The organism is Pandoraea sp. (assembly GCF_004297875.1).
Lineage (GTDB): Bacteria > Pseudomonadota > Gammaproteobacteria > Burkholderiales > Burkholderiaceae > Pandoraea.
Genome location: NZ_SCSK01000038.1, coordinates 1 through 56,315 on the forward strand (window position 1 = coordinate 1; position 56,315 = coordinate 56,315).

A 56,315-nucleotide genomic window follows, 5' to 3' on the forward strand; every position below is an offset into this window, starting at 1 on the left:
ACTGCACCCGGAGCAGTTCGAGGCGGCCTGCGCCAGGGCCGGCCAGCCACTCACGCTGCGGCGCCACGCCGGCTACGACCATGGCTATTACTTCATCTCGACCTTCATGGCCGATCACATGGCGCATCACGCCGCCATTTTGTGCCGGTCCTGAGCGACATCGCCAACGCTGTTACCAAAGCACAGGGCGATTGCACCGGTTGGTGCAATCGCCCTGTCTGTTTGCGTTGGTTCGAACGAAAGAGTCAATGCCCCGGCTTGCGGGTCAACGCTTTGTTGCCAATGTCGCGGCGGTATTGCATGCCGTCGAAATGGATCTGATTGACCACTTCATAGGCGGCGCTTTGCGCGCCCCGCACCGAGTCGGCCAGACCGACCACGCACAGCACCCGTCCGCCGCTGGTGCGCAGTTGCCCGTCGTCCCCTTTCTGGGTGCCCGCATGGAATGTCACGCATTCATCGGTTTCGGCCGGAATGCCGGTGACCAAGTCGCCCTTGCGCGGATCGTCGGGGTAGCCGTGGGCGGCCAGCACCACGCCCAGCGCGGTGCGGCGGTCCCAGTCGAGGGTGACGGTATCGAGCGTGCCGGCGATGGCGTGCTCGACCACCCTGGAGAAGTCGCCCTTCAGACGCGCCATGATCGGCTGCGTTTCCGGGTCGCCCATGCGGCAGTTGAATTCGAGCGTCTTGGGGTTGCCCTGGGCGTCGATCATCAGGCCCGCGTACAGGAAGCCGGTATAGCGGATGCCATCGCTTTCCATGCCGCGCACGGTCGGCAAAATGATCTCGCGCATGACGCGCGCATGAATCTGCGGCGAGACGATCGGCGCTGGCGAGTAGGCGCCCATGCCGCCGGTGTTCGGGCCGGCGTCGCCGTCGAGCAGGCGTTTGTGATCCTGGCTGGAGGCCAGCGGCAGCACGTTCTTGCCATCGACCATGACAATGAAGCTGGCTTCCTCGCCGTGCAGGAATTCCTCGATCACCACCCGCGCTCCGGCGTCGCCCAATTTATTGTCGGCCAGCATCATGTCGATCGCGTCATGCGCCTGCTCGACACTCATCGCCACCACCACGCCCTTGCCGGCGGCCAGGCCGTCGGCCTTGACGACGATCGGCGCGCCCTTGGCATCGATATAGGCGTGGGCGGCCGCGGCATCGGAGAAGGTTTGATATTCGGCAGTCGGAATGCCATGACGCTGCATGAACGCCTTGGCGAAATCCTTGGAGCTCTCGAGTTGCGCGGCCTCCCTGGTCGGGCCAAAGATTTTCAGGCCGCGCGAACGGAACAGATTGACGATGCCGGCGGCCAGCGGCGCTTCAGGACCGACCACGGTCAGGTGGATGTTCTCGCGCGCGGCGAACTCGACGAGGACCTTCGGGTCGGTGATGGGAACGTTGAGCAGGCGGTCGTCGCTGGCTGTGCCGCCGTTGCCCGGCGCCACATAGATGCGTTGAATGCGCGGCGACTGCGCGAGTTTCCAGGCTAGCGCATGCTCGCGCCCACCGGAGCCGACAACAAGAATCTTCATGAATTTCCCGCGAATCAATGCGGTGCCCGCTAACGGGGCACCGCGGCTTATCGATCGTTATTCTGGCGCATGACCGACGCCTGGCCTATCCGCCGATCAGGCCTCGTCGATCACTGCATTGGTATATACGTCCTGCACGTCGTCCAGATTTTCCAGCGCATCGAGCAGCTTCTGCATCTTGACGGCGTCGTCGCCAGTGAAGGTGACTTCGCTCTGCGGCTTCATCGTGACTTCGGCAATCTCGGCCTTGAACCCGGCACCCTCGAGGGCCGCCTTGACGGCCGAAAAATCGTGCGGCGCACAAATGACTTCGAAGCTGCCGTCCTCGTTACTGGTGACATCCTCGGCCCCGGCTTCGAGCGCGGCTTCCATCAGGGCGTCCTCGGGCGTGCCCGGGGCGAACAGGAACTGGCCGCAGTGCTTGAACATGAACGCTACCGAGCCTTCCTGGCCGAGATTGCCGCCGTGCTTGGAGAAGGCGTGCCGCACCTCCGCGACGGTACGAATGCGATTGTCGGTCATGCAGTCGACGATCACTGCCGCGCCGTTCAGGCCGTAGCCTTCATAGCGGATTTCTTCGTAATTGACGCCGTCCAGGCCCCCGACGCCGCGCTGGATGGCGCGCTGGATGTTGTCCTTGGGCATGTTGGCATCGGTCGCCTTGTCCATCGCCAGGCGCAGGCGCGGATTGGCGTCCGGGTCGCCGCCGCCGAGTCTGGCCGCGACGGTGATTTCCTTGATCAGACGGGTCCAGATCTTGCCTCTTTTGGCGTCTGTCGCCGCCTTCTTATGCTTGATGTTGGCCCATTTCGAATGCCCAGCCATGTCGTATTCCCCAAAAATCAGTCGTGCGGACGGCGCCGAGGGACGAGGGCCGCCCCGTCGCGCATCCGTGAAACCGGTATTTTACCGAGGATAGCTGTGCCCGGCGCCTTTTTTGCTCGCTGGCGCCAGAATCACCCGGCCCGCCGCTCGCCGCTCGCGGCAGGCGGGCGCCCGGTGTTGCGTTCGGCAGACAAGGCGGGGGCGGCGTGGCTGGCGAATCCGAGACGCCCGTCACGGTTTCGTAATTTAATGATGCGATTAACTTATAAATAAGGGTTTTTGCCCATGTCCTTACCTGGCCGACATCCTTACGATCTAGCTCCTGTGGTAGACCGGTCAACCAGAAGGCCAAAAAAGGCAAAACATGACCAAAAAAGTATTTGTGTCGGCGAACCGGCTATTCCACTGAGACCGTTGGGCGCGAAAATTTTGGAGACGAAATAGATGTTTCACCAAATAGTTACTCCAGTGGCCAATGCACTGCTGCCATCGTTTCTGGTAGCCGTCATTCCCATTGCAATCGTACTTATCATGCTGGGGGTCTTGCGTCGCCCGGCCTGGCAAGCGTCCATGGCGGGCCTGATCGCTGGCTTGATCATCGCTGTCGGCGTATGGAAGATGCCGGCGGGCCTGGCGCTCAACTCCGTGGCTTTTGGCGTGGTTTTCGCGCTTTTGCCCGTCATGTGGATCGTGTACGGCGCGCTGGTGCTGTATAACGTGTCGGTCAAGTCGGGGCGCTTCGATGCTTTCCGGCAATGGATGCTCGACCACATGCCGAACGACCGCCGGCTGGTGCTGCTGGTCGTTGCGTTCTCCTTCGGCTGTCTGCTCGAGGGGATCGCCGGCTTCGGCACGCCGGTGGCGATTACCAGCGCGCTGCTGATCGCCCTTGGCTTCCCGGCACTGGAAGCGCTGACCTACACCCTGATCTTCAACACCGCACCGGTGGCCTTCGGCGCCCTGGGCGTGCCGATCACGGTGCTGGGCGCGGTGACCAGCATGCCGCCCGGTCCGCTGGGCGCGATGGTCGGCCGTCAGTTGCCGCTGTTCGCCTTCCTCTTGCCGTTCTATGTCATCGGCCTGTACGGTGGATTCCGCTCGATTCGCAAGCTCTGGCCGGCCTTGACGGTGGCCGGCGGCAGCTTCGCGCTGGCGCAATTCGTCTCGTCCAACTTCATCAGCTATCAGCTGACCGACGTGCTGGCCTCGATGACCTCGCTGATCATCACCATCGCCTTTCTCAAGGTGTGGTCGCCCGAGCCCGATCCGAAATACCACATCGATCGCCCCGCGCGTCCGGCTGGCGCGGCCAAGATCGGTTACGGCGGCTGGCTGCCGTGGGTAGTCATCACGGTCGTCGTGATTTTCTGGGTCTACGCAAAGGTTTTCCTCATCGGCGATACGAAGGTGCTTTGGCCGGGCCTGAATCAGCAAGTGTTCATCACGCTGTATAACAAGCCTTATGCCGCCCTGTGGGACTTCCAGCCGCTTGGCACGGGGACTGCGATTCTGCTGGCCGCGATCATCACCGCTGTTCTGGTGAAGCTCCCGGTCAAGGACTTCATGGCCTCGCTGTGGGACGCCTGGGTGCAGATCCGCATTGCCGTGGCGACGGTGTGCATGATCGTTGGCCTGGCGTTCCTGCTCAACTATTCGGGCATCAGCTACACGCTGGGCATGGGTGTCGCTTCGGTCGGCGCGCTCTTCCCGCTGGTTTCTGCGTTCCTTGGCTGGGTTGCGGTTTTCCTGTCGGGCAGCGACACCTCGGGCAATGCGCTGTTCGGCAACCTGCAGGTCGTGGCGGCCAAGCAACTGGGCTTCGATCCGGTGCTGATGGCGGCGACCAATTCGTCGGGTGGCGTGATGGGCAAGATGATTTCCCCGCAGAACATCGCGACGGGCGTGTCCACCACCGGGCTGCGCGGCCACGAAGGCGTCGTGTTCGCGCGCACCTTCAAGCACAGCATTTTCCTCACGCTGTTGCTCGGGGTTGTGGTCTACTTGCAGCAACACGTGCTGAGCTGGATGATCCCGCATCTGCACTGACGCGAGCGTTCGCATAAACGCCTGAGTCAGGTGTTGCAAATTGGCGGATGGCTGCCCGGCAGTCATCCGCCAAAGCCGTTTGAAGCGGCGCAAAAAAAGCATCATCGCTTGCCCCGATGCGCATGGCTCGCTTCGCCAACCCACTTGACATGCCGTGATACGCCGCCGTATGCGGGGCGTCGTGGCCTTTTCGGACGATGAGCAAAATCGGCCAGTCTTCTTCCTTCACTTCGCCCGGCGCTGTGCATGGTGCCAAGCCGCTGTGGCTGAAATCGGCGCCATTCATATTTCTGCTGTTATGGTCGGCCGGGTTCACCATCGCCAAGATCGGCCTGGCCTATGTGAATCCGCTGACCTTCCTGGTGTTGCGCTACGCGCTGGTGTTGCTGGTGCTGCTGCCGCTGCTGGTAATCGTGCGCCCGCCCTGGCCAAAGACCGCGGCGGCCTGGCGGCATCTGGCAGTGGTGGGCCTGCTGATTCAGGCGGGCTATTTCAGTCTGTTCAATCTGGCGCTGCGCTTTGGCGCCTCGGTCGGCGGCGTCGCGCTGATCGTTTCGCTTCAGCCGATCCTGGTGGCGCTATTGGCGCCCTACATGAGCAACGAGCGGATCAGCAAGACGCGCTGGTTTGGCCTGGGCTTGGGCCTCGTGGGCGCCGCGCTGGTGATCCTGGCGCGCTCGGCGATCGAGGCGACGTCGGTGGTCGGTATTCTCTGCGCGCTGCTTGCGCTGGCCTGCATCACGGCCGGCACGCTTTACGAAAAGCGCTTTGGCTCACCGCATCATCCTGTGGTCGCCAATGCCGTGCAATATGCGGTCGGCCTGCTCGTGGTGTTGCCGCTGGCCTGGGCGTTCGAGCCGATGCACGTGCACTGGAGCGGCCCATTGGTTTTGTCGCTGGCTTACCTGGTACTCGCCAATTCGCTGATCGCCATCAGCCTGCTGCTGGTCATGATCCGGCATGGCGAAGCGTCGCGCGTGTCGGCATTATTTTTCCTGGTGCCGCCTGCGGCCGCATTGATCGCGTGGTTGATGATCGGCGAGCACATGCCGCCGCTGGCGTGGATCGGCATGGGTGTGGCCGGCGTTGGGGTGGCGCTGACGCGACGCTAGTTCTTGGTGCCGAACAGGCGATCTCCCGCATCACCCAACCCAGGCACGATATACGCATGCTCATTGAGCCGTTCGTCGAGCGACGCGACGTAGAGTTTGACGCGTGGATGCGCCTGGTGGAATACCGTGACGCCTTCCGGGGCAGCCACCAGGGCCAGAAACAGAATGGCTTCGTCGCTGACGCCGCGCTTCTTGAGCACGTCCACCGCATGCACGGCGGAATTCCCCGTGGCCACCATCGGATCGCACAGGATGAAAACGCGCTCGGCCAGATCGGGCAGCCGCACCAGGTATTCGACTGGCCGATGGTTGTCGTCGCGATACACGCCGATGTGGCCGACACGCGCCGACGGCACCAGATCGAGCAGGCCGTCGCTCATGCCGATGCCCGCGCGCAGCACTGGCACGATCGCCAGTTTCTTGCCGGCGATGACCGGCGCGTCCATCGGAACCAACGGTGTTTCGATGCGCTCGGTGGTCAGTGGCAGATCGCGCGTGATTTCGTAACCCATGAGCAGTGTGATTTCGCGCAGCAGGTCGCGGAAGGTGCGAGTGGACGTTTCCTTGTCCCGCATATGCGACAGCTTGTGCTGGATCAGCGGGTGGTCGCAGATGAAGAGATTCGGAAAGCGGGGGTCTTGTTTCATGGCGAGGGGCGCGCAAAAAAAGGCACAGGGGCAAGACGGCGAACCGGGTCGTCGCCGTGGGCCGATTTTAGCCCAAGCGTGACGGGTCGCCCAGCGCGTGCTCGGCGCGTTTGTCGGGATTCCCTTAGAATTTGCCGAGCAGGCACGCGATCTTTCTGGTTGTCCATGCGTGACGAGTCGCTCGTCGATGCGCGGGCCTGCCGGCAGGACGCGCTCACAAGACGTTTTCGCAAAAGGTCAGACCGATGAAACTCGATATCGAAGGCAAGCGCGCGCTGGTGTGCGGCGCCAGCAAAGGCCTGGGCCGCGGTTGCGCCGAGGCGCTCGCGGCCGAAGGCGTGCAGGTCACGATCGTTGCGCGCACTGCCGCGGCGCTCGAGGAGGCCGCCGCCGCGATGCGGGCGCGCCACGGTGCGGCAGTCACGGCCGTGGCGTGCGATATCACCACGCCCGAGGGGCGCGCCGCGGCGCTGGCGGCCTGCGGTGAGCCCGACATCCTGGTGACCAACGCGGGCGGGCCGCCCCCGGGCGACTTTCGCGACTGGACACGCGATGACTGGATTCGCGCACTGGACGCCAATATGCTGAGTCCGATCGAACTGATCAAGGCGACGGTCGACGGCATGATCGCGCGCCGCTTCGGACGCATCATCAATATCACCAGCTCCTCGGTCAAGGCGCCGATCGAAATTCTCGGACTGTCCAATGGCGCCCGCTCGGGACTGACCGGCTTTGTCGCGGGGCTCGCGCGCAAGACCGTGGCGCACAACGTAACGATCAACAACCTGCTGCCAGGCCAATTCGACACTGACCGCCTGGCGGCTACGCTCGCCGCGCGGGCCAAGCGCGAGGGTATCGCCCCGGGCGAGATTCGCGCGCACAGCGCGAGCCGTATTCCCGCACAGCGTTTCGGCACGCCCGAGGAATTCGGCGCGATGTGCGCATTTCTGTGCAGCGCGCACGCCGGGTATTTCACCGGGCAGAACGTGCTGCTCGACGGCGGCGCTTATCCCGGTACGTTCTAGCGCTCGACGTCCTTATTTTCGATTCCCTGATTTTTACCGACACAAACAGCGAGGAGCGGACATGAGCAAGGCAATTCGAATCAACCAGACCGGCGGGCCAGAGGTCATGCAGTATGTCGACGTCGAGGTCGGCGAGCCGGGGCCGGGCGAAGCCCGCGTGCGGCACCATGCGATCGGACTGAACTATATCGACGTTTATTTCCGCACCGGCCTGTATCCGCAACCGTTGCCCGCGGGCCTGGGCATGGAGGGTGCCGGCGTGGTCGAGGCGGTCGGCGAGGGCGTGAGTCACGTCAAGGTCGGTGATCGCGTCGCCTACGCTGGCCGGCCGCCGGGCGCCTATGCGCAGGTGCGGGTCATGCCTGCCGCGTTCCTGGTGGTGTTGCCCGATGCCCTGTCGTTCGAGCAGGGCGCGGCCATGATGCTGCAGGGCATGACGGCGCAGTATCTGCTGCGCCGCACCTATCCGGTCAAGGCGGGCGATACGGTTCTGATTCACGCAGCCGCCGGCGGTGTGGGCCTGATCGCGTGCCAGTGGGCCAAGGCGCTGGGCGCGACCGTGATCGGCACGGTTGGCTCGGACGCCAAGGCCGAACTGGCCAAGGCCAACGGCTGCGACCATCCCATCGTGTACACGCGCGAGAACTTCGTCGAGCGCGTCAAGGAAATCACGCATGGCGAAGGGGTGCCGGTGGTCTACGATTCGATTGGCAAAGACACCTACTTCGGCTCGCTCGATTGCCTGCGCCCGCTCGGCATGATGGTGAGTTTCGGTAGCGCCTCCGGTCCGCTCGATCCGATCAACGTACCGGATCTGGTATCGCGGGGATCGCTGTTTTTCACGCGACCGACGCTGTTCTCGTACATCGCCAGGCGCGCCGATCTCGAAATGACCGCGCGGGAGTTGTTCGATGTGGTGATCGGCGGCCAAGTGAAAATCGAGATCAACCAGCGCTATGCGCTGGCCGACGCCGCCCAGGCGCACCGCGATCTGGAGAGCCGCAAAACCACCGGGTCGACGATCCTGCTGCCTTGAGCTCGCAATTGGTCCAGCGCCGCGTTCGCTTCAGGCGCGCGGCGCGATGCCTGCCCGTTGCTGCGCCGCGCGCAGTACATGGGACGGCAGCAGTTTGAGCAGCCAGTGCACGGCCAGGGCGATGACGACCACGTCGTCCAGCAGGCCGATGGCCGGCACCAGCACGGAGATCGGATCGAACGGCCACACCGCATACAGCGCCAGCGCAGCCATCACTGGCCAAAGCCAGCGCGGTCGGTCCGGGTGCCGCAGGGCGTGCCAGAGCACGCGAAAATCCGTTCTGGCCAGGCGCCAGAGCCGCAAAATCCGAATACCCATTGTCGTCGTTCCTCGCTCGTGCGGTTGGGCGCACCCCGGTGCGCCGTGCATGACACTTTCAGCAGGTATACCAGACCTGGCGGCGGCCGTGTGGCGCCGGCGCCAAATCCCGCAGCGGATCCGCGAATTGCCCTGCCGCCCCGCTCGGGGGATAATTCCCGCAGCCCCGCGGTCTATCCCAATGCCCTGGACTCCCGATATTCGTCATGACAGATTCCCAAGACCCCAAGCAGCCTCAAACGCCCTCCCAGCCGGCGGCACCGTCGGCGGCTCCCTCCGAAGTCGATCCGGCCAGCGCGCATATCGCCAGCGACCATCCGGTGCCACCGCCGATCCAGGGCGCAGAGTCGAATGAACCGCCCTCGCGCGCCGCGCATCCGAGCGGTGCGCAGCCACCCGCGGAGCCGCCTGCGGCTGCGCCGTCTGCCCCCAGCGAAGCCCCGGGTGGCAGCGGCGGCAACACCGGCATGCCGTCTTATCTGTCGTCGGCCGACACGCCACTGGCGGTGTTGCGGCGCATCGTGACGGCGCGCTTTCGCGCCTGGTATGACCGGGCCGGGCAGCGGATCACGCAGCGCACGCTCAAGATCGGCATTTCCGCGCGCATCTTCCATCCCGAGCCCGGTTCCAAGGGGCTGCGCAGCAAGACGCTGCAATATCTCGAAGAGTCGATCGCACACTGGGTCATGTCGCGCGACGTGCTCGTCTTCATGATTCCGACGGTGGACACGCAAGGGTTGCTGCATCCGAGTCACATACGGCTGCGCGATTATGCCAAGCACCTCGACGGGCTGGTCCTGCAGGGCGGCGCCGATGTTTCTCCGCAGAGTTACTCGGAGGTGGCTACGCGCCACGAATGGCAAGGCGATCGCATGCGCGACATGTACGAATTGGAATTGCTGCACGAATTCATCGACGCCGGCAAGCCGATCCTCGGCGTGTGCCGCGGTTGTCAATTGATCAACGTCGCGTTCGGGGGCACGCTCTACCAAGACATTCAAACCGAATTGCCCGACGCGATCGCGCATGTCAACGAGCAGTACGACGCCAATCGTCATACGCTGTCGTTCCCGGAGGGCTCGTCGCTCAAGGCGATGCTCGCGGCGCAGGGCACGCCGATCGTCAATTCGATCCATCACCAGTCGGTCAGGACGCTGGGCAGGGATCTATCTGTCGAAGCGATCAGCGCCGACGACGGCGTGATCGAGGCTATTCGCCACCGCAAGTCGCCGTTCGTGGTGGGGCTGCAATGGCATCCGGAGTTTCACCGGGCCGGCGGGCCCGAGTTGCTCGATTGCACTCCGGTACTCGATACGTTTTTGCGGGCGGCTCGCGAGACGCGCTTCTAGTCGCAAGTTTTATTTGCAGACCAAAGAAAAAGGCACCGTTTTGCGGTGCCTTTTTCACGTCAACTCACCGAGCGTTTAGAAGCGGTGGCGAATGCCGGTGCCGACCATCACCTGGGAGTCGGTCGAGGAGACGCCGCCCGCGCCGTTGATCGCGGCATTCAGGCCAGTGCCCTCGTTGTCGGCGACCTTCTGGTAGGTGCCTTCCAGATACACATCGGTGCGCTTGGACAGATGGTAGTCAGCCTGCAACGTGACGGTATGCCATTTCGGCTTCTGGCCGGTGGCATCGAGCTTGCCGTCGGTGAACGTGTAGGCCCCGGCCAGCGACACCGCCGGCGTCAGCGCATACTTGGCGTTGATTTCGTAGTTGTCGAACCGCACGCTCTGACCGTTGAAGCCGCCAATCGCCGTGCTGTTGAAGTTCGTCGACGCGACGTTATCCAATTGCGTGTGCGTCCACACCAGGCCGACGGTGGCCGGGCCGAAGGCATAGCTGCCGCCGACGCCGAACACGCGTTGACGCGAGGCCAGGAAAATCGCGTCGCCCGAGCTTGCCGACGAATCGAGCGCGCCGCCGCCCAGATTGCCGTTGCCGCGATTGATCTGCAAGTACGCCGCTGCCAAGCTCAGCGGACCGTTGTTGTATGCGGTACCAAAGCTGTAGGCGCGGTTGTCGGAGAAGCCGCCGGCTTTGTTGGAGAAGCCGTACAACGCGCCGAAGGTCAGGCCGTTGTAATTGACGCTCGAGTACTTGACCGAGTTGTTGATGCGGAACGAATTGTTGGTATTGTCGTTGTCATACGGGTGCGAAGCCATGACGCCGCCATATGCGCTGCCATTGAGCGTCAGGGGCGCGAGGTAGTCGACCACCGAGTCGTACTGACGACCGATCGTGAGCGCGCCGAACTGCGCGCTGCTCAGGCCGACATATGCCTGGCGGCCGAATTCGCGGCCGCCCTGGCCCAGTTTGCCATTCGCGATGTTGAAGCCGTTTTCCAACTTGAAGATGGCTTTCAGACCGTTACCCAGGTCTTCCGAGCCTTCCAGGCCCCAGCGGCTGACATTGACCATGCCGCTGGCGGCGGCCCAGTTGCTGTTGCCGCCCGAGTTGTTCACATAGGCCACGCCGGCATCGATCAAGCCATACAATGCCACGCTGCTTTGCGCTTGAGCAGCGGCGGAGAACGCACCGAGGGCCGCGAGCGCGAAGAGGGTTTTTTTCATGTGTTTGCTCCAGTGAGGTAATACAGGGGTTCAAACTTTGCGAATACATAATCACGCGGAACAGGACGCGTCGCCGGCGCTGTTGTCAATCGCGCCGGCACGGCGGCCTGCGACAGCACCGCCCTGTTCAGTTGACAGCCACGAGTGTAGGGGTGAGGGTCTCCCGCATATATCGTGCTTCTCGCAATAATTTGTTGCGGAAAATGAAAGAATCTTTTCCTATGGTCTAACTCGTTGTGGGAAAAGGAGTTTTCCTTATTTGAAAATATGAGTAGGATAGCGAAGTAAATATTTGTTGCGAACCAGCCACACGGGAACTCGCGCACCGGAATGTGGCGGCGTGCTTTATTGCGTCAACCGGAATAATGCATTGCAGCGAATGCTGATAATGAAAGCGCGCGAGCGCCCTATACTACGTTCCGCGAGAGGTTGACTTTTGCTTTGAGTGAAAAGTCTCCAAACCTTGGCGCGGCCCCTGGGCCGCGCTTTTTTTTATTCGCGCCTTTGTACATCGCTTGTGTCGCGCTCGCCGGGCGCGAAGGTCATCAGGAGTATGCCGGCCGCGATCGGTAGCCCGCCGAGCAGGTCGCTCGCGTTGACTGGCTCGCCCAGCACCGCGAATGCGATCAGCGTGCCGAACAGCGGATTGAGAAAATGAAACGCGCTGGCGTTGCTCGCCACGCCGTTGCGGAGCAGCCAGAGCCACATCAGCGCCGCGCCGATCGACACGCCGCCGGCCAGATACAGCAGAGCGCCGACGAGCGATGCTTGCCAGTGGATCGCGTGAAACTCACCCGTGGCCCCGGCCAGGACCGCCAGCGACACGGCACCCGCAACGGTTTGCAGTGTCGTCACCAGCAGAAAATCCTGGTGCGCGGCCGTGCGTTTGAGCAGGATCGTCCCGCACGCCAACGCCAGGACCCCCAGCAGCAACAACCCGACGCCCAACGGCGCCACGCCCGCGGCGCTCACATGATGGTGCACGACGATGGATACGCCCGCTGCACCCAACGCCAGGCCAGCGAACCTGGACCAGGTCGCGCGCTCACGCAGCAGTGGAATCGCCAGGGCGCTGGTGATCAGCGGATAGACGCTCGTGAGCAGGGTGGCGAACCCGGCCGGCACCGTTTGCAGGGCGATCCAGCCCAGCCCGAGATAGACCGTGTTGTTGAGTATGCCGGCCAGCGCCAGGATGCCCAAGTGCTCCAGGCGCAGCGGCACGCGCCGCCGCCGGCTTCTGGCGACCACCAGCCCCACCAGGCACAGCGAGGCCAGGCCAAAGCGCATAGCCAGCAAGGCGAACGGGGGTGCCGACTGCAAGGCGATCTTGCCGGCGACGAAGGCTGAACTCCACAGCAGGCTGAACAGGCTGCCGAGCGCGACAACCTTGCCCAGGCGTGCTGATACCGGCTTTGCCGGCATCGCGGCGGGGGCGGCAGGGGCGGCCCCGGTGAGTTCGAGCAATTTTTGTGACACGACGGACCTCCGCTGTTTCGGTTCTACCGGAAATCAGCTTACGCGTGCTTCCATAATTTGATAAATTGATAATTGAACGATCAAAATGAGATTATCAAATGAGAAACTTCGATACGGATGTCTTGCGCGCTTTGGTGGCGATTGCCGATACGACGAGCTTTTCGTTGGCCGCTGCTCGGCTTGGACGGTCCCAGTCGGCCATCAGCCTGCAGATCAAGCGGCTCGAAGAGCAGGTCGGCAAGGCGTTGCTCACGCGCACCCAGGGCCGCGTGAGCGGCCCGACTGCCGAAGGCCGGTTGCTGATCGACTACGCCCGCCAGATCCTGCGGCTCAACGATGAGGTAGCCGAAGTGTTGTTCGAGCCCTCGCTGGGGGGACGGCTGCGCGTGGGGGTGCCGGAGGAGTTGATGGAGAACGCGTTCACCGGTGTGCTCGATGAATTCAGCCGCGCTTACCCGCGCGTCGCGCTGAGCTTGAACTGTGACTTGTCGGTGCAATTGGCGAGTTTGCTCGAGGCCGGCGAGCTTGACGTTGCCCTGCTCAAATCGGTGAATGCCGATCCGCGCGCCAAGGACACGCTATGGCACGAGCCGCTGGTCTGGATGCGCGGCATCGCGCATCCGGTGCCGCAGGCACGGCCGCTGCCCATCGCGGTGTTCCAGGAGGGATGCGTGTTTCGAGTGGCCGCGCTCGAGCGTCTGGCGCGGCACGATATCGCCTGGCGCATTGCCTTCACGGGCCACAGCTATGCCGGCCTGAGGCATGCGGTGGCCAGCGGACTGGCGGTCTCGCCGCTGCCGCTGAGTCTGTTGAGCGACGGTCTGGAAATCGTCGGCGAAGGATTGCCTCGCCTGCCGCAGGCGCGCCTGTTGGCGCGTTTCGCGTCCGGCGAGCCTATGCCCGCCGCGCGGCGCCTGGTAGAGATGTTCCGCGAGCAACTATGGAGCGGCCGACGTCGTGAGCGCTTGGCCTGAAGTGCGGCAAGCGCGGGGCATGCTACGCGCTTGCGCCATGCAGCACGACCAATTCGCTCGCGCAATCTCGCATGTGCGGAATGCGCAACTGCTTGAGCTTGCGGTAGAGTGAGGCCCGGCACACGCCGAGCGTTCTGGCGGCAGCGGAAATATTCCAGCGGCTGGCCGTCAATGCATGCAGCACGCGCTCGCGTTCCGAGAGCGGTGCGCTGTCCGGAGTGCAGTCCGGCCGCGCCGCATGTAATGGCGCAGCCTCCGGCGCCTCACTCGGCGGCTGGACGGGGCGGGATCCAGCGATATTGCCGGTGAGCAATTCGGCCGGCAAATCGCGCAGCTCGACGCGTGGGCCGCTCATCACCGCGCACGCGTAGCGGACCGTGGTTTTCAATTGGCGCAGGTTACCGGGCCAGCGATGACGCGCCAGCGCCGCGAGCGCGTCCGGCGCAATCAGTCGTGCCGTGTCGACGGCGTCGCCAAGCTCGCCCGGTTCGTCCAGCTCCTGCAGTTCATCGGCCAACATGCGCGCCAGCACCGTGGTGAAATCGGTGCGCTCGCGCAGCGGCGGCAAGCGCAGCACGCCCACCGCGATACGGTAATAGAGATCCTCGCGAAAGCGCCCCTGGGCAACCAGCTCGGGCAAATCCTGGTGGGTCGCGCAGATCAATTGCACGTCGACCGGCACCGGCGCGCTGCTGCCCAGCGGGGTGACTTCGCGCTCCGACAGTACGCGTAGCAGGCGCGTTTGCAGCGCGAGCGGCATGTCGCCGATTTCGTCGAGGAACAGCGTGCCGCCGTCGGCTTGCTGGACACGTCCTTTCATGCCGCCGGGCAGGGCGCCGGAGAAGGCGCCGCGCGCATAGCCGAACAATTCGCTTTCGATCAGATGCTCGGGAATCGAGGCGCAATTGATCGCCACCATCGCGCGCGCCCGGCGCTGGCTGTAGCTGTGCAGCGCGCGGGCCAGATATTCCTTGCCTGTGCCGGTTTCGCCAAGAATCAACACCGGCAGGCCCCGATCGATGAAGCGTTTGCCACGCGCGATCAGGTGCTGCATCGCAGCATCGGCGCCGCACAGCAAATCGATCGGCATATAACGGGAAGCGGTTGAGATGGCGCGAGGCGAGCGTGAGGCAGCCACGGCGAGATGAGCTGGCATGTGTGTCTCCTTGTCTGCAGCTTGCCGAGGAGGGCTTTTGGCCGGGCAAGCTTGACGCGATGCATGCGTGGCACCGCGAAACAAGATTAACGCCGCTGATTAATAACATCCAATACAATATACATGCCTCATTAATACCTTGAAGGTATCAAATGATCGAATTGCGCCATTTGCATTACTTTGTCGTACTGGCCGAGACGCTGCACTACGGCCGAGCCGCCAAGCAGTTGCATATTTCCCAGCCACCACTGAGTCGCCAGATCGTCCTGATGGAGCGGGAGCTTGGCGTGCCGCTGTTCGAGCGCACTCGCCGCAGCGTGCGTCTGACGCGCGCGGGCGAGCGCTTTTACCATGATGCGCGCGACATCCTGAATGCCATGGCGCTCGCCAAGCGCAATGCCGTCAGCGCCAGCCGCGGCGAGGAGGGCGCGATTTCCATCGGATTCATGATGTCGTCGGCCTATAACGTGCTACCCAGCCTGACGCGCACATATGCCGCGGCCTTCCCGAAGGTCGACATGAAACTGAGCGAGACGCTGCCCAATCTGCTGGTCGAGGCGGTGCGCACCGGGCAGACCGACGTCGGCATCATGTATCGGCCGCCCGATTGCGAGGGCCTGGATACCCTGACGGTCTATCGTGAGGAATTGGTCGCGGTACTGCCGCAACGCCACCGGTTACTGAAGAGCGGCAAAGTAGATATTGGCGAGCTGGCCGATGAGTCTTTCGTGTCGTTTCCCCGCGAGGTGGCGCCGGTGGTGTACGACAAGATTGTCGACCACTGCCGCCATGCGGGTTTCATGCCGCGCATCCGGCTCGAAACGAATTTGCAGCAGACCATCGTCAATTTGGTGGGCGAGGGGTTGGGCGTGGCACTGGTGCCGTGGTCGATGCGCAGCATGCAGTTGCCCAACGTGGCGTTCAAGCCGTTGCGCAACGCGCCGGTCGTGGAAGTCGCGTTGCTGTGGGGCAGCGACAACCATAATCCGTGCGTGGCGACCTTCGCCGGCAATGCGCAAACAGTCTGGCAGTCGCTGCAACGCGAAGCCAAGCGCGGCCTGGTGCCCGACGTCGTATGAATGGGGGCACGGCCCCCGGTAATCAAATCAAATTTCCAGAATGCCAGCCGCCATGAATCCCCCGTCGACCGGCAGGATATGACCGGTGACGTAAGAGGCATCGTCCGAGGCGAGGAAGCTGATCGCGCCGGCGATCTCTTCGGGTACGCCGTAGCGGCCGGCGGGTGTCGCCCGCAGATAGTTCTGTCGCGAGATATCGGAATGCAGTTCGCGCGTGAGCGGCGTGTCGATCGGCCCCGGGGCGATGCCGTTGACGGTAATGCCGTGCGGCGCCAGTTCGATCGCCATTTGCCGCGTCAGTCCCACCACGGCGGCCTTGGAGGTGCCGTAGGCAGTGCGTCCCGCACTGGCACGCAGGCCCGCGACCGAAGACAGATTGATGATGCGGCCCCAGCCGCGCGGCAGCATCATGCGTGCGGCATGCTGGCCGCAGAGCATCGAGCCGGTGACGTTGACGGCCATCACCTGATGCCAGTGGTCGAGCGGATACTCGATGAACGGAATGGTTTTGGCGATGCCCGCGTTGTTGACCAGGATGTCGCAGCGCCCGTACCGTTTGGCTACCGTTTCGAAGCCCGCCGCGATCGAGTCGGCATCGCCGACGTTCATGGCCAGCGCCAGCGCTTCCCGTCCCTCGCCCTGCAGCTTCTGCGCTGTGTCCTGTGCCGCTTGCGTGTTCAGATCGGCAATCACCACCGCGCAGCCGTCGCGCGCCAGGCGCGCGGCGATGGCCGCGCCGATGCCCATGCCGGCGCCGGTCACTACAGCAACTTTGCTGCTCATTATTTGTACTCCTAAATAGTAGAATAGGACAACTGGTCTAAGCAGCCCGCTTCAAGCGGGCCGCGAAGCGTTACTTAATGAAGCCGAGCGATATCCACGGCACCAGCACCACGATCAGCAGCGCCACGGTCAGCGCGGCCAGGTAAAGCCACATGCGGCTCATGACCTTATCGGGAGAAATCTTGCCGATCGCGCACGCGGCGTAAAAGCCCACCCCCACCGGCGGGGCGAACAGGCCGATACCCATCGACAGAATCACGACCATCGCATAATGCACGTCGGGAATGCCCATCGAGCGTGCCACCGGAAACAGCAGTGGCCCGAACAGCACGATCGCCGGGATGCCCTCGAGCACGCTGCCCAGCACGATAAACACCACCATCGAGATCAACAGAAAGCCGGTTGCGCCGCCAGGCATGCGGTGCATCAGCCCGACCAGGCTGGCCGAGAAGCCGGACTGAGTGAGAGCCCAGGCCATGGCGGTGGCCATACCGATGATCAGCAAGATGGCGCCCGACAGGGCGGCGGTCTCGATCAACATCGGATACAGCCGCCTGAAATCGAGATGCCGCAGCACCGCGTGCATCGCCAGTCCGACCACAATGGTGTAGGCGATACCCACGGTCGCCACCTCGGTGGCGGTCGCTGCGCCCTCGATGACCGCCGTGCGAATCAGAATGGGCAGCGCCAGCGCCGGCAGCGCGATCACGAAATTGCGCCCGATCACGCGCCATGGGGCGCGCTGCGCGCGCGCCGGCGTTTCCTTGCGGGTATTGACGTAGCAGACCGCGACAATCGCCAGGGTGGCGATCACCGCCGGCAGGAGCCCGCCGATGAACAGCGCCGAGATCGATACGCTGCACACCGCGCCGATGGTGATCAGCACCAGGCTCGGCGGAATCGTCTCGGTCATCGCGCCGGTCGCCGACAGCAGCGCCACCAGCTCTTCGGGCTTCGAGCCGCGCCGTTTCATCTCCGGGAACAGGGCTGGCGCCACCGCCGCCATATCGGCCGCTTTAGAGCCGGAGATGCCCGAGACCAGGAACATCGCACCCAGCAGCACGTATTGCAGGCCGCCGCGCACATGGCCCAGCAGCGCGGCCATGAAATCGATCAGGCTGCGCGCCATGCCGCTCATCTCGATCAATGCTCCGAGCAGCACGAACAGCGGCACGGCCAGCAGGATCAAACTCGACATGCCTTCGTCCATGCGGCTGACCACGATCTGCAACGGCGCCTGCGTGGCCAGCGCGAGATACGCCAGCGTGGCCGTGCCGAAGGCAAAGGCGATCGGGATGCCGCCCGCCACGCACAATCCGACCAGCGCCACGAAGAAGATGATCAGGTTGTAATTGCCCATGGCGAGCAGCAGCGGCCGGCCGAACCACAGCCCGGCCCCGATGAGCGCGATCACTGCCAGACCCAGCCAGAACTGCTTGAGGGTCGCATGCCGAGCCATGCGGGCCACGGCGGCCAGCAACATCAGCGCTGCGCCCACCGGTAGCGCCGCGGCGCGCCAGCCGTCGGGCAGGCCGAGCGCCGGCGTGGTGATGGGCATTTGCTCCATCGCGTGCTGATAGGCCGGCACGATGATCATGGCGACGAACACGCAAACCACCAGCGCGGCCATCGTCTCGAACCAGCCGCGCCACTTGTCCGGCATGCGGTTGACGATTGCCGACAAGCGCATATGCTCGCCCCGATCCAGCGCCACCACCGCCCCGAGCATCGAGAGCCAGATGAACAGGATCGATGCGAGTTCGTCAGACCAGATCAAGGGGTTGTCTAGCACGTAACGAAAGATCACGCCGGTAAACAAAATGACTGTCTCGGCGATCACCAGCAATACCGCCACCGCTTCCGTGACTCGCATCACGGCGCGGTTGACGGTATCGAACCAGCGAGCAATCGTACGCGTGGGTTCGGCCTGCACCGGCTCGGCTCGCATGGACGTCGCCTTCATTTACGCAAGTTTCCCGGTGTATTTTTCCAGCAGCGTCCAGGCCTGGTCGCCGAATTTCTTGTGCCAGTCGGCATAGAACCCGGCGCTGCGCAGCGCATCACGGAAGCTGTCGGCGTCGACATTGTTGAATTGCAGGCCCTTGGCCTTCAGGTTGGCCTCCAGCGTGTCATTGAGCTGTTTGACGTCGACGCGCTGCTTCAGGCCGGCCGCGTTGACATTGGTGCGCACGATTTCCTGCAGATCCTTCGGCAGCTTGGCGAACGAAGCCTTGTTGCCGAGGAACCAGAAGCCGTCCCACATGTGGTTGGTCATCGAGCAATATTTCTGAACTTCGTAGAGCTTGGCGGTGGAGATGATCGCCAGCGGATTTTCCTGTCCCTCGACGATGTGCGTTTGCAGCGCCGAATAAACTTCCGCGAAGTTGATGCTTGCCGGCGCCGAACCGAATGCCCGGAACATCGAGGTCCAAAGCGGGCTCGGCGGGACGCGAATCTTCATCCCCTTGAAATCTGCCGGGGTTTTGATCGGATGGGTGCTGCTGGTGGTCTGACGGTAACCGTTGTCCCAGATTTTCTCGAAGGCGAACACCGAGGTCTTGGCGATTTCGCCGCGCACGTGAGCGCCCAGATCGCCATCCATGGCAGCCCAGACCTGGCTGTAATCCTTGAACGCGAAGCCGATGCCGCTGATCTGCGCGGCTGGCACCAGCGTGCCCAGAATCAATGGCGATAGCGTGAAGTAATCGATCGCGCCGGAACGGATCTGCGAGAGCATGTCGCTGTCCGAACCCAGTTGATTGTTCGGGAAGATCTGCAGATCGATACGGCCCTTCGACTGCTCCGCAATGTTCTTGGCCATTTCCCGGGCGCGGATGTTCATCGGGTGCGTGACCGGCAGATTGTTAGCGTATTTGAGCGTGAATTCCGCGGCATAGGAACTGCTTTGGTACAGACCCGTGGCGGCGGCGGCCGACGTGGCTGCCATGATCTTCATGAAATTGCGACGATCCATCTGGCTCATGCTGGGTGTCTCCTGATTTTTGGCATTGTGATTGACGCGATCGGGGCCGCGCCGGGTCGAGCGACTGTTACCGCACGATCATCTTACGCAAATTGGGTGCCAGTCAGGAATAGCTGGCGGGAAAACCCTTACTTTGTTAAGTAAAGTCCGGGCGAGCGCCATGGCCAACCGGGGAATTCACGCCGACGAGGGGCAGCAGGCGGCGCGCGCCGCACCGCCGCCCCCCGACGCCCGGGGTGCGACACCTGTCGCAAACCAGGCGACAGGTGTGTCGGTCATGAGACACATGTCGACAGCGATTGGCTTGCTCGAAAAGGCCGGCGCGTCGCACGCCGGCCCCGCCGCGTCCGCGGCGGCCGGCCTGGCATCGAACTTGCATGAAGTGCCGCCATATCCCATAAGGAGACACGCATGACCACTGCCTGCCTAACCGGCTGGAGCCACTCCCAGTTCGGCAAACTCGACAACCTGCCGGCCGAAACGCTGCTGGGCGACGTCGCCGCGGCGGCGTTGCAAGACGCCGGGCTCGATCCCGAGCAGATCGACGCGATTTTCGTCGGCACGTTCAACGGCGGTTTCCTCTACCAGGACTTTCCCTCTTCGCTGGTCTTCAACCGCTTGCCCGCACTGCGCTTCAAGCCGGCGGTGCGCTGCGAGAATGCTTGCGCCACCGGATCGGCGGCGCTGTATGCCGCGCTTGATGCGATCGACAGCGGGCGAGCGCGCCACGCACTGGTGATCGGCTTCGAGAAGATGACCGAGCTGCCCACGCGCGAAGTCGGCGACATCCTGCTCAAATGCTCTTACGCGAGCGAGGAAGCCGGTACGCCGGGCGGTTTCGCCGGGGTCTTCGGGCAGATCGCTCAAACTTATTTCGATCGCTATGGCGATCAGTCCGACGCCCTGGCGCGCATCGCCGCCAAGAATCATCGCAATGGCACGCACAACCCCTATGCGCATTTGCGCAAGGACTTTGGCTACGATTTTTGCCGCAACGTCTCTGAAAAGAATCCGCTGGTGGCCGGCCCGCTCAAGCGCACCGACTGCTCGCTGGTGTCCGACGGCGCCGCCGCGGTGGTCGTCAGCGCTGGCGAGGCCGCGCGCGGCATGCGCCATGCGGTGCGCTTTCGGGCCGCGCAGCAGGTCAATGACTATCTGCCGCTGAGCCGGCGCGACCCGCTTGCCTTCGAAGGCGGCGAACGCGCCTGGCGCGGCGCTCTCGCGCAGGCCGGCGTGTCCCTCAAGGACCTGTCGCTGGTCGAAACGCATGACTGCTTCACGATCGCCGAATTGATCGAATACGAAGCGATGGGCCTGGCGCCGCGTGGGCAGGGCGCACGCATCGTCGCCGAGGGGCTCACCGAAAAGGACGGACTGCTGCCGGTCAACGCCTCGGGCGGGCTCAAAGCCAAGGGGCATCCGATCGGCGCGACCGGCGTGTCGATGCACGTCATGGCCGCCATGCAGCTCACCCACAGCGCCGGCGAAATGCAGATTCCCGGGGCGCGCCTGGCGGGCGTGTTCAATATGGGCGGCGCGGCGGTGGCCAACTACGTCAGCATCCTCGAAGCGGTTTGACCGCACCCAAGAACCGGAAGAAAAGAGAGCGAACCATATGCTCAAAAAAGTCATGAATCTGGGGCGGCTGCTGTCCGACGTGGCGCGCCGTTATCCCGACGAGCCCGGCCTGATCATCGGCGAGCGCCAATGGACCTGGGGTGAAATCGATGCGCGCGTCAACGCCGCGGTGGCGGCGCTGCGCGAGCTCGGCGTGCGCCAGGGCGACAAAATCCTGGTGCACTCTCGCAACAATCTGCCGATTTTCGAGAGCGCCTGGACCGCGTTCAAACTCGGCGCCGTCTGGGTGCCGACGAACTTCCGCATCACGCCGGCCGAGGCGGCCTATCTGGGGCAATCGAGCGGCGCCAGCGTCATGCTGTACGACCAGGGCTTCGAAGCGCACGTCGACGCGGTGCGCGCGGCAACGCCCGGACTCGAGCACGTCATCGCGATCGGCGCGCCGCGTCCCGGCGAGCAACATTATGAGGACCTGCTGGCGCGCCATGCCGGCGCCGCGCTCGCCGAGGCCGAGGTCGAGCACGAGGATCCGCTTTGGTTCTTTTACACTTCCGGCACCACCGGGCACCCCAAGGCCGGCATGCTCTCGCACGGCCAGATGGCGTTCGTGGTGACCAATCACCTGGCTGACCTGATGCCAGGCCTGACCTATCGCTGCCGCTCCATCGTGGTGGCTCCGCTCTCGCATGGTGCGGGCATTCACGCCATCGTCAACACCGCGCGCGGCGCGGCCAGCATCCTGATGCCGTCTGAAAAGCTCGAGCCCGAGGCGGTCTGGCAAGCCGTCGAGCGGCATCGGGTCGACAATATGTTCACGGTGCCGACCATTGTCAAAATGCTGGTCGAGCACGAGTCGGTCGAGCGCTACGATCACAGCTCGCTGCGGCACGTCATTTATGCCGGCGCGCCGATGTACCGGGCCGACCAGAAGACCGCGCTGCGCAAGCTCGGCAAGGTGTTGGTCCAGTACTACGGGTTGGGCGAAGTCACGGGTAACATCACCGTGCTGCCGCCGTGGCTGCATACCGACGACGATCAATCGCCCGATGCCCGGCTGGGCACCTGCGGCCAGCCGCGCACCGGCATGGAGATCGCCATTCTCGACGAGCAGGGCAAGCGCCTGGCCCCGTTCGAGACCGGCGAAATCTGCGTGCGCGGGCCCGCCGTGTTCATGGGGTATCACAACAATCCGGAAGCCAACGCCAAGGCCTTCAAGCACGACTGGTTCCATACCGGCGACATCGGTCATGTCGATGCGCAGGGTTTCCTGTATATCACCGGTCGCGCCTCCGACATGTACATCTCGGGCGGATCGAACGTCTACCCACGCGAAATCGAGGAGGCCTTGCTGACCCACCCGGCGGTATCGGAGGTGGCCGTGCTGGGCGTGCCCGATCCCAAGTGGGGCGAATCGGGACTGGCGGTGATCGTGCCCAAGGCCGGCATGAATGCGGAAGCGGGCGAGTTGCTGGGCCATCTCGAGGCGCGTATCGCCAAGTACAAATGGCCGCGCCGCTTCGTATTCTGGGACACCATGCCGAAGTCGGGCTACGGCAAGATCGTCAAAAAGCAGATCAAGGCGCTGCTCGAAGAGCGCGGAGACTTTCGCCTATGACGCCCCGGCAACCCTCTGCGTTTGCACATAATGGTCCGCCGCTGCTGCCGCGCATCGTCGATTGCGTGCTCGAAGGGCGGCACGAGCTGCGTGTGAGCGTGCCCAGCGGCGCCAACCTCGGGCAGGCCTTGCGCCGGGCCCTGGCGCGGTATGCGCACGGCGGCGGCGTCGGCCGCCTGTGCGCTGGCACCGCGCGCGGCCTGCGCTATCACATGATGGTGCATACCGGCGAGTCCAAGCGGCCGTTCGGGTACGGTGCGCCGGTCGACGTTGCCGAGGAAGTCGACCTCGTCAGCGGCGCGCTGACCATCGGCCGCGCGCCCGACGGCACGCCGTTATTGCATTGTCACGCCGGCTTCAGCGACTCCGCCGGCGAATTGCACGGCGGCCACCTGATTCTCGATCACACCTGGGCCGGCAGCGAACCGGTGGTGGCGCGGCTTTGCCTGTTTATCGAGGGCGGATACGTCACGCGGGAAGACCTGGAGACCCATTTCAATCTGCTGTACCCCATACGCGGAGTGGCTTCATGAACGAGTTGGCCCCGGCCGATGTGGCCATCGAAACCGGCGCGCTCGGGCGCCTGGTCGTCGCCCGGCTCAAGCCCGACCAGGATTTGACCGAGAGTCTCGAGACGTTGTGCGCCGGGCACGGCATCCGCCGCGCGGTCGTGCGCGGCGCGGTGGGCAGCCTGGTCGAGGCCCGCCTGGCCTACCGCGTCGGCGACGATTGGCGGGAGCGGGTGGTCACCGGCCCCGGCATCGAAATTCTCAACGTATTCGGCGAGGCGGGCGCCGCATCCGATGGGCGTGCCCCGGTGCTGCATGGGGTGGTGGCCGACACCGACGGCCGCATGTATGCGGGCCGCTTCGTGCGCGGCGCCAACCGGTGTTTCATCACCATCGAGGTGACCTTGCAGGAGTGGCTGCCGGGCGGCGCCTGAGCGCACCGCCCATGCTCAGACGCCGGCGGCGACCAGTCCGTCTTCGCGAAACATCGCCTTGATGCCGCGCACCGCCTGGCGGATGCGCGCTTCGTTCTCGATCAGGGCGAAGCGCACGTATTCGTCGCCATACTCGCCGAAGCCGATACCGGGCGACACGCACACCTTGGCCTGCGCCAGCAGGCGCTTGGCGAATTCGAGCGAGCCCAGCGCCCGGTAGGGTTCCGGGATACGCGCCCAGATATACATCGAGGCCTTCGGCAGGTCGACCGGCCAGCCCGCTTCGTGCAGCCCCTTGTAGAGCACGTCGCGGCGCCGCTGATACTGAGCGCGGATCTCGGCCACGCATTGCTGGTCGCCTTCGAGCGCGGCAATCGCCGCGACCTGCAGCGGCGTGAAAGTGCCGTAGTCGTGATAGCTCTTGATGCGCGCGAGCGCGGCGACCAGATCGCGGTTGCCCACCATGAAGCCGATGCGCCAACCGGCCATGTTGTAGCTCTTGGACAGCGTGAAGAACTCGACGGCAATGTCTTTTGCCCCCGGCACCTGCATGATCGACGGCGCGCGCCAGCCGTCGAAGACGATGTCCGCGTAGGCGAGGTCGTGCACCACCAGGATGTCGTGCTGCTTGGCCAGCGCCACCACGCGCTCGAAGAAATCCAGCTCGACGCATTGCGCGGTCGGATTCGACGGAAACCCCAAAATGATCATGCGCGGCTTCGGATAGCTCTCGCGGATCGCACGTTCCAGTTCGGCGAAGAAGTCCACCCCGGGCAGAATCGGCACCGAGCGCACGTCGGCGCCGGCAATCACCGCACCGTAAATGTGAATCGGATAGCTTGGGTTGGGCACCAGCACCGTATCGCCGCGATCGAGCGTGGCCAGCATCAGATGCGCCAGTCCTTCTTTCGAGCCGATCGTCGCGATTGCCTCGGTATCGGGGTCGATCGCCACGCCGTAACGGTCGCGGTACCAATGCGAAATCGCGCGCCGCAGGCGCGGAATGCCCTTGGAGGCCGAGTAGCCGTGCGTATCGGGCCGTTGCGCGACCTCCACCAGCTTGGCGACGATATGCGGTGGCGTCGGGCCGTCGGGATTGCCCATGCTCAGATCGATGATGTCCTCGCCGCGCCGGCGGGCCGCCATCTTGAGCTCGGCGGTGATATTGAAAACGTAGGGGGGAAGACGATTGATACGCGCAAAGCTGCGCGAGCCTTGAGAGCCTGACATGATTTTCCTGAACGTAAGCGCCCGGACCGTCCGAGCGACGTACGGCGCGAGCGCGCCGTGCAGGCAGTGTAGCAGCAGACGGCGCGTTTGGGCACTGTGCCGGGCGTGTTTTCGCGCATGGTAAAGTCGGCGGCGTTTCCCATCGCGCCACACAAAATTGCCATGGCCTACGCTTACCTGCTGATCGCCATCGTCGCCGAGGTGATCGCCACATCCTCGCTCAAGGCGGCCGACGGTTTTACTCGCATCGGACCATCGCTGCTGGTCGTCGCCGGCTATGGCGTGGCATTCTATTGCCTGTCGCTGACGCTGCGGACAATCCCGATCGGCATCACTTATGCGATCTGGTCGGGGCTGGGTATCGTGCTGGTGTCGCTGGTCGGCTGGCTGGTCTATCAGCAACGGCTCGACGCGCCCGCCATCATCGGCATGGCGCTGATCGTCAGCGGCGTGCTGGTGCTCAACCTGTTTTCAAAGGCCGGTACGCACTGAGCGCGGCGGGCGCCACGCATCCCGGCATGGCGGCTGGCGGGGAGTAAGTTATAATCTCGCCCCGGTGCGCACGCTGGCGCACCGCATGGCTGCCCATAGCTCAGCTGGATAGAGCATCAGCCTTCTAAGCTGAGGGTCGGGGGTTCGAGTCCCTCTGGGCAGGCCAGCCAGCGTGCCGGCTCGCCGTCGGCAGGCCGGCGCGTCATTTGCGCGGCGCTTACATCTGCGCGCCGATCATCCACGGCACGAATTCTTCGTCGCCGACACCCAGTGCCTCGCTCTTGCTCCGCTCGCCGGAGGCTACGCGCAGGATGGCGTGAAAAATCTCTTCGCCCTTTTGCATGACAGTTGCGCCGCCGTCCATGATGTCGCCGCAATTGACGTCCATGTCGTCGCTCATCCGATTGAACATCGGCGTGTTGGTCGCCACCTTGATCGAGGGCGCTGGCTTTGCGCCGAAGCACGAGCCGCGGCCAGTGGTGAACACCACGAGATTGGCGCCGCTGGCGATCTGGCCGGTGGCGCCCATCGGATCGTAGCCCGGGGCGTCCATGAACACCAGGCCGTGCGTGTCGATCGGCTCGGCATAGCGATACACGCCCATGAGCGGCGTCGAGCCGCTCTTGGCGACTGCGCCGAGCGATTTCTCGAGGATGGTGGTCAGCCCGCCGGCCTTGTTGCCCGGCGTCGGGTTATTGTCGATGCTGCCTTTCTCGCGCTGCGCGTAATCTTCCCACCAGTGAATCCGCTCGACGATTTTCTCGCCGACTTCGCGCGATATCGCCCGGCGCGTCAGCAGGTGCTCCGCGCCATAGATCTCCGGGGTTTCGGAGAGAATCGCCGTGCCGCCATGCTGTACCAGCAAGTCGACCGCAGCGCCCAGCGCCGGATTCGCGGTAATGCCCGAATAGCCGTCGGACCCGCCGCATTGCAGCGCGATGTTCAGGTGCGACACCGGCAGCGGCTCGCGCTTGACCTGGTTGGCCGCCGGCAGCATGGCGTCGATCGCCGCGATGGCCGCATCGACCGTTTTCTGCGTCCCGCCCAGCTCCTGCATCACCAGCGGCACTACCGTCGGTCCGGCGTTGACGCCTTCGGCCAGGAACATCGCGCCCATCTGATTGGCTTCGCAGCCAAGGCCGATCACCAGCACGGCCGCGAAGTTGGGATGCTTGACGAAGCCACCCAGCGTGCGCCTCAACTGCTGGATGCCTTCGCCGTTGTGATCGATGCAGCAGCCGAAGCTGTGCGTGATGGGCACGATGCCATCCACGTTCGGGTAGGCGTCGAGCTTGCCGGGCGCGGCAAAATGGCGGGCCACCAGTTTGCTGACCGTGGCCGAGCAATTGACCGTGCTGATCACGCCGATGTAGTTGCGCGTCGCGACCCGCCCGTCGGCCCGCCGAATGCCCAGGAACGTCGCCGGCGCCGCGGCCGGAGCCACCGCCTTGACGTCGCTGCCGAACGCATAGTCGCGGTCGAACGTGCCCATCGACAGGTTGTGCACGTGCACGTGCTCGCCGGGCGCGATGGCGCGCGTGGTAAAGCCGATGATCTGCCCGTAGCGGCGTACCGGCGCGCCTTCGGCGATCGGGCGTACCGCAATCTTGTGGGCCGCGGGAATATCGTCGCGCGCGACGATGCCGTCCAGTTCCGCCAGCACCGTACCGGCGCTCAGTGCGTTGCGCGCGATCGCCACATCGTCCTGCGGCTTGATCAGCAATACCTGCGTCTGCATGTTGTCTCCTCGGAAGTGATTGAGTTGCCGCGACGCGATCGCAAAGGCGCGCGCCGGGCCTGGCGGCAATTGTGAAATAATGCGAGCCGGTCGGGCAAATTGGTCTGACCACATTCGAGCGAGATTTCGCCATGACAACTCCCACTGTCGCTCGGGGCCTGCTCGGGCGCGTCGTCAAGGAACTGGAAAGCCAGATACTGGAAGGCAGTTGGCGCGAGCAGACGCGCCTGCCGTCCGAGCGCGCGCTCGCCGAGTCGCACGGCGTCTCACGCTCTACCGTGCGCGAAGCGATTCAGCGGCTGGTCGCGCGCGGCCTGCTCGAGACCCGGCGCGGCAGCGGCGTGTTCGTGGTCGGCGCGCAACCGGCGCGGCCGAGCGCGCCGTGGCTGCAACTGATCGCCGAGAGCGCGCCGATGCGTTCGGATACGCTCGAATTTCGTCTCATCTTCGAATGTGCGTCGGCGCGTTTTGCCGCCGAGCGCGCAAGCGCCGATGAATTGGCCGCGATGGCCGAGATTCTCGAGCGCATGCAACTGGCCGTCCATGCGCGCAAGGTGGATGAGGAGGCCGCGACCGATGCGGCGTTTCATGCGGCATTGGCGCGCGCATCGCACAACATCATGCTCGATCACTTCCACGCCAGCGTGATCACGCTGCTGCGCGAGCACATAATCAGCAATACCTATGACGCTGCGGGCGACAATGCCAAGGCCCGCCAGCGGGCGCTGGCCCGGCTGGCGCAGCATCAGCGAGTGTTCGACGCCGTGCGCGCGCGCAAGCCGCAGGCCGCCTTCGAGGCGATGCGCGAGCATCTGGACTTCGTCGGCCAGCAGTTTCGCTGCGGCGGCTGAATCGGCCCAGCCGCGCCGCGCCATAGCGTCCGGCGGGCTCTGGCCGTCTACACGAAGCCGACCACGCGGTGCGGCACGTAAGGCGCTTCGAGCAGCGCGATTTCTTCGTCGGTGAGCGTGAGCGACAGGGCCGCGACGGCGTCGTCGATATGCTGCGGCCTGGAGGCGCCGATGATCGGCGCGGACACGACCGACTTGCTCAGAACCCATGCCAGCGCAACCTGCGCACGCGGCACGCCACGCTGCTCGGCCACTCGCGCGACTGCCTCGATGACGGCCCGGTCCGCATCGATGGTGGCTGCATAGAGGGATTTGCCGTAGGCGTCGGACTCGATGCGCCCGGTGCTCTCGTCCCAGTCGCGCGTGAGACGGCCGCGCGCGAGCGGGCTCCAGGGCACCACGCCGATTTTCTCGTCGCGGCACAGCGGATGCATTTCGCGTTCCTCTTCGCGGTACAGCAGGTTGTAATGATCCTGCATGGTGACGAAGCGGGTCCAGCCATGCCGGTCTGCCACATGCAGCGCCTTGGCGAATTGCCACGCATACATCGACGAGGCGCCGATATAGCGCGCCTTGCCGGCCTTGACCACATCATGCAGCGCCTCGAGCGTTTCCTCGATCGGCGTGTGATAGTCCCAGCGATGAATCTGGTACAGATCGACGTAGTCCATGCCGAGCCGCTTCAGGCTGGCATCGATCGACTGCATGATGGCCTTGCGCGAGAGCCCGCCGCCATTGGGTGCTTTCGACATCGGAAAGTACACCTTGGTGGCAACCACCAGTTCGTCGCGCGCGGCATAGTCGCGCAAGGCCCGGCCGACGATCTCTTCACTGGTGCCGTCCGAATAACTGTTGGCGGTGTCGAAAAAATTGATGCCGGCATCCAGTGCGTGTTTGATGAGCGCGCGGCTGGGCGCCTCCGGCAAGGTCCACGGGTGATTGCCGCGTTCGGGCACGCCGTAGGTCATGCAGCCGAGGCAGATGCGCGAAATGTCGACGCCGGTCGAGCCGAGTTTGACGGTTTTCATAAGCAGGTCTGATCGAGACAAGGAGTGGAGGGAAAAGCGAGTCCCGATTGTAGGGCCATTCGCCGAGGGCTGCAGGCCAACGCCCGGTTGCCGCCGGGCGCCGGTGGTGCGATGATGCATTTATCCATCGGACTCTCATTACCCATCGCCATGTCTCTACACATCGGTATCGTGGCTTGCTCGGCCGAGGGCGCGGCGCTGTGCTATCGCACCATCTGCAGCGAGGGCACGCAATGGTTCGGGCCGCACGGCCACCCTGAAGTTACGATGCATACCCCGTCGCTCGCCGAGTACGTCGAATGTCTCGAGCGCAACGACTGGCAAGGGGTGTGCGAGTTGATGCTGGCCTCGGCCAACAAGCTTGCGAGCGTCGGCGCCGATTTCCTGATCTGCCCCGACAACACCATCCACCAGGCGCTGCCGCTGATCGCCTCGAGGTCGCCGCTGCCCTGGTTGCATATCGCCGAGGTGGTGGCCGCTGAAGCGGCCGCGCGGGGCTGTCGGCGCGTAGGCCTGACGGGGACGCGTTGGCTGGTCGACAGCGACACCTATCCGGAAAAGCTCGCCGAGCGGGGCATTGGCTACGTGCGCCCGAGCGACGCCGAGCGCGACGAAATCAACCGCATCATCATGGAGGAACTGGTCAATGGCGTTTTCACGCCCCAGGCAATCGCGGTTTTCCAGCGCGTCATCGGCGGCATGAAGCAGGCCGGCTGCGACGGCGTGGTACTTGGTTGCACCGAAATTCCGCTGATCATCAGCGACGCCAATTCACCGCTGCCAACCTTCGACTCGACCCGCCTGCTGGCCAAGGCGGCGCTGCGCCGCGCCGCGCAGGCCTGACGCGCACGGTTCTCAGCCGCCCGGCTTGCGCCCCAGCAGATGATCGATGAACAGGCGGGCCGGCACGGCCAGCGTTTTGTAGTCGCGTACGCACATATCCAGCGAAAGCTCGGCCCACGGTTCGTCCAGGCGGATCATTTTGATGCCCAGGCTTTTGCTGTAGCCCGCCGCGATTTCGCCGGGCACGATCGAAATGCCTAGCTTGGCGCGCACCATATGGCATGCGGCATCGTAGCTGCCGACCCGTACGCGGGTGCGAACGATCTGGTTGTAGGCGTTGGCCGCCTGCGTGACGAGTCGATCCCAGCCGCCGCCGTTGGTCAGGCTGACGAACTCGTGCTCGAGCGCCTCGAAGAACTTGATCGACTTGCGCTTGGCCAGGGGGTGCACGGCCGGCGTCACCAACACCAGACGGGTGGCGCGGTAATGCCAGAACTGCAGCGCATCCGGGTACTCGACCACCGGCGAGACGATGCCGATATCGGCCAGCCCGCTGGTGACCGACTCCAGCGTGTCGGAGGTCGACTGCTCCTGCAGATCGACCCGCACGTCCGGATGCGATTCGCGGAATTTCGCCAGATCGTCCGGCAGAAACTGAATCACCGCCGCCAGACTGGCGAACACGCGAATCTGGCCGCGCACGCCCTGCGCGTATTCCGACAGCTCGGCATTGAGCTGCCGCAGGCCGCCCAGCGTGCTCTGCGCATGTCGATACAGCACGTAGCCGGCCGGCGTGGGTTCGACGCCGCGCGCCAGGCGATACAGCAATTGCGTGCTGAACATCTCTTCCAGATCGGAGATGCGCTTGCTGGCGGCCGAAGCCGCAAGGTAATTGCGCTCGGCGGCCTTGGTCATATTGCGCAGCTCGACCACATCGGCGAATAATTTGAGCGAAAAAAAGTCGAGCCGCGTGATCGGCGGCACCGTGGCGCGCGAGGTTGACGCAGGCGCGCTCGGCAAGCCATCGAGCAATGCGTCATAGTCGCCGGTCTCTTCTGTCTGAAGTGTTTTTTGCACGATGGCACTCCTCTTGGCGGCAGCCATGTCAGTCCCCCCGCACGGCCGGTTGGCCGAGGAGCCGGGGCCATGCGCTGTGTTTGGTCACAGCCGTGCCTCCTGAACCGCGTGGCATGCCACCGTCGCGGCGCCGTGCGCCAGCGGCGCCGGCGTCTCGCGGCGGCAGCGCTCGTTGGCGTGCGGACAGCGAGGATGAAAAGTGCAGCCGGGCGGCGGGCGCAGCGGATTGGGAACTTCTCCGGCCACGGGCGTCCTGGCCTTGCCGGTCATGTTCAGATCCGGAATCGCGTCGAGCAGCATGCGCGTGTATGGGTGGCGCGGATGCGCAAACAGTTCGCGCTTGGGCGCGATTTCCACCATGCGGCCCAGATACATCACACCGACACGATCGGCGATATGGTGCACCACGGCCAGATTGTGCGAGATGAACAGGTAGGTCAGCCCCATGCGCTGCTGCAGATCCTTCATCAAATTGAGCACCTGTGCCTGCACCGACACGTCCAACGCCGACGTTGGCTCGTCGCACACCAGGAAATCGGGCTGGGTGGCCAGCGCGCGGGCAATCGAGATGCGCTGGCGCTGGCCGCCGGAGAATTGATGCGGATACTTCACCTTGTCGGCGGCGCTCAGGCCCACCAGACCCAGCAATTCGTCGACCCGCTGTTCCATCTCGGCGCGGCTCATGTCCGGGCGGTGCGCCTGCAGCGGTTCGGCGATGATGTGCCCGACTCGCCAGCGCGGATCCAGGCTGGCGTAGGGATCCTGGAAAATCATCTGCAGGCGCTGGCGCAGATGGCGGCCCTCGCGCGTGGCCAGCGCCGCGATCGGATGACCCTCGAAATGAATGGCGCCGCGCGTGAGTCCGTACAGACCCACCAGCAGCCGTGCGATGGTCGATTTGCCGCAGCCCGACTCGCCCACCAGGGCCAGGGTCTCGCCTCGGGCAATGTCGAACGACACGCCGTCGACCGCCCGCAGCGTGCTGCGCTGCTTGCCCTGCAGCAGGCGGTCGAGCCACGAGGCGGAAACGTCGAAGTAGCGCGCCGCGTTGTCGACCTTGACCAGCGGTTCAGGGGCGGATGCCGTTTGCATGCCTGTGTTCCTTTCAGGGAGAGGGGGCGGGCGTCGCCGCGCGCGGCTCGTGCAGCCAGCATGCCGCCTGGCTTTCGCCGGCCGGGAACAGCTCGGGACGCTGCGAGGTGCACGGCGCGAAGCGCTCGCGGCAACGGGGGTTGAAGGCGCAACCCGGCGGTATGGCGTTCAGCCGCGGCATGGCGCCGTCGATCTGCGGCAGCCGCTCGACTTCGCGCGCGATCGACGGGATCGACGCCATCAGCCCGGCCGTGTAGGGGTGGCGCGGCCGGTGGATGACCTCGGCCACGCGGCCGATTTCCGCAACGCGCCCGGCATACATGACCGCCACGCGATCGGCGGTCTCGGCGATCACGCCCATGTCGTGGGTGATCAGCATCACGGCGGTGCCGTGCTCGCGACACAGCGTCTTGAGCAAAGTGATGATTTGCGCCTGCACCGACACGTCGAGCGCGGTGGTCGGCTCGTCGGCGATGATCAGCTTGGGTTCGGCGGCCAGCGCCAGCGCAATCACCACACGCTGGCGCATGCCGCCGGAGAACTGGTGGGGATAATGCTCGATGCGTTCCCTGGCCGCCGAGATGCCGGTCGACTCGAGCAATTCGATGGCGCGCTTTTTGGCCGCGCCGCGGCTGAGGTCGAGATGGGTCTGGATCGTCTCGATCAATTGGCGCCCGACCGTGTACAGCGGGTTGAGCGAGGTCAGCGGATCCTGGAAGATCGCGCCGATCTCGCGGCCGCGGATGCGGCGCATCTGCTCGTACGGCAGATTGTCGATGCGTCGCCCATTCAGGCGGATCTCGCCGCCGGCGATGCGTCCGGGTGCCTCGAGCAGGCCGATGATGGCTGCGCCGGTAAGCGATTTGCCGGCGCCCGACTCGCCGACCACGCCGAGCACTTCGCCCGGTGCGATCGACAACGAGACCTGGTCGATGGCCGTGAGCACGCCGTGGCGTGTGGGAAATTCGACGCGCAGCTCGCGCACTTCGAGAAGCGGTGTGGCTTGGGTTGACACGTCTACCTCACTGCAGTTTGGGATTGAGCGCGTCGCGCAGCCAGTCCCCGAGCAGGTTGACCGAGAGCACCAGCAGGACCAGCGCGAGCCCCGGGAAAATCGTGATCCACCATTCGCCGGAGAACAGATAGTCGTTGCCGGTGCGGATCAGCGTGCCCAGCGAGGGAGAAGTCGGCGATACGCCGACCCCGAGGAACGACAGTGTCGCCTCGGTGATGATGGCGGTGGCCACATGCACGGTCGCCAGCACCAGCACCGGCCCCAGCACGTTGGGCAACACGTGGCGAAACATGATGCGCGGCGACGAGATGCCCATGACGCGAGCGGCCTGCACATATTCCTTGTGCTTCTCGACCAGGGTCGAGCCCCGCACGGTGCGCGCATATTGCGGCCAGCCCGCCAGCGAGATCGACAGGATCAGCACCGGAAAAGCGATCAGGTCGTGCAGCTCGTGCGGAAAGATCGCGCGCGCGATGCCGTCGACGAGCAGCGCGATGAGGATCGACGGGAATGACAGTTGCACGTCGGCCACGCGCATGATGACGGCATCGAGCGCACCGCCGGAAAAGCCCGAGAGCAATCCCAGGCCGACGCCGAACACCAGCGAGAGCAGCACCGCCACCACGCCGATGAACAGCGAAATGCGCGAGCCGTAAATGATGGCGGAGAGCACGTCGCGCCCCTGATCGTCGGTGCCCAGGAAAAACGCCCATCGGCCATGCGACACCCAGGCCGGGGGCAGCAGGGCGTTATTCAGGTTCAGCGTGCTCAGGTCGAACGGATGGTGCGGCGCGACCCAGGGCGCGAAGACCGCGGCGACGATCATCGCGCATGCGATCACCGCCGCGACCATCGCCAGCGGCGAACGCACGAAGCTATGGAAGAGATCGCTGTCCCGGCAGCGGGACAGGATGCTCTTGCCGGCGGCAGCGCTCACGCTCACTTGACCGAGACCCATTTGAGGAAGAAGTTGTCGTCGGGCACCTGCACCACGTGCACGTTCTTTTTCACGCCCCATGCCAGCGCCTGCTGGTGCAGCGGCAGGTAGGCAATGTCGTCGGAGGCGAGCTTGAGCGCTTCGGCGATCAATTGATTGCGCTTGGCGGGGTCGCTCTCCGAGGCGATCTCATGCGTGAGCTGATCGATCTTCGGATTGCTGTAGCCGCCGATGTTGAACTGGCCCTGACCGACCTTCGGATCGGGCGTGGCCACCAGCGCGTTGAGCACGTTCTGCGCGTCGTAGCTGCTCGGCGACCAGCCCAGCATGTAGAACGAGGTGTTGTGCGACAGGATGCGCGGGAAGTAGGTCGCCTTGGGCTCGACCGTCAGATCGACCTTGATGCCCACGTGCGCGAGCATCTGCGCGACCGCCTGGCAGATCTGCGCGTCGTTGACGTAACGATTGTTCGGGCAGTTCATGCCCACTTCGAAGCCGTTCGGATACCCCGCTTCGGCCAGCAGCTTCTTCGAGGCAGCCGGATCATACGGCAGGCGCTTGTTGAGCGCCGGCGAGAAGCCGTTGATGCCCGGGCCGAGCAGCAAATTGGTGGGCGTCGCCGCGCCGCGCATGACCACGCGCTTGATCAGGTCGATATCGATCGCCTGATAGAACGCCTGGCGCACACGCTTGTCCTTGAAGGGGTTTTTGCCTTTGACGTTCGAGTACAGCAGTTCGTCGCGCTTTTGGTCCATGCCCAGGAAGATCGTGCGCAGCTCCGGCCCCTGCAGCATTTTCAGTTCCGGATTGGCCTGGATGCGCGGCACGTCCTGCAGCGGCACCGGCTCGATCAGGTCGACCTGGCCCGAGAGCAGTGCGGCGACCCGGGTCGCGCCATTGGAGATCGGCGTGAAGACGGCCTTGTCGACATTGCCCTCGATCTTGCCCCAGTAATGCGGATTGCGCTCGAATACGGTGCGCACGCCCGGCTCGCGCGAGGCGATCTCGTAGGGACCTGTGCCGTCGGCCTTGAACGACGCGGCGTTCTCCACCTTCTTCGCCTTGTCGGCCGGATGCACGGCGTTGTTGGCCTCACACCACTTTTGGCTCATGATGTACCACTGCGTGATCATTTGCGGCAGGATCGGGAACGGCTGCCTGGTGATCACATCGATCGTGTGGTCATCGATCTTCTTGATCTCGGCGATCTGCTGCACGAAGGTCTTGACGTCGGAACCGGTGTCCTGCGCGCGCTTGAGCGAAAAAATCACGTCGTCGGCGGTAAACGGCGTGCCGTCCTGGAAAGTCACGTTCTTGCGCAGATCGAAGCGCCACACGGTAGGCGCCGTCTGCTTCCAGTCGGTGGCCAGCACCGGCACCAGTTCCAGCTTCTTGCCGCGCCCGACCAGCGGCTCGAACACATTGCCCAACAGCGAGAGTTGCTGCGTCTCGTCGAGTGAATAGGGGTCCAGCGACAGCGCATCTCCCTGATTGGCGAATTTCAGCGTGGCCGCATGCGCCGCGGTACCCAGCGCCAGGCCCAGGCCGGCGGCCAGCGCCAGGGCGCGCCATTGATGCCGAAAGTAGTGGCTCAACTTCATGGATATCTCCTTTGTCTTGTCTTCGTTGTGTTACCGGTGCTGCAACTCAGGGTGCCGAGAGCGGCATCGAGCGTTCGGCCAACGCGGCGAACAGCGCGCTGCCCAGGGGCAGAATGTCGTCGTTGAAGTCGTAGCGGGTATTGTGCAGGACGCATCCGCCCTCGAGCCCGCCCTGGCCAATGCGCACATAGGCGCCCGGTTTGCGCTGCAACATGAAGGCAAAGTCTTCCGAGCCCATCGACGGCGGCAGGTCGCGAACCACATTGTCCGCGCCAACCAGCGTTTGCGCCACATCAGCGACGAAATGCGCGAGGTGGGGGGTATTGATGGTGGCCGGGTTCATGCGCACATACTCGACCGTGGCCGTGGCGCCGAAGGCCATCGCGACTTGCGTGCACAGCGTGCGCAGGCGCGCCTCGACCATGTCCTGCGTGACCGGATTGAAGGTGCGCACGGTGCCGATCAGGGTGGCCGTGTGCGGTATCACGTTGAAGGCCTTGGCGTTGCCGGCCTCGACCGCGCACAGGCTGACCACCGCCGAGTCGAACGGATTGACATTGCGTGCGACGATGGTTTGCGAGGCCGCGATGATGTGCCCGGCCGCCACGATCGGATCGACCGCCATATAAGGATGCGCGCCATGCCCGCCGCGACCCTCGATGCGAATCTCGACCCGGTCGCAGGCCGACATCATCGGCCCGGGATTGATGCCGATCTTGCCCGGCGGCAGGCTCGGCCAGTTGTGCATGCCGTACACCTCGTCGCAGGCAAAGCGTTCAAACAGGCCGTCTTCGAGCATGGCCGAAGCGCCGCCGCAGCCTTCCTCGCCCGGCTGGAAAATCAGCGCGACGGTGCCGTCGAAATTGCGCGTCTGCGCCAGATAACGCGCCGCACCGAGCAGCATCGTGGTGTGGCCGTCGTGGCCGCAGCCATGCATCAGGCCATGCTTGGTCGAACGGTGACCGAATTCGTTTTCCTCGACGATCGGCAGCGCGTCCATGTCGGCGCGCAACCCGATCATGCGACCGCTGCCGGTCGCGCGTCCGGTTATCACGCCGACCACGCCGGTGCGGCCAATGCCGCGATGCACCTCGATGCCGAGCCGCTCCAGGGTCTCGGCCACGATGCGCGCGGTGCGCAATTCTTCAAAACCCAACTCGGGATGGGCGTGCAGATCATGCCGAATGGCGATCAGGTCGCCGTGAAACTGGTTGATGGCCGCCATCGGCGATGGCTGGGAAAGACGATTGTCCATTGAATTGAAACTCTGGTCTGAATGTAATGGGAACGACGAATGCCTATCAATGAGCGCGTCCCACGCGCAAGCGCGGGTCCACGGCGAAGTACAGCAGATCGACCACCAGGTTGATCACCACGAAGATCAGCGCGATCAAATACAAATAGGCGGCCATCACCGGAATGTCGGCCGACTCCACGGACTGGATGAACAGCAGGCCCATGCCGGGCCATTGGAATACGGTCTCGGTCACTACCGCGAAGGCGATGATGCCGCCCAGCTGCAGGCCAGTGATGGTGATGACCGGCACCAGCGTGTTCTTGAGCGTGTGGCCGAAGTGAATCGCGCGTTGCGTCAGGCCTCGCGCCCGGGCGAACTTGATGTAGTCGGTACGCAGTACTTCGAGCATTTCGGCGCGCACCAGACGGATCAGCAGGGCCAGTTGAAACAGCGACAGCGTGATCGACGGCAGGATCAAGTGCCGCCAGCCATCGACAGTGGCGAAGCCGGTCGTCCAGGGCCCGAGCGCGATTACGTGGCCTCGTCCGTAGGAAGGCAGCCAGTGCAGCACCACGGAAAAAAGGAAGATCAACAGAATGCCGATCAGAAAGGTCGGCAGGGAAATTCCCAGTAGCGACACCGTCAGTAAGGTCTGGGCGCCAAGCGAGCCGCGCCGCAGTGCGGTGTAGACGCCGAGCGGCAAGCCGATGGCGATGGCCAGCACCGAGGCGCACAGCGATAGCTCCAGGGTGGCGGGCATGCGCTCCTCGATCAGCGAAGACACCTTGCGTCCTTCCTGATAGGAGACGCCGAACTCGCCGCGTGCGCTATTGACGACGAAAGTGCCGAACTGTACCAGCAGCGGCTTGTTCAGGCCCAGTTCGGTGCGCAGTTGCGCGCGCTCCTGCGGTGTCGCATCCTGCCCGACCATAAAGGTCACCGGATCGCCGACGTAGCGAAACATCAGAAACGCGATGAGCGCGACCGTCAGCATGACGAGTAGGGCCTGAATCAGGCGGCGGACAACGAAAGCGAGCATGGCGTCGGTGTACGGTTCGAAGCGCTAGTTAACATTTTTGCCGCAGCGGCATGGCAAAGCCGCCGCGTATTGTTTTAGTAGCGTTTCCTGGTCTGCCTCGAGTCGAGGGGTACCGGATGTTAGCGACAATTTTGTGTCATGCACAACTACGAATACCTGTAACCTTCGACGCAGCATAACACTGCCGCGGACGGACGAAAACCGTTGTACAGTCTGGCGATCAGAGCGTTCGAAAACGACGAAGGCTGCTGTTCCAAACGGATGCTTGTTGGCCGCTGCCCGGCGGCAGAAACTGGGAATCGGATGCTTGGCTATGAGTCACGCCGGCGCGCATCGACGGAACGCGGCGGCGCTTTTCCCCAGCGCCAGATTGGAGCGCGCTCAGAAGGCGTCGAGGTCCAGTCGCCCGGCACAGGCATTCTCGCGTAAAGCAGTTTTTAGAAACTGGCCGCGGCGCTCCCTGCCAGGATGCCGCACGGCGTACATACGTGGGAAATAATAACGATGGATCTGACGACTTGCATCAAGGAGAACGGGCGTGCGGGCGCGATGGCGGCGCCCCCGCCACTGGCTTTGACGAAGCGATCGCCGGGCGAGGAATTCATCTGCTTCGACGAAACCCAGCTCAAAGTGACCGACACCGGTCGTGAGCGTCCTGGCGGCGTACCGAGCCTGGTCAGGGATTTGCGCGCCGCGGCAGGCGCTGCCGACCGCCAGCGGCTGGTGCGCGGCACGCTCTACACGATTGGCTTCGAATGGCTTGGTTACGGCACCATGCTGCCGTCGTCCGAGGGCTTTGCGCCGCGTACCGTTTTCACCAGTTATGCCAACCCGGAGTGGACCGAGCGTTATTTCGCCGAGCGGCACTATTTGATCGATCCGCGTCTGAAGGAGAGCGCGCATACCTGCTTGCCGCTGGCATGGGATGTGGAGGATCTCGAGCGCAGCCTGGGCAAGGCCGGCTGGACCAACGAGGGCCGGCGCTTCATCGAGGACATGCTGGGCAGCGGCATCCGCAGCGGCATTTGCCTGGCGCTAGGCTCGCCCGCCAATGCCAGCGAGCTGACGTTCATCAGTCTGCTCTCGCGCGCGCAAAGCCGGCAATGGATCGTCGACGGCATTTTCGGGCAGGCCGTCACACTCGGCCTGTGCGTGCATGAGTTCATCACCCAGTACGCCCGCATCACGACGCCGGCTCAGCCGTCCGACAAGCGCGCCTTGTCGCCGCTGCAGCAGGAAATTCTGCAGTGCCTGAGCCGCGGGCTGTCGGACAAACAAATCGCCTACTGCCTCAATCTGTCGTCGTATAACGTCGACTACCACCTGCGCCAGATGCGACGACGCTTCGCCGTGCGCAATCGCGTGCAACTGGTCAACGCGGCGATGGCGGCACTGCCGCAGGCGCCGAGCCAGTCTCGCTCGCCGGACGCTCGGCTGGAAGGCCTGTTGGTGTGACGTGGGGCGGCCCGGCGGGCCGCTTCCATGCGCGATTTCATGACCATGCCCGGGGGCTTGCAGGGGCATGGCTCACCGACGCGAGAACGCAGTTTCGCCGGGTGATCCGCGAATCCGGCCTGTTCGATCTTCCCCGGCCCTCACGCCATTTCGGCGTCCCCCTTGACGCACATCAATCCTGTCGGCCGGATCACTGTCATCATCAAAAAAGAGTTAATGCGAATCGCCGGCCTTCGCATGCCGCTTCGGATGTGGCGCGGATGCCTCCCGGCGTTCGACGAGTCCGGCGACCTGGCGCCGGCCCATGTCAAAGCCCGCGGCATGCCGCAGGCGCAAGGAGCAGCCATGAAGTCACGCCAACGTTCGGAAACGGTCCGCCCCGCCCGCTGGGACAAGCTCGATAGCAATCCGATCCACGATAACTACCGGCCGACGGCCAAGTTTCATGAACCTACCGCTTGCGAAGTGTGCGGCGCGGTCTACGTGAATGGCCGCTGGAGCTGGGCGGCAGTCCCGGACGACGCCGATCAGGTGACGTGCCCCGCCTGCCGTCGAATTCACGATCAGATGCCGGCCGGGCAGGTCGAGCTCAGCGGCACGTTCCTGCACGAGCACCAGGAAGAAATCATGGCGCTGATCCGCCATCACGAAGCCAAGATGAAAAGCGAGCACCCGATGGAGCGCATCATGGCCGTCACCACGCGCGAGGACGGCGTGACCGTTACCACGACCGGCTCGCACCTGGCGCGCGATATTGGCGAGGCGCTCAAGCGAGCGTTCCAGGGGCATATGGAAATGGGCAGCGCGACGGCCGAGAGCATGTTGCGCGTGATCTGGTCGCGATAACCCGGCCTAAAGGAGGGCGTCATGGCACTGTTCAAGGACCGGGAAGACGCTGCGCTGAAGCTGGCCCAGGCGCTGCACGCGTGGCGCGGCAAGCGGCCGCTGGTGCTGGGGGTGCCGCGCGGCGGCATGGTGCTGGCGGCGGTCATCGCGCGCGAGCTTGAAGGCGAGCTCGATGCCGTGCTGGTACGCAAACTGCGCGCGCCGCGCAACCCCGAGCTGGCCGTGGGCGCCGTCGACGAAGAAGGAGTCGTGTCGATCGAGCCGTTTGCCGACGCCGCTGGCGCCAGCCAGGAGTACCTGCATCGTGAGATCCAGCGGCAATTGCAGGTGTTACATGAGCGCGGGCTGCGTTACCGCGCGCGCGCCGGCGCGGTGGACCCGGTGGGGCGGGTCGTGATCGTGGTCGACGACGGCATGGCGACTGGCGCCTCGATGGCGGCGGCGCTCGAGGCCGTGCGCCGCCGCCAGCCCGCGGAGCTGATCTGCGCGGTGCCGGTGGCGGCCAGCAGCGCGCTGGCGCGGGCCCGAGCGTTCGCCGACCAGATCTGCTGCCTGCACGAGAGTATCGATTTCGGCGGCGTCGGCCAGTATTTCGAGAATTTCGACCAGGTGGAAGATGCCCGCGTCGAAGCGCTACTGCAGGCCGCGCCAACTGCTGCCGGCCAGTCGCCGGACTGATGGGCCCGCGCTGCGGGCACCGTCGAGCAGCCTTGATTTAGGTCATCACGTCAGCTTTGCGCACGCCCATGCTTGGCTTGGCATGCCACCGATCGTGCGCATGCACGCTCAATCCAAGGAGGTTGTTATGTCGCAAATCGTCAAGGTCGTGGAAATCATGACCGAATCACCGAAGAGTTGGGAAGACGCCGCGCAGAAGGCTGTCGACAAGGCGTCGAAGTCGCTGCGGGGAATCAGGTCGCTCTACATCCAGGACATGTCGGCCGAAGTTGATAAGGGCAAAATCGTCAACTACCGGATCAATGCCAAAGTGACCTTCAAGCTTGAATAGGACAAGGCGCGGCCGGCGCCGATGCCGCCGGGTGGCGCCAAGCCGCGGCGGCCTGTCGGTGCACCCGCGCAATCATGCGACGATGTCAGTCGCCTCGTCGGGATCCAGGCGGATCAGCCTCTGATGGCCGAAGCCCTGGCTGTAATCGAGCATCTTGATCAGCCACGGCGTTACCTTGACATACACGGTCTGCCCGGTGGGGTCTTGCGGCGTGACATCCCAGGGCGTCGAGAATTTTTGCTTGAGCAGCGCCTGCGCTCGCATGCTCTCGGCGGCATCGTCGGCCAGCACCTGAGCCATGGCCGCGACGGACAGCGCCTTGAGGTCGCTCCAGGTGTTATAGGGAAGATTGATCGTCAGCGACACCTTGGCGCAATGCTGAATATTGGCGACTTTACCGCTATTGCGGGCCGTTGCGAAATACAGCCGCAGGCCGTCGTTCGCATAGCTGATCAGGGTGGCCTGAGGATAACCGTCGCGCCTGAGCGTGGCGAGCGACATGTCCCGCCCCGACTCGATGATATTCAAAATGGCGCGCTTTGCTGCGGGATCTATCGACATCGTGAACCTCGCTGGGTGCATTCGTGATGATGAGCCGGGGTTTTTTCGCCTCCGGCATCAGGTGCCCGTCACCGCGCGCGGCCGTCCGGGCGGCGGCTCGATCAGCGGGCTCGATGGCGTGCTGGCCGGCAAGGCGGCGTCCTGCAAAAACGGCTTGAGTGCCTCCTGGTCGAGCACCTCGCGCTGCAGCAGCGCCTGTGCCAGGCGCTCGAGCTGAGCGCGCCGGTTGGTGAGCGTGTTGACCGCCCGCTCATGAGCTTCGGCCAGCATGCGCTCAATCTCCTCTTCGATGCGCGCCGCGGTGCGCTCGCTGATCGCGCTGCGACCGAGCAACGCGGCCGCGTCGCCGCCGGGCTGCTCGCCGTCGCCGCCGAACCACGCCAGACCCAGCGCCGCGCTCATGCCGCAGCGGGCCACCATCTGGCGCGCGAGTTCGGTGGCCTGGCGCAAATCGCTCTCAGCCCCGGTCGACACGTCGCCGAATACGATCTCCTCGGCCGCGCGGCCGCCCAACAAAACATCGAGCCGGTCGGCCACCTCGCTGGCGCGCAGCAAGTAGCGGTCGGCGGAGGGCACTTGCTGGGTGTAACCCAATGCCATGACGCCGCGCGGGATGATCGAGATCTTTGTGACCGGGTCGGCATGGGGCCGGCCTGCGGCGACCAGCGCATGGCCCGCTTCGTGAAACGCGATGATGGAGCGCTCCTCGAGGGTCATCACCCGGCTCTTGCGCTGGATGCCGCCAATCGCACGGTCGATCGCTTCATCGAAATCGCGCATGTCGATCTGCGGCTTGTCTTCGAGCGCGGCGTGCAGCGCCGCCTCGTTGACGATGTTGGCCAGATCGGCGCCGGCGAAACCCGGCGTGCGCGCGGCGATGGTGCCCAGATCGACGTCGGGCGCCAGCTGCACGTGGCGCGCATGCACCCGCAGGATCTGTTCGCGGCCGGTGACGTCGGGCCGATCGATCGCAATGTGCCGGTCGAAGCGTCCCGGCCGCAGCAGGGCGGCATCGAGCATCTCCGGGCGGTTGGTTGCCGCCACCAGAATGACGCCCGAATTGGTATCGAAGCCATCGAGCTCGACCAGCAGCTGGTTGAGCGTTTGCTCGCGTTCCTCGTTACCGCCCAGGTAAGTGCCGCTGCGGCGCTTGCCCAGCGCGTCGAGTTCGTCGATGAAGATAATGCACGGGGCCTGTTGCTTGGCCTCCTCGAACAGGTCGCGCACGCGCGCCGCGCCGACGCCGACGAACATTTCGACGAAGGCCGAGCCGCTGATCGAAAAGAACGGCACCCCGGCTTCGCCGGCCACCGCCTTGGCCAGCAGCGTCTTGCCGGTGCCGGGCGCGCCGGTGATCAGCACCCCCTTGGGAATCTTGCCGCCGAGCCGGCGGTAGCGCTCGGGCCGCTTGAGAAAATCGACGATCTGCATCAGCTCGCCTTTGGCCTCGTCGATGCCGGCGATATCGTCGAACGTGACCTGTGTGGTGCGCTGATGGTAAAGCTTGGCGGTATTCTTGCCGATGCCGAACATCGAACGGGCGCGCCCGGCGGAGCCTTGCATCATGTTCCACAACACCAGAAACAGCACCAGCGGCATCGCCCACGACAGCGCAACGCTCCACCAACTGCTGGCCGGCGCGCCGGTAAAGCGGATCCGGGCCTTGTTAAGGGCGTCGAGCAGTTGGGGGTCGGCGACGCGCTCGGTGGAAAACGCATAGGGCGGCTTGCCGAGCGTTTTGAGCGCGGTGATCTTGTCGGCGGGTAGCTCGCCCTGAAGATCGTCGCTGGTGATCGTGCCGGTGATCTGCTCGGCGCCGATCGTCAGGTCGTTGACCTTGTGCGCGGCCAGCAGCGTCTGGAACTCGCTATACAGCAATGGCGTGCTGCGGGGCGCCGTCGCGTAGATCAGGGTCAGCATCAGCCCGGCGGCGATCAGCAGCCAGATCGAAAAAATGGGCTTGTTGCCCAGGATGGGTTTTGGCATCGATGACGTTCTTGGTTGGAGACCGCGTGGCGGCGCCTGGCGACCACGGCGCGCGAGGCCGTCCTGTCAGCTTTGTTTATAGGCCTGCCGGCTGTGGCGCTTCATGATTTATGTCAAGCGGTGTGGTCCGGCGGGGGTGGCCCTTGACCCGCGTCAAGACGCACGTCGCCTGGGCGCGCAATATTGAAAAATGTCCGGCGCGCAAGGAGCCCTGCGAAATCCCATGATGCACAGGCAGATCGAAGCACGCTCGGCGCGTTACCCGCTGGCCCCCGTGGCGCGGCACGTCTGGGCGACGAAATATCGCTGGCAGCCGCCCGGCGGGTCGCCCGAGAGCGATGTCGCACAAACCTGGTGGCGCGTGGCGCAAGCCCTGGCCGGGGCAGAGCCTTCCGCGCGAGGCGCCTGGGCGCGCCGCTTTTATCGTGCGCTGGCGGATTTTCGCTTTGTGCCTGGCGGGCGCATTCTGGCGGGTGCCGGCACACGCGGCGACGCCTGTCTGCTCAATTGTTTCGTGATGCCCGATGTGGCCGATGCGGCCGACGCGCGCTTCAGGGCGCTGCGCGAGAGCGCCCTGACGCTACAGGCCGGCGGCGGCATTGGACTGGACTTTTCCGGGTTGCGCCCGCGTGGCCAGGCGGGCGGCGAGTCGGCCCCGGGCCACGAGGCCTTCGCCGCGGGGCCGGTTGCCTGGATGCACGTCTGGGACAAACTCTGCGCGACGGTCGAAACCCGCGGGCAGCGGCGCGGCGCGATGATGGCGGTGCTGGCGTGCGACCATCCCGACATCGAGGCGTTCGTGCGGGCCAAGCGGGAGTCCGGTGCGCTGAGTCATTTCAATTTGTCGGTGCTCGTGAGCGACGCGTTTCTGGCCGCGGTGGCCGCGCGCGAGCCCTGGCCGTTGCGCTTTCCGGCCGGTGGCCAGGCCGCCGGTCGCGTGGTACGCACGATACCGGCGGCGACTTTATGGGATGGGATTCTGCGCAACGCCTATGAAACGGCCGAGCCCGGCGTGCTGTTTATCGATCGCATCAATCGCTGCAATAACCTGGCCTACCGCGAGCGGTTGCACGCGACCAACCCATGCGGCGAAATTCCGTTGCCGCCCTATGGCGCATGCGATCTAGGCTCGTTCAATCTGACGGCGTTTGTCGTCGCGCCGTTCACCGCGCAGGCGGCCTTCGACTGGCCGGCCCTGCGCCGCCTGGTGCCACTGGCCGTGCGCATGCTCGACAACGTCTACGATATCTCGGCGTTTCCGCTGCCGGTGCAGCAGGCCGTGGGGCAGGGTGCGCGCAGGCTTGGCCTGGGCCTGATGGGGCTGGGCGATGCGCTCGTGATGCTTGGCCTGCGCTACGACAGCACAGCGGGGCGCAAATTCGCGGCGCGCGCGATGGGCGAGATCTGTCATGGCGCTTACCGCGCATCGGTGGCGCTGGCCGCCGAAAAAGGCGCTTGCGCGGCATTCTCGACCGAACCCTATCTGCAGGCGCCATTCATTGCGGCATTGCCGCAGGACATTCGCGACGGCATTGCCGCCTCCGGAATTCGCAACAGCCACCTGACGGCGATTGCGCCGACCGGGTCGATCAGCCTGCTGGCCAACAATGTGTCGAGCGGTCTCGAGCCAATTTTCGCGCCCTCGTACGAGCGGCGCCTGCATGGCGGCGAGACCGACCGCGTGATGACGCTGCACAGCCGCGCGGTGCTGGCGTATCGTGAATTGACGGGCGATGCGCGGGGCGTGCCCCCGGCGTTCCGGTCGAGCTCCGAGGTGTCGGCCACCGCGCAATTGCAGATGCAGGCGGCGTTGCAGCGGTATGTCGACAACGCCATCGCCAAAACCGTGAATCTGCCGGCCGAGACCGGTTTCGAGGCGTTTCGCGCGACCTACGATCGCGCTGCCCGACTCGGACTCAAGGGCTGCACGACTTACCGGCCTACCGCGTTGCGCCAGGGGATCCTGTGCGTCAGGCCGCCGCACGACTGAGCTTGCATTGCGGTGGGACTCTTGCCGCGAGCGTTTCTGCCGGGGTTATTGCGCAGGCACCACGCTGTATGACTTCGTCAGCCAGGTCTTGCCGTTGTCGCTGCTCATGCAGACCGTCTCGTCGGCCGTGCCATGCGCGAAGGTGGTGTGATAGCGCAGGCAAAGCGTGTCGAACGGCTCGCCTTCGCTATGGCGGCGCGCGAGCACGCCATCGCCGCGTGCGGTCTTCGCGCCGTAAGGCTCGCGGACGGTCCGCATTTGCGCGACCCAATCAGTCTGGCTCACACCGGCCTGCAGCGCGGGCGACGCCGCTTTCCAGCTGGCTTCGTAGTTGCCGCTGTCGAGAATTGCCAGCCAGCGCTGCGCGGCCGCCGCCGCCAGCGCTGGCGTGGGATCGGCCTGCGTGGCCGCCCGCGATTGGCCGCCCCATAATTTGTGCCAGTCCTGGTCCATCGACGAGCAGCCGCCAAGAAGCGCAGCGAGCATCGCCAACATACCGATTCGTTTCAACCCATGCATCGAAGGAGTCCTTTGTGGGCGAGAATTCCGTTAAGCGGGCAAGGTAGCACCGATAACTCGCGTTGAACAGCCCGCCCGGCATCTTGACCGTTGCCGGCCGTCGGCGAGCGGGACGGCTCACGCGGTCGGGGCCGGCAGGCGCTCGAGTCTGGCGACGGTCGATCCCAGAATGATAGCTGCCTGTATCACAAAGCCGCCTGCGGCCAGAAAAATCGCCCAGCGCGGCCCGCAGCTGGCGCCGACCAACCCCCCAAGCGCGGCGCCGAGCGGCCGGGCGCCGGTGTTGGCGGTCATGAAGAAGGCGGATACGCGACCCAGCAAGGCGTTGGGCGTCACGGTCTGGCGCAGCGTGGTCTGGTTGATGGTCCAGATGATCGGACCGGCGCCGAACAGGAAAAATGCGCCGGCGGCGATACTCATCGAATGCACCCAGGCGGTGGCGGCCATGAGCGCGGCAGCGCCCACCGACAGCGCCGGACCGATCAGGATCGCCGCGCCGAAGCTCAAGTGGCGCGCCACGCGCGGCGCCAGCAGCGCGCCGAGCACCATGCCGGCGCCGGACATGCCCAGGGTCGTGCCGATGCCGACTGCGCTCAAGCCCAGCACGTGGGCCGCGTATGGCACATAGGCCGCCTGCAGCACGAACCACGACAGATTCCAGAACACGGCGGTCAGCACGATTGGGCGCAACAGTGGATGGGACCAGGCGAAACCGGCGCCTTCCTTGAGGTCGGTCCAAAAGTGGCGTGGCGGCTGCGCCGGCCGTTCAGGCTCGGCGATACCGCGCAGCAACAGCACGGCGCCGCTCGAGAGCGCGGCCGCCAGCACGAACGCAGGTGACACACCGGCCCAGCCGATCAATGCACCGGCCAGCGCGGGGCCGAGCGCAAACGCGGCGCTACGGGCCAGTTCAAGCCGGCCGTTGGCGGCTGGCCAGGCCGCACGCGACACCAGGGCGGGCACTAAGGCCGGTGCCGCGACGCTGAACGCGACGGTGCCGGTGGCGCCGGCGAAACCGAGCAGGCCGAGCAGCGCGATATTGAGCGAGCCCAGCAGCATAAGACCGGGCAGCGCCAGCAAGGCGACCACCCGGCACAGTTCGGCCAGCGTCATGAGCCGGCGACGCGAAAAGCGGTCGGCCAGCACGCCGGCCGGGAAAGAAAGCAGCAAAAACGGCAGGCTTTGCAGCGCCGTCAGAAAGCCGGTCGCGCCAGGCCCTGCGCCGAGCGAGAGCACGGCCACCATCGGCGCGGCGGCCAGGCCGATTTGCTCGGCCGACTGGGCCAGCAGGTTTGACCACGCCAGGCGATGAAATGGCGCGCCCAGGCGAGGTGTCGATGACGAGGTGGCGCCCGGCAGGGCGGCCGAATCGGTGGAGGAGTCTTGTGGCATGATGAACTGTATGAGCACGGGTTGAAGAAGTGCCCAGCATGCGGCACGCAACCGCCGCGCGCGCTCCGGTTCTTGCGCCGACACAACTGGGTCCGGGCACGCAATTCGGCCGCAAGCGGCGGAGTGCTTGCGGCCGGGGGCGTGCCTATACTCGGGGTATCGTCGTGCCGTGGGGCAAGAATGCCCACTGGCAAGCGACGTTTCCGGAGTGTGAACTCATGAACGCAATGACTGATGCCGCAGTAAAAACCGTCCCCGACGTCAAGCCGTCATATGCCAGCGACGAGCAGAAGTGGCAGGCCGTGGTGCAACGCGATCCGGCGGCCGACGGCGTGTTCTACTATTCGGTGCGCACCACCGGCGTGTATTGCCGCCCGTCGTGCGCGTCGCGCCGGGCGCGCCGCGAGAACATCCGGTTCCACGCCAGCGCGCAAGCTGCCGAGCAGGCGGGATTTCGGCCCTGCAAGCGTTGCCGGCCCGACCAGCAAGGCCCCGCCGCGCGGCAGGCGGCGCTGATCGCCGCTGCCTGCCGCACCATTGAGAAGGCATCCGAGATGCCTCGCCTGGAAGACCTGGCGCGTGCCGCGCAGATGAGCCGGTTCCATTTCCATCGCTTGTTCCGGGCCCAGACCGGCGTGACGCCCAAGGCCTACGGCGACGCACATCGTGCTCGCCGCGTGCGCGATGCGCTGGGCCGCAGCGCGACCGTGACCGAGGCGATTTACGACGCGGGTTTCAATTCGAACGGCCGCTTCTATGAGACCTCGCCCGAAGTGCTGGGCATGACGCCGACGGCTTTTCGCGCGGGCGGCCGCGGTATCTCGATCCGCTTTGCGGTGGGCGAATGCTGGCTCGGCCCGATTCTGGTGGCGGCCACCAACAGAGGGGTGTGCGCGATTTTGCTGGGTGATGATCCCGATGCGCTGGTGCGCGATCTGCAGGACCGTTTCCCGAATGCGCAATTGGTCGGCGCCGACGCCGAATTCGAACAATGGATCGCGCAAGTGGTGGGTTTCATCGATCATCCGGCGTATGGCCTGGATTTGCCGTTGGACGTGCGCGGCACGGCGTTTCAGCAGCGCGTGTGGCAGGCATTGCGCGAGATTCCGCCGGGCACCACCGCGAGCTATGCCGAAATTGCCCGGCGCATCGGCCAACCCCGGGCAATGCGGGCGGTGGCCCAGGCCTGCGCGTCGAATTGGCTGGCGGTGGCGATTCCGTGCCACCGCGTGGTGCGCACCGATGGTGCGCTGTCGGGTTACCGTTGGGGCGTCGAGCGTAAGCGCGCGTTGCTCGACAAGGAAGCGGCGCAGGCCGGCGGCGGCACGCGCGCCTGAGGCAGCGGCTCCCCGGGCGCGTGCAAGGCGCGCCGGTTTGGGCATAATCACGGCTCGCCCATCATGAACAGTGCAAGGAGCCGAGATGCCTGACCCCCGGGTGGTGGTGATTTATGCGCATGCGGCACCCCGCCTGTCGCGTGTCAACGAGCCGTTGCGGCATGCGCTCGAGAAGCTCGATGGCGTGCAGGTGCGCAACCTGTGTTTGCACTATCCCGATTTCGACATCGACGTGGCTGCCGAGCAGGCGGCGCTTGCCCCGGCCGAGCTGGTGGTCTGGCAATACCCGGTGCACTGGTATGCGATGCCCTCGCTGATGAAGGAATGGCTCGACGTGGTATTCACGCCCGGCTGGGCTTTTGGCGACGGCGGCACGGCCCTGCGCGGCAAGGCGCTGCTGGCGCTGCTCACTGCCGGCAGCGCGCAGCAGGCCTATCGGCCCGGCGCGTTGCATGGCTTTCATTTCGACGCTTTTCTACCGCCCCTGCAGCAGACCGCGGCGCTGTGCCAGATGCGCTGGCTGCCGCCGCAGGTGTTCCACGACGCCCGCGGTGCTTCGTCCGAGGCCGTGGCCGCGCATATCGATGCGGTGTGCGCCGCCTTGCGGCAGTTCGTTGCCACCGGCCGCCTGCCTTTTGCCGATGGAGCCTGACCGATGGAACAACACGCTGTTCTGACCAATGTTCTGATCTATTTCGGCGCGGCGGTCGCGGCGGTCGCCGTGGCGCGTGCGGTGGGCCTGGGCTCGGTGCTCGGCTATCTGATCGCCGGTGTGGCGATCGGTCCGTGGGCACTGGGGTTGGTGCGCAACGTGCAGACCATCCTGCATTTTTCCGAGTTCGGCGTGGTGATGATGATGTTCCTGATCGGCCTTGAGCTCGAGCCGCGCCGCTTATGGTCGTTGCGGCGTGGCATCTTTGGCTACGGCGGATTACAGATGGTGGCCTGTGCGCTGGCGATTTACTTGCTCGGCGTGATGCTGGGCGCGTCCTGGCGCGTTGCGCTGGTCGCCGCGCTGGGGCTCTCGCTGTCGTCCACGGCGATCGCCCTGGCGATCCTGGGCGAGCGCAACCTGCGCAATTCGCCAGCGGGCACGGTCAGCTTCGGCATCCTGCTGTTTCAGGACATCGCGGCGATTCCATTGATTGCGCTGCTGCCGTTGCTCGGCGGCGTCGGCACGCCGGGCGGCGGGCACTGGACGGCTATCGCCAGGGCGGTGGCAGTGATCGCGGCGGTGGTGCTGGGCGGGCGCTTCCTGCTGCGTCCGGCCCTGCGCAAGATCGCGGCGCTGGATGCTCGCGAAATCTTCACGGCCTTCGCGCTGTTCCTGGTCGCCGGGCTGGCTTATCTGATGCAGAGCGTGGGCGTGTCGATGGCGCTGGGCACCTTCCTGGGCGGGGTGCTGCTGGCTGATTCGGAATATAAGCATGCGCTCGAGGCCGATATCGAGCCGTTCAAAGGCCTGCTGCTCGGTCTGTTTTTCATGGCGGTCGGCATGTCGATCGATTTCGGCATTTTCGTCGCTCATCCATGGCAGGTGATCGGACTGGTGCTGCTGCTGTGCGTGATCAAGACGGTGGTGTTGACGCTGATCAGTCGCGTGATGGCAATCGCCCGGCCGCAGCGTCTTCTGTTTGCCTTCGTGCTGTCGCAGGGCGGCGAGTTCGCCTTCGTCGTGTTTGCCGCGGCGGCCGCCGGACGCATTATCCCGGCTGCGGTTGCCTCGCTGCTGACGCTGGTGGTGGCGCTGTCGATGGTCATGACACCGCTGCTGATGGTGCTGCACGACCGACTGATCGCGCCGCGCGCCAACCGGCGGGATGTGCGCCCCGACGATACCATCGCCTCCCAGCACAACCCGGTGCTGATCGCCGGCTTCGGCCGCTTCGGCCAGATCGTCGGCCGCTTGCTCTACAGCCAGGGAATCGGCGTGACCGTGCTCGATCATGACCCGGACCAGATTGACCTGTTGCGCGAATTCGGGCTCAAGGTGTTTTACGGCGACGCCGGGCGCATGGACCTGCTGGACTCGGCCGGCGCGGCAGAGGCGAAGATTCTGGTGGTGGCCATCGACGGCGTCGACGAGAGTCTTGTGCTGATCGACCGGGTGCGCGAGCGTTTTCCTCACCTGCGGATCTATTGCCGTGCTCGCAACGTGTCGCATATCTACCAATTGATGGACCGGCAGGTTCACGTGATCGAGCGGGAGACCTTTGAGTCGTCGCTGCGGCTGGGCCGCGCGGTACTCGAGGGCCTGGGACACGACCCGTTCGAGGCACGCTCGATCGCGCTGAAGTTCCGGCGTCACAACATCGACTCGATCGGGCGCGTTTATCCGTTCTACAAAAATCGCAAGGCGCTGGTATCGAGCGCCCGCGAGGGGCGCGAGGAACTGGAGGAAATGTTCCGGCGCGATCGGGAGCGGCGCCAGGCCGCGCACGGCCAGGCCTGGTTCTAGCCGGATCAGGCTGGCCCGCCGCCCGCGACGTTCGCCTGACGCGGCACACGCATGCGCAGCGCGCTCACGCCCGAGGCGGCCAGCGCGAAGCAGGCGGCCACGACCAGCGTGATGGTGGTGCCGCGCACCGGCGCCAGATTGAATACAAGGGCGACCAGCGCGGCCCCGGTGGTTTGCCCGACCAGCCGCGCGGTGCCGAGCATGCCGCTGGCGCCGCCGCTACGGTGCTTGGGCGCAGAGGTAATCATGGCGTAATTGTTGGGCGACTGAAACAGGCCGAAGCCCACGCCGCACAGCGCCATGCGCCAGACGATGTCGAGCGACGACGGTTGGTGCGGCAGCATCGCCAGCAGGCCCAGGCCGGTGCCGAACAGCAGCAGGCCGATGGCGCCCAGTGTACCCGGATGATGGCGCTCCACCAGCCGGCCGGCAATCGGTGCGACCACGACGATGGCGATCGGCCACGGTGTCATCAGCAGGCCGGTGGCGACGTAGCTGCGCCCGAGCGTGTCCTGCAGGTAGAACGGCAGCGAGACGTAGGCCAGCATTTGCGCGGCAAACGAACAGACCGAAGTGCTGATCGAGAGCGCGAACATCGGAATGCGCAGCAAATCGACCGGCAACAACGGCAGGGGGAGTTTCAGTTGCCGGCGCACCAGCAGCACCCCCATCGCCACCGCCAGCAATAGTTCGAGTCCTACGGTGGGCAGGCGCTGGCCATGGCCGAAGCTGTCGATGGCTGAAATCAGCAGTCCGAATGTCAGTGCGTTGTACAGCGCGCTTTGCCAGTCGAACGCGTGCGGCGAGCGCTGGCTTTTGGGCAGGGCCCGCATGGCGATCAGAAACGCCACCAGGCCGATTGGCACGTTCACGGCGAACAGCCACTGCCAGTGAGCGACCGCCAGAATGCCGGCCGCCACCGTGGGGCCGGCGGCCGCGCCCACCGCGACGACCAGCGCGTTGATGCCGACCCCGCGGCCGAGCATGCGCTGGGGGTAAATCACGCGCAGCAGCGCCGTGTTCACACTCATGATGCCTGCCGCGCCAAATCCTTGCAGCACGCGCGCCACGGTTAGAGTCACTAATGAATCGGACAGCGCGCAGGCCAGCGAGGCGAACGTGAAGACCGCCAGCCCGACGCGATAGATGCGCCGGTAGCCGACGATGTCGCCCAGCGAAGCCAGCGGCAGCAGCGAAATCGTGATGGCGAGCTGATATGCGTTGACAATCCAGATCGACGCAGCGGGGCGGGCGTGCAGGTCGCTGGCAATGGTGGGCAACGCGACGTTGGCGATCGCGCTGTCGAGCACGGCCAGCGTGATGCCCAGGATGATCGTCAGAATTGCCCAATACAGTTGCGGTGGAGGCAGACCGTCGGTCGGTTTATCGGACATGGTCGGAAGTGAGGGGGCGGTGCGCCACGTGCGCGCCGCGCAGGAAAAGGATTGTGCCGAATGATCGGCGTTGGCCCAAGCCTGGCGTCGCGGCGTAGAATACCGCGACGCGATTCGAGGGCCGCTTATGCTGCTTTATGCCATTTTTCTGGTGGCGATCGTCGCCGAGGCAATGACTGGCGCGATGGCCGCCGGCCGGCGTGACATGGATCTGTTCGGCGTGTGTTTCGTCGCCTGCGTGACCGCGCTGGGCGGCGGCTCGGTGCGCGACGTGCTGCTCGGGCACTACCCGCTGAGCTGGGTCGGGCATCCCGAATACATCTGGTTCACGGCGGGCGCGGCATTGGCCGCGGCGTTGCTCGCCGGCGTCCTGCGCTACCTGCGCGTGGTGTTCCTGCTCATCGATGCACTGGGGCTGGTGGCATTCACGCTGATCGGCTGCAACGTCGCGCTCGAGGCCGGCCACGCTGCCACCGTGGTGATCATCAGCGGCCTGATCACCGGCTGCTTCGGCGGCATCATGCGCGACCTTTTCTGCGGCGATGTGCCGCTCGTATTCCGCCATGAAATGTACGCCAGCATCTCGCTGCTGGTCGGGCTGGCCTACGTGGTGCTGCGGCACTTCGCGGTGCCCGAGGGCGCGGCCGTGGTCGGCTGCCTGATTGGCGGGTTTTGCTTGCGCGCGTTGGCGATCCGTTATGACTGGCATATTCCGAAGTTCGTCTATCGCGACAAGCCTTGAGATGGCGGCGTTGCTGTGGCCGCCGGGTGAAAGCGCGCTTTCAGGATTGCCGCGGCCAGCACAACCACGCCTGCCAGAGCGATCGACAGATCCAGCGCCGCCCGCTCGCCGAAATGGGCGATCACGAACGCATAGGCCAGCGGTGACACCGCCGATAGCAGAAAACTGGGCACGAGCAACTGGCCGACGAAGCTGCCGTAGGTGCGATGATCGAACAGCACCAGCGGCAAGGTGCCGCGCGTGATCGTCACCAGTCCGTTGCTGGCGCCATAGACAAACGCAAACACGACCGCGGCGGCAAGGTAGTGGCCGCTGAACACGCCGGCGAGAAAACACAGCGGCAGCCCCGCGGTGGCAAACAGATTCAGCTGCAGCGGGTGCAGGCGCTTGCCGAACGCTACTTCGCACAGGCGCGACGACGATTGGCCGATGCCGCGCAGCGTCGAGATCCAGACCGCGAGGCCGGCGCCCAGACCCAGACCCGCCAGGATGTCTATCATGTGCGCCGACATGCCCGAGTTGAGGAAATTCGTCAGCGTGACGATAACCACATACAGCCCGCCGGCGAGCAGCCGCTGCGATCCTTCGGCCGCCAGCGCCGGCGGCGCGGCGTGCGTGATGCCCGCTGAGGCACGATATCTGCCGGCCGGAATCGCCAAATGCAGCGGCAGCGTCAGCAGCGCGAAACCGGCGTAGGCCAGCAGCGCGCCGCGCCAGCCGAAGGCGAGCGCGAGCCGGTGGCCGAGCGGCCAGAATACGGTCGAGGACAAGCCGCCGAGCAGCGTGATCTGGGCCATCGGCTGGCGAGCGTCGGGCCCGCCAAGCCGCGCCAGTGCAGCGAAGGCGGCATCATAGAGTGTCAATCGCATGGCCAGACCCAGGCACAGCCACGCGGCGTAATACAGCAACACGCCGTGCGACAGCGCGATGCCGGCGCAGCCGACTGCGCTGCACAGCGAGCCTGCGGCCATCACCGGGCGACCGCCGAAGCGGTCGATCAGCCGCCCGGTGACGGGCGAGACCAGGCCCATCACCAGCAGCGCCGCTGAAAAGCCGCCATACACGACGGTCGGCGGCCAGCGCAGGTCGGCAACGATCGATGCGCCGAAGCCGCCGATCAGGTAGTAAGTGATACCCCAGCAGACCAACTGCGACAGGCCCAGCAGCACCACCGTGCGGCGCGCGATCATCGGGCACCTTGCCCGGTGGCCGGGCCCGTGGGCGGAGAGTCCATGCCGTCGCCCAGGGAGCGCTGCATCAGTACGGTGTCAACCCACTGGCCGTGCTTGAAGCCGACGCCTTCGAAGGTACCGACCAGCCGGAAGCCCAGCGCACGATGCAGGCCGACCGACGCGGCGTTGCCGCTGTTGCCGATGACCGCGATCATCTGGCGCCACGGCCCGCCCTCGCAGCGTGCGATCAATGCCCCCAGCAGGGTCCGGCCGATGCCTTGGCCGCCCAGTTCCGGGGCGACGTAAATCGAATCCTCGACGGTGTGACGATAGGCCGGGCGCGCTCGGTAGGGCGTCGCGTAGCAATAGCCGACCACGGTGCCGTCCTGCTCCGCACTCAGATACGGCAGGCCATGACCTAGCACGGCAGCGCGTCGCGCGCGCAACTCGTCGACTCCCGGCGGCACCTCCTCGAAGCTGGCCAGGCTATGCCGCACGTGATGGGCGTAGATTTCCTGGATCGCAGGCAGGTCGGCTTCGGTAGCGTTGCGAACGATCAGGCCGGGCGGAGTGAGGCTGGGCATGCGACATCCTGTGGCTGGAGCGTCGGCGGGGCGCCGAACGCACAAACCATGATTTTACTTGCGATGTGAAGGAACTGCTTGGCGAGCCGATCGACCCCCGGGCGCTGGCCGGCATCGCAAGATTCGGAGTGCGGCGCAATGGGCCGAGGCGCTAGCATGGGGCGTCGAATCCGCTTTGCGAGGAAAATTGTCTCATGCACGCTTGCATATCTGATCCCGTTCCGGCCGCCGAGGGCGCTCCATCCGCGCTCGACTGGGCCGCCCGTGTCGATGCGCAGCCCTGGACAGACCTGGGCGCCGCGCTCGACGAACGCGGCTGGGCGGTCATGCCAGGCTTGCTCGACGTGCGCGAGTGCCGCCAGGTGGCGGCCGGCTATGCCGACGATAAGCGCTTTCGTGCTCGCGTGGTGATGAGCCGGCATGGCTTCGGGCGCGGCGAATACCGCTATTTCGCTTACCCGTTGCCGCAACCGGTTCATGCACTGCGCACGGCGCTGTACCCGCACCTTTGCGAGACCGCCAATCGCTGGCAACAGGCGTTGGGCCTCGAGGATCGGTTTGAACCCGACCACGCAGCCTTCCTGCGGCGCTGCCACGACGCCGGCCAGTGCCGTCCGACCCCGCTGCTGCTCCAGTACGGCGCCGGCGACTACAACTGCCTGCATCAGGATTTGTACGGCGAACATGTGTTTGCGCTGCAAGTGGCGATTCTGCTGTCGGCGCCGGGGCGGGACTTCACCGGCGGCGAGTTCGTGCTGACCGAACAGCGCCCGCGCATGCAGTCGCGCCCGCACGTGGTACCACTGGAGCAGGGCGCCGCGGTGATCTTCGCCGTGCACCACCGACCGGTGCGCGGCGCGCGCGGCATCTACCGGGTCAATCTGCGCCATGGCGTGAGCGAGGTCCGATCGGGTCGGCGACACACGCTGGGCCTCATTTTCCATGACGCCCAGTAGGCGGGGGCGACGGTTCCGCGAGGTGGCGCCGGACGCCCATGCCGCAAAAAAAACTGGACGGCGCGCTCGAGGACCGTTATTCTAAAAAACATCCGA

51 protein-coding genes, 1 tRNA gene and 1 pseudogene are annotated in these 56,315 nt (G+C 65.0%); 26 read left to right on the plus strand and 27 right to left on the minus strand.

Annotated features, from left to right (window positions below):
• Window positions 1–154: pseudogene (locus EPN80_RS11200) on the plus strand (S-formylglutathione hydrolase); the annotation flags it as partial.
• A gap of 91 nt (window positions 155–245) precedes the next feature.
• On the opposite strand, the gene purD reads toward EPN80_RS11200, so the two are convergent.
• On the minus strand, window positions 246–1,529 hold the full coding sequence (gene purD / locus EPN80_RS11205) for a phosphoribosylamine--glycine ligase (RefSeq protein WP_293026818.1): 1,284 nt from the start codon (window positions 1,527–1,529) through the stop codon (window positions 246–248).
• 96 nt (window positions 1,530–1,625) lie between these two features.
• Window positions 1,626–2,354, minus strand: coding sequence for a YebC/PmpR family DNA-binding transcriptional regulator (locus EPN80_RS11210; protein WP_293026821.1), 729 nt, complete (start codon window positions 2,352–2,354; stop codon window positions 1,626–1,628).
• A 444-nt stretch (window positions 2,355–2,798) separates the two neighbouring features.
• Between EPN80_RS11210 and EPN80_RS11215 the strand changes: the two genes are divergently transcribed.
• Both EPN80_RS11215 and EPN80_RS11220 read left to right on the plus strand, forming a co-directional pair.
• A complete protein-coding gene (locus EPN80_RS11215) occupies window positions 2,799–4,400 on the plus strand; it encodes an L-lactate permease (protein WP_293026824.1) in 1,602 nt (533 codons plus the stop codon).
• A 197-nt stretch (window positions 4,401–4,597) separates the two neighbouring features.
• On the plus strand, window positions 4,598–5,512 hold the full coding sequence (locus EPN80_RS11220; protein WP_293026827.1) for a DMT family transporter: 915 nt from the start codon (window positions 4,598–4,600) through the stop codon (window positions 5,510–5,512).
• Here the strand turns inward: EPN80_RS11220 and upp are convergent.
• Window positions 5,509–6,159: a uracil phosphoribosyltransferase gene (upp, locus tag EPN80_RS11225; RefSeq protein WP_293026830.1), complete on the minus strand. Its 651-nt coding sequence runs from the start codon at window positions 6,157–6,159 to the stop codon at window positions 5,509–5,511. The genes EPN80_RS11220 and upp overlap by 4 nt on opposite strands.
• Window positions 6,160–6,404: 245 nt before the next feature.
• Here upp and EPN80_RS11230 point away from each other — a divergent pair, with 245 nt between their 5' ends.
• Window positions 6,405–7,184, plus strand: coding sequence for an SDR family oxidoreductase (locus tag EPN80_RS11230; protein WP_293026833.1), 780 nt, complete (start codon window positions 6,405–6,407; stop codon window positions 7,182–7,184).
• A gap of 61 nt (window positions 7,185–7,245) precedes the next feature.
• Window positions 7,246–8,220 carry a quinone oxidoreductase gene (locus EPN80_RS11235; RefSeq protein ID WP_293026836.1) on the plus strand — a complete coding sequence of 325 codons (975 nt, stop codon included), beginning with the start codon at window positions 7,246–7,248 and terminating at the stop codon, window positions 8,218–8,220.
• Between the two features lie 30 nt (window positions 8,221–8,250).
• On the opposite strand, the gene EPN80_RS11240 is transcribed toward EPN80_RS11235, so the two are convergent.
• Window positions 8,251–8,538 carry a YkvA family protein gene (locus EPN80_RS11240; protein WP_293026839.1) on the minus strand — a complete coding sequence of 96 codons (288 nt, stop codon included), beginning with the start codon at window positions 8,536–8,538 and terminating at the stop codon, window positions 8,251–8,253.
• A 206-nt stretch (window positions 8,539–8,744) separates the two neighbouring features.
• On the opposite strand from EPN80_RS11240, the gene EPN80_RS11245 reads away from it, so the two are divergent.
• Window positions 8,745–9,887, plus strand: a complete 1,143-nt coding sequence (locus EPN80_RS11245; protein WP_293026842.1) for a gamma-glutamyl-gamma-aminobutyrate hydrolase family protein — start codon at window positions 8,745–8,747, stop codon at window positions 9,885–9,887.
• Between the two features lie 75 nt (window positions 9,888–9,962).
• Here EPN80_RS11245 and EPN80_RS11250 read toward each other — a convergent pair whose 3' ends face one another.
• Both EPN80_RS11250 and EPN80_RS11255 read right to left on the minus strand, forming a co-directional pair.
• A complete protein-coding gene (locus tag EPN80_RS11250) occupies window positions 9,963–11,111 on the minus strand; it encodes a porin (protein WP_293026845.1) in 1,149 nt (382 codons plus the stop codon).
• A 492-nt stretch (window positions 11,112–11,603) separates the two neighbouring features.
• Entirely contained in the window at window positions 11,604–12,587 is a 984-nt protein-coding gene (locus EPN80_RS11255; protein WP_293026848.1) for a DMT family transporter, read from the minus strand.
• Window positions 12,588–12,685: 98 nt separating this feature from the next.
• Between EPN80_RS11255 and EPN80_RS11260 the strand changes: the two genes are divergently transcribed.
• Window positions 12,686–13,561, plus strand: a complete 876-nt coding sequence (locus EPN80_RS11260; RefSeq protein WP_293026851.1) for a LysR substrate-binding domain-containing protein — start codon at window positions 12,686–12,688, stop codon at window positions 13,559–13,561.
• Window positions 13,562–13,583: 22 nt separating this feature from the next.
• Here EPN80_RS11260 and EPN80_RS11265 read toward each other — a convergent pair whose 3' ends face one another.
• Window positions 13,584–14,717 (minus strand): sigma 54-interacting transcriptional regulator, encoded by a 1,134-nt coding sequence (locus EPN80_RS11265; protein WP_293026854.1) that lies wholly within the window; start codon window positions 14,715–14,717, stop codon window positions 13,584–13,586.
• A 152-nt stretch (window positions 14,718–14,869) separates the two neighbouring features.
• On the opposite strand from EPN80_RS11265, the gene EPN80_RS11270 reads away from it, so the two are divergent.
• Complete coding sequence (locus tag EPN80_RS11270; RefSeq protein ID WP_293026857.1) at window positions 14,870–15,796, plus strand: LysR family transcriptional regulator; 927 nt, start codon at window positions 14,870–14,872, stop codon at window positions 15,794–15,796.
• 27 nt (window positions 15,797–15,823) lie between these two features.
• Here EPN80_RS11270 and EPN80_RS11275 read toward each other — a convergent pair whose 3' ends face one another.
• From EPN80_RS11275 to EPN80_RS11285, 3 genes are all read right to left on the minus strand, one after another.
• Entirely contained in the window at window positions 15,824–16,579 is a 756-nt protein-coding gene (locus tag EPN80_RS11275) for a 3-oxoacyl-ACP reductase family protein (protein WP_293026860.1), read from the minus strand.
• Between the two features lie 70 nt (window positions 16,580–16,649).
• Window positions 16,650–18,542 carry a TRAP transporter large permease subunit gene (locus EPN80_RS11280; protein ID WP_293026863.1) on the minus strand — a complete coding sequence of 631 codons (1,893 nt, stop codon included), beginning with the start codon at window positions 18,540–18,542 and terminating at the stop codon, window positions 16,650–16,652.
• A complete protein-coding gene (locus EPN80_RS11285) occupies window positions 18,543–19,562 on the minus strand; it encodes a TRAP transporter substrate-binding protein (protein WP_293026866.1) in 1,020 nt (339 codons plus the stop codon). It abuts the gene before it with no gap.
• 411 nt (window positions 19,563–19,973) lie between these two features.
• Between EPN80_RS11285 and EPN80_RS11290 the strand changes: the two genes are divergently transcribed.
• From EPN80_RS11290 to EPN80_RS11305, 4 genes are read left to right on the plus strand one after another with little or no spacing between them, the layout of a single operon-like run.
• On the plus strand, window positions 19,974–21,140 hold the full coding sequence (locus EPN80_RS11290) for an acetyl-CoA acetyltransferase (RefSeq protein ID WP_293026869.1): 1,167 nt from the start codon (window positions 19,974–19,976) through the stop codon (window positions 21,138–21,140).
• Complete coding sequence (locus EPN80_RS11295) at window positions 21,088–22,755, plus strand: acyl-CoA synthetase (RefSeq protein WP_293027286.1); 1,668 nt, start codon at window positions 21,088–21,090, stop codon at window positions 22,753–22,755. The genes EPN80_RS11290 and EPN80_RS11295 overlap by 53 nt, the downstream gene beginning before the upstream one ends.
• A complete protein-coding gene (locus EPN80_RS11300) occupies window positions 22,752–23,288 on the plus strand; it encodes a hypothetical protein (RefSeq protein WP_293026872.1) in 537 nt (178 codons plus the stop codon). The genes EPN80_RS11295 and EPN80_RS11300 overlap by 4 nt, the downstream gene beginning before the upstream one ends.
• On the plus strand, window positions 23,285–23,698 hold the full coding sequence (locus tag EPN80_RS11305) for a PPC domain-containing DNA-binding protein (RefSeq protein WP_293026875.1): 414 nt from the start codon (window positions 23,285–23,287) through the stop codon (window positions 23,696–23,698). The genes EPN80_RS11300 and EPN80_RS11305 overlap by 4 nt, the downstream gene beginning before the upstream one ends.
• 15 nt (window positions 23,699–23,713) lie before the next feature.
• On the opposite strand, the gene alaC is transcribed toward EPN80_RS11305, so the two are convergent.
• Window positions 23,714–24,928, minus strand: a complete 1,215-nt coding sequence (alaC, locus tag EPN80_RS11310; RefSeq protein WP_293026878.1) for an alanine transaminase — start codon at window positions 24,926–24,928, stop codon at window positions 23,714–23,716.
• 162 nt (window positions 24,929–25,090) lie between these two features.
• Between alaC and EPN80_RS11315 the strand changes: the two genes are divergently transcribed.
• Together EPN80_RS11315 and EPN80_RS11320 are read left to right on the plus strand one after the other, a co-directional pair.
• Window positions 25,091–25,420 carry a multidrug efflux SMR transporter gene (locus EPN80_RS11315; protein ID WP_293026881.1) on the plus strand — a complete coding sequence of 110 codons (330 nt, stop codon included), beginning with the start codon at window positions 25,091–25,093 and terminating at the stop codon, window positions 25,418–25,420.
• 89 nt (window positions 25,421–25,509) lie between these two features.
• Window positions 25,510–25,586: transfer RNA gene (locus tag EPN80_RS11320), tRNA-Arg, on the plus strand.
• A gap of 51 nt (window positions 25,587–25,637) precedes the next feature.
• Here EPN80_RS11320 and EPN80_RS11325 read toward each other — a convergent pair.
• The gene (locus tag EPN80_RS11325; RefSeq protein WP_293026884.1) at window positions 25,638–27,158 is read right to left on the minus strand and encodes a UxaA family hydrolase; all 1,521 of its coding nucleotides are present in this window, start codon (window positions 27,156–27,158) and stop codon (window positions 25,638–25,640) included.
• A 131-nt stretch (window positions 27,159–27,289) separates the two neighbouring features.
• On the opposite strand from EPN80_RS11325, the gene EPN80_RS11330 reads away from it, so the two are divergent.
• Window positions 27,290–28,009, plus strand: coding sequence for an FCD domain-containing protein (locus EPN80_RS11330; RefSeq protein ID WP_293026887.1), 720 nt, complete (start codon window positions 27,290–27,292; stop codon window positions 28,007–28,009).
• Window positions 28,010–28,056: 47 nt separating this feature from the next.
• Here EPN80_RS11330 and EPN80_RS11335 read toward each other — a convergent pair whose 3' ends face one another.
• The gene (locus EPN80_RS11335) at window positions 28,057–29,037 is read right to left on the minus strand and encodes an aldo/keto reductase (RefSeq protein ID WP_293026889.1); all 981 of its coding nucleotides are present in this window, start codon (window positions 29,035–29,037) and stop codon (window positions 28,057–28,059) included.
• Between the two features lie 150 nt (window positions 29,038–29,187).
• Here EPN80_RS11335 and EPN80_RS11340 point away from each other — a divergent pair, with 150 nt between their 5' ends.
• Window positions 29,188–29,880, plus strand: a complete 693-nt coding sequence (locus tag EPN80_RS11340; RefSeq protein ID WP_293027289.1) for an amino acid racemase — start codon at window positions 29,188–29,190, stop codon at window positions 29,878–29,880.
• Between the two features lie 12 nt (window positions 29,881–29,892).
• On the opposite strand, the gene EPN80_RS11345 is transcribed toward EPN80_RS11340, so the two are convergent.
• From EPN80_RS11345 to EPN80_RS11375, 7 genes are all read right to left on the minus strand, one after another.
• On the minus strand, window positions 29,893–30,897 hold the full coding sequence (locus EPN80_RS11345) for a LysR family transcriptional regulator (protein WP_293026892.1): 1,005 nt from the start codon (window positions 30,895–30,897) through the stop codon (window positions 29,893–29,895).
• Window positions 30,898–30,981: 84 nt separating this feature from the next.
• Window positions 30,982–31,989: an oligopeptide/dipeptide ABC transporter ATP-binding protein gene (locus tag EPN80_RS11350; protein WP_293026895.1), complete on the minus strand. Its 1,008-nt coding sequence runs from the start codon at window positions 31,987–31,989 to the stop codon at window positions 30,982–30,984.
• Between the two features lie 13 nt (window positions 31,990–32,002).
• Complete coding sequence (locus tag EPN80_RS11355) at window positions 32,003–33,004, minus strand: ABC transporter ATP-binding protein (protein WP_293026899.1); 1,002 nt, start codon at window positions 33,002–33,004, stop codon at window positions 32,003–32,005.
• Between the two features lie 7 nt (window positions 33,005–33,011).
• Window positions 33,012–33,962 (minus strand): ABC transporter permease, encoded by a 951-nt coding sequence (locus EPN80_RS11360; RefSeq protein ID WP_293026902.1) that lies wholly within the window; start codon window positions 33,960–33,962, stop codon window positions 33,012–33,014.
• Complete coding sequence (locus EPN80_RS11365) at window positions 33,944–35,542, minus strand: ABC transporter substrate-binding protein (protein WP_293026904.1); 1,599 nt, start codon at window positions 35,540–35,542, stop codon at window positions 33,944–33,946. Before EPN80_RS11365 ends, EPN80_RS11360 begins: the two co-directional genes overlap by 19 nt.
• 46 nt (window positions 35,543–35,588) lie before the next feature.
• Window positions 35,589–36,797 carry a M20 aminoacylase family protein gene (locus tag EPN80_RS11370; protein ID WP_293026907.1) on the minus strand — a complete coding sequence of 403 codons (1,209 nt, stop codon included), beginning with the start codon at window positions 36,795–36,797 and terminating at the stop codon, window positions 35,589–35,591.
• 46 nt (window positions 36,798–36,843) lie between these two features.
• Complete coding sequence (locus EPN80_RS11375; RefSeq protein ID WP_293026910.1) at window positions 36,844–37,818, minus strand: ABC transporter permease; 975 nt, start codon at window positions 37,816–37,818, stop codon at window positions 36,844–36,846.
• A 504-nt stretch (window positions 37,819–38,322) separates the two neighbouring features.
• Here EPN80_RS11375 and EPN80_RS11380 point away from each other — a divergent pair.
• The 4 genes from EPN80_RS11380 (at window position 38,323) to EPN80_RS11395 (ending at window position 41,128) form a co-directional block, all read left to right on the plus strand.
• Window positions 38,323–39,273 (plus strand): LuxR family transcriptional regulator, encoded by a 951-nt coding sequence (locus tag EPN80_RS11380; protein ID WP_293026913.1) that lies wholly within the window; start codon window positions 38,323–38,325, stop codon window positions 39,271–39,273.
• A 345-nt stretch (window positions 39,274–39,618) separates the two neighbouring features.
• Window positions 39,619–40,119 carry a BCAM0308 family protein gene (locus tag EPN80_RS11385; protein ID WP_293026916.1) on the plus strand — a complete coding sequence of 167 codons (501 nt, stop codon included), beginning with the start codon at window positions 39,619–39,621 and terminating at the stop codon, window positions 40,117–40,119.
• Between the two features lie 21 nt (window positions 40,120–40,140).
• Window positions 40,141–40,797, plus strand: a complete 657-nt coding sequence (locus EPN80_RS11390; RefSeq protein WP_293026919.1) for a phosphoribosyltransferase — start codon at window positions 40,141–40,143, stop codon at window positions 40,795–40,797.
• 127 nt (window positions 40,798–40,924) lie between these two features.
• Window positions 40,925–41,128, plus strand: a complete 204-nt coding sequence (locus tag EPN80_RS11395) for a dodecin family protein (protein ID WP_293026922.1) — start codon at window positions 40,925–40,927, stop codon at window positions 41,126–41,128.
• Window positions 41,129–41,200: 72 nt separating this feature from the next.
• Here the strand turns inward: EPN80_RS11395 and EPN80_RS11400 are convergent, their stop codons facing one another.
• Window positions 41,201–41,689: a pyridoxamine 5'-phosphate oxidase family protein gene (locus EPN80_RS11400; RefSeq protein WP_293026925.1), complete on the minus strand. Its 489-nt coding sequence runs from the start codon at window positions 41,687–41,689 to the stop codon at window positions 41,201–41,203.
• Window positions 41,690–41,746: 57 nt separating this feature from the next.
• Window positions 41,747–43,675 (minus strand): ATP-dependent zinc metalloprotease FtsH, encoded by a 1,929-nt coding sequence (gene ftsH, locus EPN80_RS11405; protein ID WP_293026928.1) that lies wholly within the window; start codon window positions 43,673–43,675, stop codon window positions 41,747–41,749.
• 223 nt (window positions 43,676–43,898) lie between these two features.
• Here ftsH and EPN80_RS11410 point away from each other — a divergent pair, with 223 nt between their 5' ends.
• Complete coding sequence (locus EPN80_RS11410) at window positions 43,899–45,665, plus strand: adenosylcobalamin-dependent ribonucleoside-diphosphate reductase (protein WP_293026930.1); 1,767 nt, start codon at window positions 43,899–43,901, stop codon at window positions 45,663–45,665.
• Between the two features lie 45 nt (window positions 45,666–45,710).
• Here EPN80_RS11410 and EPN80_RS11415 read toward each other — a convergent pair whose 3' ends face one another.
• Window positions 45,711–46,160, minus strand: a complete 450-nt coding sequence (locus EPN80_RS11415) for a DUF4019 domain-containing protein (protein ID WP_293026932.1) — start codon at window positions 46,158–46,160, stop codon at window positions 45,711–45,713.
• A gap of 141 nt (window positions 46,161–46,301) precedes the next feature.
• Entirely contained in the window at window positions 46,302–47,576 is a 1,275-nt protein-coding gene (locus EPN80_RS11420) for an MFS transporter (RefSeq protein WP_293026935.1), read from the minus strand.
• A gap of 227 nt (window positions 47,577–47,803) precedes the next feature.
• On the opposite strand from EPN80_RS11420, the gene ada reads away from it, so the two are divergent.
• From ada to kefC, 3 genes are all read left to right on the plus strand, one after another.
• Window positions 47,804–48,913 (plus strand): bifunctional DNA-binding transcriptional regulator/O6-methylguanine-DNA methyltransferase Ada, encoded by a 1,110-nt coding sequence (gene ada, locus EPN80_RS11425; protein ID WP_293027292.1) that lies wholly within the window; start codon window positions 47,804–47,806, stop codon window positions 48,911–48,913.
• A gap of 85 nt (window positions 48,914–48,998) precedes the next feature.
• Window positions 48,999–49,565 (plus strand): NAD(P)H-dependent oxidoreductase, encoded by a 567-nt coding sequence (locus EPN80_RS11430; protein ID WP_293026938.1) that lies wholly within the window; start codon window positions 48,999–49,001, stop codon window positions 49,563–49,565.
• A 3-nt stretch (window positions 49,566–49,568) separates the two neighbouring features.
• Entirely contained in the window at window positions 49,569–51,371 is a 1,803-nt protein-coding gene (kefC, locus tag EPN80_RS11435; protein WP_293026941.1) for a glutathione-regulated potassium-efflux system protein KefC, read from the plus strand.
• A 5-nt stretch (window positions 51,372–51,376) separates the two neighbouring features.
• Here kefC and EPN80_RS11440 read toward each other — a convergent pair whose 3' ends face one another.
• Window positions 51,377–52,765, minus strand: a complete 1,389-nt coding sequence (locus tag EPN80_RS11440) for an MFS transporter (protein WP_293026945.1) — start codon at window positions 52,763–52,765, stop codon at window positions 51,377–51,379.
• 127 nt (window positions 52,766–52,892) lie between these two features.
• Here EPN80_RS11440 and EPN80_RS11445 point away from each other — a divergent pair, with 127 nt between their 5' ends.
• Complete coding sequence (locus EPN80_RS11445; protein WP_047212620.1) at window positions 52,893–53,507, plus strand: trimeric intracellular cation channel family protein; 615 nt, start codon at window positions 52,893–52,895, stop codon at window positions 53,505–53,507.
• On the opposite strand, the gene EPN80_RS11450 is transcribed toward EPN80_RS11445, so the two are convergent.
• Window positions 53,489–54,697: an MFS transporter gene (locus EPN80_RS11450; protein ID WP_293026951.1), complete on the minus strand. Its 1,209-nt coding sequence runs from the start codon at window positions 54,695–54,697 to the stop codon at window positions 53,489–53,491. The genes EPN80_RS11445 and EPN80_RS11450 overlap by 19 nt on opposite strands.
• Window positions 54,694–55,263 (minus strand): GNAT family N-acetyltransferase, encoded by a 570-nt coding sequence (locus tag EPN80_RS11455; protein ID WP_293026954.1) that lies wholly within the window; start codon window positions 55,261–55,263, stop codon window positions 54,694–54,696. The genes EPN80_RS11450 and EPN80_RS11455 overlap by 4 nt, the downstream gene beginning before the upstream one ends.
• 194 nt (window positions 55,264–55,457) lie before the next feature.
• Here EPN80_RS11455 and EPN80_RS11460 point away from each other — a divergent pair, with 194 nt between their 5' ends.
• Window positions 55,458–56,219 carry a 2OG-Fe(II) oxygenase gene (locus tag EPN80_RS11460; protein ID WP_293026957.1) on the plus strand — a complete coding sequence of 254 codons (762 nt, stop codon included), beginning with the start codon at window positions 55,458–55,460 and terminating at the stop codon, window positions 56,217–56,219.
• Window positions 56,220–56,315: the final 96 nt, after the last annotated feature.

Coding starts and splice junctions, on each gene's coding strand:
- EPN80_RS11250 (WP_293026845.1), bottom strand. CDS start 11,111: ATGAAAAAAACCCTCTTCGCGCTCGCGGCCCTCGGTGCGTTCTCCGCC.
- EPN80_RS11430 (WP_293026938.1), top strand. CDS start 48,999: ATGCCTGACCCCCGGGTGGTGGTGATTTATGCGCATGCGGCACCCCGC.
- ftsH (WP_293026928.1), bottom strand. CDS start 43,675: ATGCCAAAACCCATCCTGGGCAACAAGCCCATTTTTTCGATCTGGCTG.
- EPN80_RS11265 (WP_293026854.1), bottom strand. CDS start 14,717: ATGCCAGCTCATCTCGCCGTGGCTGCCTCACGCTCGCCTCGCGCCATC.
- EPN80_RS11365 (WP_293026904.1), bottom strand. CDS start 35,542: ATGAAGTTGAGCCACTACTTTCGGCATCAATGGCGCGCCCTGGCGCTG.
- alaC (WP_293026878.1), bottom strand. CDS start 24,928: ATGTCAGGCTCTCAAGGCTCGCGCAGCTTTGCGCGTATCAATCGTCTT.
- EPN80_RS11280 (WP_293026863.1), bottom strand. CDS start 18,542: ATGAAGGCGACGTCCATGCGAGCCGAGCCGGTGCAGGCCGAACCCACG.
- EPN80_RS11350 (WP_293026895.1), bottom strand. CDS start 31,989: ATGCAAACGGCATCCGCCCCTGAACCGCTGGTCAAGGTCGACAACGCG.
- upp (WP_293026830.1), bottom strand. CDS start 6,159: ATGAAACAAGACCCCCGCTTTCCGAATCTCTTCATCTGCGACCACCCG.
- purD (WP_293026818.1), bottom strand. CDS start 1,529: ATGAAGATTCTTGTTGTCGGCTCCGGTGGGCGCGAGCATGCGCTAGCC.
- EPN80_RS11400 (WP_293026925.1), bottom strand. CDS start 41,689: ATGTCGATAGATCCCGCAGCAAAGCGCGCCATTTTGAATATCATCGAG.
- EPN80_RS11270 (WP_293026857.1), top strand. CDS start 14,870: ATGATCGAATTGCGCCATTTGCATTACTTTGTCGTACTGGCCGAGACG.
- EPN80_RS11385 (WP_293026916.1), top strand. CDS start 39,619: ATGAAGTCACGCCAACGTTCGGAAACGGTCCGCCCCGCCCGCTGGGAC.
- EPN80_RS11415 (WP_293026932.1), bottom strand. CDS start 46,160: ATGTTGGCGATGCTCGCTGCGCTTCTTGGCGGCTGCTCGTCGATGGAC.
- EPN80_RS11290 (WP_293026869.1), top strand. CDS start 19,974: ATGACCACTGCCTGCCTAACCGGCTGGAGCCACTCCCAGTTCGGCAAA.
- EPN80_RS11440 (WP_293026945.1), bottom strand. CDS start 52,765: ATGTCCGATAAACCGACCGACGGTCTGCCTCCACCGCAACTGTATTGG.
- EPN80_RS11235 (WP_293026836.1), top strand. CDS start 7,246: ATGAGCAAGGCAATTCGAATCAACCAGACCGGCGGGCCAGAGGTCATG.
- EPN80_RS11305 (WP_293026875.1), top strand. CDS start 23,285: ATGAACGAGTTGGCCCCGGCCGATGTGGCCATCGAAACCGGCGCGCTC.
- EPN80_RS11380 (WP_293026913.1), top strand. CDS start 38,323: ATGGATCTGACGACTTGCATCAAGGAGAACGGGCGTGCGGGCGCGATG.
- kefC (WP_293026941.1), top strand. CDS start 49,569: ATGGAACAACACGCTGTTCTGACCAATGTTCTGATCTATTTCGGCGCG.
- EPN80_RS11450 (WP_293026951.1), bottom strand. CDS start 54,697: ATGATCGCGCGCCGCACGGTGGTGCTGCTGGGCCTGTCGCAGTTGGTC.
- EPN80_RS11230 (WP_293026833.1), top strand. CDS start 6,405: ATGAAACTCGATATCGAAGGCAAGCGCGCGCTGGTGTGCGGCGCCAGC.
- EPN80_RS11300 (WP_293026872.1), top strand. CDS start 22,752: ATGACGCCCCGGCAACCCTCTGCGTTTGCACATAATGGTCCGCCGCTG.
- EPN80_RS11395 (WP_293026922.1), top strand. CDS start 40,925: ATGTCGCAAATCGTCAAGGTCGTGGAAATCATGACCGAATCACCGAAG.
- EPN80_RS11210 (WP_293026821.1), bottom strand. CDS start 2,354: ATGGCTGGGCATTCGAAATGGGCCAACATCAAGCATAAGAAGGCGGCG.
- EPN80_RS11455 (WP_293026954.1), bottom strand. CDS start 55,263: ATGCCCAGCCTCACTCCGCCCGGCCTGATCGTTCGCAACGCTACCGAA.
- EPN80_RS11335 (WP_293026889.1), bottom strand. CDS start 29,037: ATGAAAACCGTCAAACTCGGCTCGACCGGCGTCGACATTTCGCGCATC.
- EPN80_RS11445 (WP_047212620.1), top strand. CDS start 52,893: ATGCTGCTTTATGCCATTTTTCTGGTGGCGATCGTCGCCGAGGCAATG.
- EPN80_RS11340 (WP_293027289.1), top strand. CDS start 29,188: ATGTCTCTACACATCGGTATCGTGGCTTGCTCGGCCGAGGGCGCGGCG.
- EPN80_RS11375 (WP_293026910.1), bottom strand. CDS start 37,818: ATGCTCGCTTTCGTTGTCCGCCGCCTGATTCAGGCCCTACTCGTCATG.
- EPN80_RS11325 (WP_293026884.1), bottom strand. CDS start 27,158: ATGCAGACGCAGGTATTGCTGATCAAGCCGCAGGACGATGTGGCGATC.
- ada (WP_293027292.1), top strand. CDS start 47,804: ATGACTGATGCCGCAGTAAAAACCGTCCCCGACGTCAAGCCGTCATAT.
- EPN80_RS11245 (WP_293026842.1), top strand. CDS start 8,745: ATGACAGATTCCCAAGACCCCAAGCAGCCTCAAACGCCCTCCCAGCCG.
- EPN80_RS11285 (WP_293026866.1), bottom strand. CDS start 19,562: ATGAGCCAGATGGATCGTCGCAATTTCATGAAGATCATGGCAGCCACG.
- EPN80_RS11330 (WP_293026887.1), top strand. CDS start 27,290: ATGACAACTCCCACTGTCGCTCGGGGCCTGCTCGGGCGCGTCGTCAAG.
- EPN80_RS11220 (WP_293026827.1), top strand. CDS start 4,598: ATGAGCAAAATCGGCCAGTCTTCTTCCTTCACTTCGCCCGGCGCTGTG.
- EPN80_RS11360 (WP_293026902.1), bottom strand. CDS start 33,962: ATGGGTCTCGGTCAAGTGAGCGTGAGCGCTGCCGCCGGCAAGAGCATC.
- EPN80_RS11315 (WP_293026881.1), top strand. CDS start 25,091: ATGGCCTACGCTTACCTGCTGATCGCCATCGTCGCCGAGGTGATCGCC.
- EPN80_RS11260 (WP_293026851.1), top strand. CDS start 12,686: ATGAGAAACTTCGATACGGATGTCTTGCGCGCTTTGGTGGCGATTGCC.
- EPN80_RS11370 (WP_293026907.1), bottom strand. CDS start 36,797: ATGGACAATCGTCTTTCCCAGCCATCGCCGATGGCGGCCATCAACCAG.
- EPN80_RS11390 (WP_293026919.1), top strand. CDS start 40,141: ATGGCACTGTTCAAGGACCGGGAAGACGCTGCGCTGAAGCTGGCCCAG.
- EPN80_RS11420 (WP_293026935.1), bottom strand. CDS start 47,576: ATGCCACAAGACTCCTCCACCGATTCGGCCGCCCTGCCGGGCGCCACC.
- EPN80_RS11215 (WP_293026824.1), top strand. CDS start 2,799: ATGTTTCACCAAATAGTTACTCCAGTGGCCAATGCACTGCTGCCATCG.
- EPN80_RS11275 (WP_293026860.1), bottom strand. CDS start 16,579: ATGAGCAGCAAAGTTGCTGTAGTGACCGGCGCCGGCATGGGCATCGGC.
- EPN80_RS11240 (WP_293026839.1), bottom strand. CDS start 8,538: ATGGGTATTCGGATTTTGCGGCTCTGGCGCCTGGCCAGAACGGATTTT.
- EPN80_RS11460 (WP_293026957.1), top strand. CDS start 55,458: ATGCACGCTTGCATATCTGATCCCGTTCCGGCCGCCGAGGGCGCTCCA.
- EPN80_RS11410 (WP_293026930.1), top strand. CDS start 43,899: ATGATGCACAGGCAGATCGAAGCACGCTCGGCGCGTTACCCGCTGGCC.